Origin of the sequence: Xanthomonas sp. NCPPB 1128, from assembly GCF_001043115.1 — a bacterium.
GTDB lineage: Bacteria > Pseudomonadota > Gammaproteobacteria > Xanthomonadales > Xanthomonadaceae > Xanthomonas_A.
This window is the reverse complement of record NZ_LFME01000015.1, coordinates 56915-100357: the sequence shown is the minus strand read 5'-3', so window position 1 is coordinate 100357 and position 43443 is coordinate 56915. Positions and strand designations below refer to the sequence as shown.

Annotated in this window: 34 protein-coding genes and 1 pseudogene (1 of these 35 running past the window's edge); 14 read left to right on the top strand and 21 right to left on the bottom strand. The window is 69.5% G+C overall.

The window, feature by feature from the left end; all coding sequences use genetic code 11:
- Window positions 1-85: 85 nt before the first annotated feature.
- Both ACP93_RS11380 and ACP93_RS11375 read right to left on the bottom strand, forming a co-directional pair.
- Window positions 86-310: a YbdD/YjiX family protein gene (locus ACP93_RS11380; RefSeq protein WP_017909376.1), complete on the bottom strand. Its 225-nt coding sequence runs from the start codon at window positions 308-310 to the stop codon at window positions 86-88.
- On the bottom strand, window positions 310-2391 hold the full coding sequence (locus ACP93_RS11375) for a carbon starvation CstA family protein (RefSeq protein ID WP_048490803.1): 2082 nt from the start codon (window positions 2389-2391) through the stop codon (window positions 310-312). The genes ACP93_RS11380 and ACP93_RS11375 overlap by 1 nt, the downstream gene beginning before the upstream one ends.
- Before the next feature lie 761 nt (window positions 2392-3152).
- Between ACP93_RS11375 and ACP93_RS11370 the strand changes: the two genes are divergently transcribed.
- Window positions 3153-4013, top strand: coding sequence for a pirin family protein (locus ACP93_RS11370; protein ID WP_048490802.1), 861 nt, complete (start codon window positions 3153-3155; stop codon window positions 4011-4013).
- 145 nt (window positions 4014-4158) lie between these two features.
- Here ACP93_RS11370 and ACP93_RS11365 read toward each other — a convergent pair whose 3' ends face one another.
- The 3 genes from ACP93_RS11365 to nfi all read right to left on the bottom strand — a co-directional run bounded on the left by ACP93_RS11365 (window position 4159) and on the right by nfi (window position 6889).
- Window positions 4159-4626: a hypothetical protein gene (locus ACP93_RS11365; protein ID WP_048490801.1), complete on the bottom strand. Its 468-nt coding sequence runs from the start codon at window positions 4624-4626 to the stop codon at window positions 4159-4161.
- A gap of 358 nt (window positions 4627-4984) precedes the next feature.
- On the bottom strand, window positions 4985-5854 hold the full coding sequence (locus ACP93_RS11360; protein ID WP_048490800.1) for a pirin family protein: 870 nt from the start codon (window positions 5852-5854) through the stop codon (window positions 4985-4987).
- A 327-nt stretch (window positions 5855-6181) separates the two neighbouring features.
- The gene (nfi, locus tag ACP93_RS11355) at window positions 6182-6889 is read right to left on the bottom strand and encodes a deoxyribonuclease V (RefSeq protein WP_048490799.1); all 708 of its coding nucleotides are present in this window, start codon (window positions 6887-6889) and stop codon (window positions 6182-6184) included.
- A gap of 240 nt (window positions 6890-7129) precedes the next feature.
- Here nfi and gpmA point away from each other — a divergent pair, with 240 nt between their 5' ends.
- Together gpmA and ACP93_RS11345 are read left to right on the top strand one after the other, a co-directional pair.
- Window positions 7130-7879, top strand: coding sequence for a 2,3-diphosphoglycerate-dependent phosphoglycerate mutase (gpmA, locus tag ACP93_RS11350; RefSeq protein WP_010342084.1), 750 nt, complete (start codon window positions 7130-7132; stop codon window positions 7877-7879).
- Window positions 7880-7915: 36 nt separating this feature from the next.
- Entirely contained in the window at window positions 7916-8167 is a 252-nt protein-coding gene (locus ACP93_RS11345; protein ID WP_048490798.1) for an SHOCT domain-containing protein, read from the top strand.
- 150 nt (window positions 8168-8317) lie between these two features.
- Here the strand turns inward: ACP93_RS11345 and ACP93_RS11340 are convergent, their stop codons facing one another.
- The 3 genes from ACP93_RS11340 to ACP93_RS11330 all read right to left on the bottom strand — a co-directional run bounded on the left by ACP93_RS11340 (window position 8318) and on the right by ACP93_RS11330 (window position 12663).
- Entirely contained in the window at window positions 8318-9040 is a 723-nt protein-coding gene (locus ACP93_RS11340) for a 4'-phosphopantetheinyl transferase family protein (protein WP_048490797.1), read from the bottom strand.
- A 211-nt stretch (window positions 9041-9251) separates the two neighbouring features.
- Window positions 9252-11231 (bottom strand): glycoside hydrolase family 127 protein, encoded by a 1980-nt coding sequence (locus ACP93_RS11335; RefSeq protein ID WP_048490796.1) that lies wholly within the window; start codon window positions 11229-11231, stop codon window positions 9252-9254.
- 28 nt (window positions 11232-11259) lie between these two features.
- Window positions 11260-12663: an MFS transporter gene (locus tag ACP93_RS11330; protein ID WP_048490795.1), complete on the bottom strand. Its 1404-nt coding sequence runs from the start codon at window positions 12661-12663 to the stop codon at window positions 11260-11262.
- A 188-nt stretch (window positions 12664-12851) separates the two neighbouring features.
- On the opposite strand from ACP93_RS11330, the gene ACP93_RS11325 reads away from it, so the two are divergent.
- Window positions 12852-13670 carry a helix-turn-helix transcriptional regulator gene (locus ACP93_RS11325; protein WP_048490794.1) on the top strand — a complete coding sequence of 273 codons (819 nt, stop codon included), beginning with the start codon at window positions 12852-12854 and terminating at the stop codon, window positions 13668-13670.
- A 198-nt stretch (window positions 13671-13868) separates the two neighbouring features.
- Here the strand turns inward: ACP93_RS11325 and ACP93_RS11320 are convergent, their stop codons facing one another.
- From ACP93_RS11320 to ACP93_RS11270, 12 genes and pseudogenes are all read right to left on the bottom strand, one after another.
- The gene (locus ACP93_RS11320; RefSeq protein WP_048490793.1) at window positions 13869-14945 is read right to left on the bottom strand and encodes a protein-glutamate methylesterase/protein-glutamine glutaminase; all 1077 of its coding nucleotides are present in this window, start codon (window positions 14943-14945) and stop codon (window positions 13869-13871) included.
- A gap of 28 nt (window positions 14946-14973) precedes the next feature.
- The gene (locus ACP93_RS11315; protein ID WP_048490792.1) at window positions 14974-15780 is read right to left on the bottom strand and encodes a CheR family methyltransferase; all 807 of its coding nucleotides are present in this window, start codon (window positions 15778-15780) and stop codon (window positions 14974-14976) included.
- Between the two features lie 12 nt (window positions 15781-15792).
- On the bottom strand, window positions 15793-17064 hold the full coding sequence (locus tag ACP93_RS11310) for an EAL domain-containing response regulator (protein WP_048490791.1): 1272 nt from the start codon (window positions 17062-17064) through the stop codon (window positions 15793-15795).
- A gap of 49 nt (window positions 17065-17113) precedes the next feature.
- Entirely contained in the window at window positions 17114-17647 is a 534-nt protein-coding gene (locus tag ACP93_RS11305) for a chemotaxis protein CheW (RefSeq protein WP_048490808.1), read from the bottom strand.
- 9 nt (window positions 17648-17656) lie between these two features.
- Window positions 17657-19573, bottom strand: a complete 1917-nt coding sequence (locus tag ACP93_RS11300) for a HAMP domain-containing methyl-accepting chemotaxis protein (RefSeq protein WP_255347933.1) — start codon at window positions 19571-19573, stop codon at window positions 17657-17659.
- Between the two features lie 48 nt (window positions 19574-19621).
- Window positions 19622-21613, bottom strand: a complete 1992-nt coding sequence (locus tag ACP93_RS11295; RefSeq protein WP_048490789.1) for a methyl-accepting chemotaxis protein — start codon at window positions 21611-21613, stop codon at window positions 19622-19624.
- 55 nt (window positions 21614-21668) lie between these two features.
- Entirely contained in the window at window positions 21669-23807 is a 2139-nt protein-coding gene (locus tag ACP93_RS11290; RefSeq protein ID WP_048490788.1) for a methyl-accepting chemotaxis protein, read from the bottom strand.
- Window positions 23808-23865: 58 nt separating this feature from the next.
- Window positions 23866-25947 (bottom strand): chemotaxis protein CheA, encoded by a 2082-nt coding sequence (locus ACP93_RS11285; RefSeq protein WP_048490787.1) that lies wholly within the window; start codon window positions 25945-25947, stop codon window positions 23866-23868.
- Window positions 25948-25960: 13 nt separating this feature from the next.
- Complete coding sequence (locus ACP93_RS11280; protein WP_048490786.1) at window positions 25961-26281, bottom strand: STAS domain-containing protein; 321 nt, start codon at window positions 26279-26281, stop codon at window positions 25961-25963.
- A 447-nt stretch (window positions 26282-26728) separates the two neighbouring features.
- A complete protein-coding gene (mfd, locus tag ACP93_RS11275; protein WP_343123108.1) occupies window positions 26729-29113 on the bottom strand; it encodes a transcription-repair coupling factor in 2385 nt (794 codons plus the stop codon).
- Window positions 29087-30388 (bottom strand): annotated as a pseudogene (locus ACP93_RS22500) (transcription-repair coupling factor); the annotation flags it as partial. The gene mfd and the pseudogene ACP93_RS22500, both read right to left, overlap by 27 nt.
- A gap of 122 nt (window positions 30389-30510) precedes the next feature.
- Window positions 30511-31053: a GNAT family N-acetyltransferase gene (locus tag ACP93_RS11270; protein ID WP_048490784.1), complete on the bottom strand. Its 543-nt coding sequence runs from the start codon at window positions 31051-31053 to the stop codon at window positions 30511-30513.
- 132 nt (window positions 31054-31185) lie between these two features.
- Between ACP93_RS11270 and ACP93_RS11265 the strand changes: the two genes are divergently transcribed.
- Complete coding sequence (locus tag ACP93_RS11265) at window positions 31186-32148, top strand: YwqG family protein (RefSeq protein WP_048490783.1); 963 nt, start codon at window positions 31186-31188, stop codon at window positions 32146-32148.
- A gap of 57 nt (window positions 32149-32205) precedes the next feature.
- Here ACP93_RS11265 and rlmJ read toward each other — a convergent pair whose 3' ends face one another.
- Window positions 32206-33063: a 23S rRNA (adenine(2030)-N(6))-methyltransferase RlmJ gene (rlmJ, locus tag ACP93_RS11260; RefSeq protein WP_048490782.1), complete on the bottom strand. Its 858-nt coding sequence runs from the start codon at window positions 33061-33063 to the stop codon at window positions 32206-32208.
- A 242-nt stretch (window positions 33064-33305) separates the two neighbouring features.
- On the opposite strand from rlmJ, the gene ACP93_RS20835 reads away from it, so the two are divergent.
- The 9 genes from ACP93_RS20835 to ACP93_RS11215 all read left to right on the top strand — a co-directional run.
- Window positions 33306-35246, top strand: a complete 1941-nt coding sequence (locus tag ACP93_RS20835) for a GGDEF domain-containing protein (protein ID WP_157862432.1) — start codon at window positions 33306-33308, stop codon at window positions 35244-35246.
- Window positions 35247-35339: 93 nt separating this feature from the next.
- On the top strand, window positions 35340-36050 hold the full coding sequence (gene creB, locus ACP93_RS11250; protein WP_082143437.1) for a two-component system response regulator CreB: 711 nt from the start codon (window positions 35340-35342) through the stop codon (window positions 36048-36050).
- Between the two features lies 1 nt (window position 36051).
- Window positions 36052-37494 carry a two-component system sensor histidine kinase CreC gene (gene creC, locus ACP93_RS11245; RefSeq protein ID WP_048490781.1) on the top strand — a complete coding sequence of 481 codons (1443 nt, stop codon included), beginning with the start codon at window positions 36052-36054 and terminating at the stop codon, window positions 37492-37494.
- Between the two features lie 237 nt (window positions 37495-37731).
- Window positions 37732-39051 carry a cell envelope integrity protein CreD gene (gene creD / locus ACP93_RS11240; RefSeq protein ID WP_048490780.1) on the top strand — a complete coding sequence of 440 codons (1320 nt, stop codon included), beginning with the start codon at window positions 37732-37734 and terminating at the stop codon, window positions 39049-39051.
- A gap of 22 nt (window positions 39052-39073) precedes the next feature.
- On the top strand, window positions 39074-39505 hold the full coding sequence (locus ACP93_RS11235) for a hypothetical protein (RefSeq protein ID WP_048490779.1): 432 nt from the start codon (window positions 39074-39076) through the stop codon (window positions 39503-39505).
- A 388-nt stretch (window positions 39506-39893) separates the two neighbouring features.
- A complete protein-coding gene (locus tag ACP93_RS11230; RefSeq protein ID WP_048490778.1) occupies window positions 39894-40499 on the top strand; it encodes a GNAT family N-acetyltransferase in 606 nt (201 codons plus the stop codon).
- Window positions 40496-41380 carry a carbon-nitrogen hydrolase family protein gene (locus ACP93_RS11225; RefSeq protein ID WP_048490777.1) on the top strand — a complete coding sequence of 295 codons (885 nt, stop codon included), beginning with the start codon at window positions 40496-40498 and terminating at the stop codon, window positions 41378-41380. The genes ACP93_RS11230 and ACP93_RS11225 overlap by 4 nt, the downstream gene beginning before the upstream one ends.
- Before the next feature lie 162 nt (window positions 41381-41542).
- Window positions 41543-42949, top strand: a complete 1407-nt coding sequence (gltX, locus tag ACP93_RS11220; protein ID WP_048490776.1) for a glutamate--tRNA ligase — start codon at window positions 41543-41545, stop codon at window positions 42947-42949.
- Between the two features lie 16 nt (window positions 42950-42965).
- Window positions 42966-43443: the 5' portion of a transcriptional repressor gene (locus ACP93_RS11215; protein ID WP_048490775.1), read on the top strand. The gene runs 44 nt beyond the window's last position; only the first 478 of its 522 coding nucleotides appear in the window; it begins with the start codon at window positions 42966-42968; its stop codon lies beyond the right edge, outside the window.

Genomic DNA, 43443 nt, shown 5'->3' with positions numbered 1-43443 from the left:
CACCGCTGCGAGATCCGCCGGGCTCGCCGAGTACCTTCAGGCGCCCGCAACCAATCCCCAATCCCGACTCCCCAATCCCCGCCCCTCAACAACAGCGAAACCCGCTCTTGCCGCCATAGCGCGCCTCCTGGCGCTCGCGGAAGAAGGTCTTGTAGTCCATCGGCTCGCGGTCCGGATGCTTTTCCAGCATGTGCCGCACGTAGTTGTCGTAGTCGGGGATGCCGCAGCACAGCCGCGCGGTCTGCACCAGGCGCCGCCACAGCCGGCGATGCGCCTGGTACTGTCCGACCGGAACCAGTGCGCCAGCCATTACAGGTCCGCCATCTGGTGCGGCTGCAAGGCCACGTACGCGGTCTCGCGGTCGCTGCGCTGCGGGTTGCGGCGCGCGACAAGAATGGTCTTCACTGCGTAGACCAGTACCGCGAACACCACGCACAGGAACAGCACGGTCAGCCCGGTGTTGACGTAGGCATTGGTGACGATCTGCTGCATCTGCGCCACCGACTTGGCCGGCGCAGTGACGGTGCCGCTGGCGATGGCGTCCTGGAACTTGTGCGCCTGCGCCAGGAAGCCCTGCGACGGGTTGCTGTCGAAGATCTTGATCAGGCCGGCGTAGGTGGTGCAGATCAGCAGCCACACCGCCGGCACCGCGGTCACCCAGGCATAGCGGTCGCGTTTCATCTTGAACAGCACCACCGTGCCCAGCATCAGCGCGATGCCGGCCAGCATCTGGTTGGAGATGCCGAACAGCGGCCACAGCGTCTGGATGCCGCCGAACGGATCGACCACGCCGGTGTACAGCAGGTAGCCCCACAGCGCCACGCAGCCGGCGGTGCCGATGATGTTGGCGGTCCACGACTCGGTTTTCTTCAGTGCCGGGATGAAGTTGCCGAGCAGGTCCTGCAGCATGAAGCGGCCGGCGCGGGTACCGGCGTCCACCGCAGTGAGGATGAACAGCGCCTCGAACAGGATCGCGAAGTGGTACCAGAACGCCATCATCGCGTCGCTGCTGTTGGGGATGGCCTGGTGCAGGATCTGCGCGATGCCCACCGCCAGCGTCGGCGCACCGCCGGCGCGATGCAGGATGGTGGGTTCGCCGATCGCCGCCGCGGTGGCGGTCAACTGCTCCGGGGTGATGGCGAAGCCCCAGGTGGTGCTGATGTGGTGCGCGGCAGAGGCGACGTCGGCGCCGATCACCGCGGCCGGGCTGTTCATCGCGAAGTACACGCCCGGGTCGATGATCGAGGCAGCCACCAGCGCCATCACCGCCACCAACGATTCCATCAGCATGCCGCCGTAGCCGATGTAGCGCATGTGCGACTCGTTGGCGAGCAGCTTGGGCGTGGTGCCCGAGGAGATCAGCGCATGGAAGCCGGACACCGCGCCGCAGGCGATGGTGATGAACAGGAACGGGAACAGGCCGCCCTTCCACACCGGGCCGTCGCCGCTGGCGGCGAACTGGGTCAGCGCCGGCATCTTCAGCTCCGGCATCACCACCAGGATGCCGATCGCCAGGGCGATGATGGTGCCGATCTTGAGGAAGGTGGACAGGTAGTCGCGCGGCGCCAGCAGCAGCCACACCGGCAGCACCGAGGCGACGAAGCCGTAGCCGATCAGCATCCAGGTGATCTGCGTGCCGGTGAAGGTGAAGGCCGGGCCCCAGCTGGGATCGGCGGCGACCTTGCCGCCGAACCAGATCGCCGCCAGCAGCAGGATCAGCCCCACCACCGAAATCTCGCCGATCTTGCCGGGGCGGATGTAGCGCATGTACACGCCCATCAGGATCGCGATGGGCATGGTCGCGATCACCGTGAACATGCCCCAGGGGCTTTCCGCCAGTGCCTTGACCACCACCATCGCCAGCACCGCCAGGATGATGATCATGATCAGGAACGCGCCGAACAGCGCGATGGTGCCGGGCACCTGGCCCATCTCCTCGCGCACCAGGTCGCCGAGCGAGCGGCCGTTGCGGCGGCTGGACAGGAACAGCACCATGAAGTCCTGCACCGCACCGGCGACCACCACACCGACCACCAGCCACAGCAGGCCGGGCAGGTAGCCCATCTGCGCGGCCAGCACCGGCCCGACCAGCGGCCCGGCGCCGGCGATGGCGGCGAAGTGGTGGCCGAACAGCACGTGCTTGTTGGTCGGCACGTAGTCCAGGCCGTCGTTGTTGAGCACTGCCGGCGTGGCCCGGGTGGGGTCGAGCTGCATCACCTTGTCGGCGATGAACAGGCTGTAGAAGCGATAGGCGATCAGGTAGATCGACACCGCGGCCACCACGATCCACAGCGCATTGATGTGTTCGCCGCGGCGCAGGGCGATGGTGCCGAGGCAGAACGCCGCCAGGATGGCGAGTGCGGCCCAGGCCAGCTTGGAAAACCCTTTCATGCAGAACGCTCCCCCACGAGATTGCCGCAAGGGTCGCCCCGATGGCCTGGGGGGGTCAATGGTGGCGAGGGCCGAGGGGCTAGTACTTTGGTCGTAGACGGCCCTTGTGACGCACTTTAATGGGGACGGTCGCGTGGCAGCGACTTGAGCCCCTCTCCCCTCGGGAGAGGGGTTGGGGTGAGGGTACGGAGCGAAGCCCTCGCAACCCAGCCGTGCGCTACCGGACGTTGCACGAGGCTGCGCCCGTACCCTCATCCGCCCCTGCGGGGCACCTTCTCCCGGTGGGAGAGGGGAATTCATGGCCTCGAAGAGACAACGAGTCGTCGCAGAACGCTTGAGCCCCTCTCCCTCGGGAGAGGGGTTGGGGTGAGGGTACGGAGCGAAGCCCTCGCGAACTCTGTCCGCACCATGGGCAATGCATGAGGCTACGCCCGTACCCTCATCCGCCCCTGCGGGGCACCTTCTCCCGGTGGGAGAAGGGAATTCATGGCTCGAACAGATAACGAGTCGTCGCAGAACGCTTGAGCCCCTCTCCCCTCGGGAGAGGGGTTGGGGTGAGGGTACGGAGGCCAAGCCCTCGCGAACTCGGTCTGCACCATCGGCAATGCATGAGGCTTCGCCCGTACCCTCATCCGCCCCTTCGGGGCACCTTCTCCCGGGGGGAGGAGGGGCGCACGATGGAACGGTGGGTTGCGCCGGTCGCGGTTGGCCGCGCCGGCGGCGGCACCCATGGTGGGGATCTCATCAGGAGATCGGCCACCATGACCGCTGCCACCACCGTCGCCCCCGCGGGCATCCTGCGCGCCGTCCGCGGCCACGCCACCGCCGACGGCGATGGGGTCAGGCTGACCCGCGTCATCGGCGGCGGTGCGCTGCCCGAGCTGGATCCGTTCCTGTTGCTCGACGAGTTCGGCACCGACCGGGCCGAGGACTACATCGGCGGCTTCCCCAGCCATCCGCACCGTGGCTTCGAGACCGTCACCTACATGCTCGACGGGCGCATGCGGCACAAGGACAACCACGGCAACGAGGGCCTGCTGACCCCGGGCAGCGTGCAATGGATGACCGCCGGCCGCGGCCTGGTGCATTCGGAGATGCCGGAGCAGGAGCAAGGGCGTATGCGCGGCTTCCAACTGTGGGTGAACCTGCCGGCGCGCGACAAGATGACCGCGCCGCGCTACCAGGAATTCGCGCCCGAGCGCATCCCGGTGGCGCAGCCGGCGCCGGGGGTGACGGTCAAGGTGATCGCCGGCCAGGTCGGCGAGGTGCACGGCCCGATCGCGCAGCCGGCCACCGATCCGCTGTATCTGGACATCGCGCTGGACGCCGGCACGCGCTGGGCGTTCGCGCTGCCGTCCGGGCACAACGCCTTCGCCTACGTGTTCGAGGGCGAGGCGGCGCTGGGCGAGGGCGAGGCGGCGCGCGTGCTGCCGGCGCAGACGCTGGCCGTGCTCGGCGGCGGCGACCTGCTGCAGTTGCAGGCCGACGCGCAGGGCGCGCGGCTGATCCTGGTCGCCGGCCGGCCGTTGCGCGAGCCGGTGGCGCGGCACGGGCCGTTCGTGATGAACACGCGCCAGGAACTGATGCAGGCCTTCGTGGATTTCCAGGAAGGGCGCTTCTGAGGGCGTGCTTCGCGCCGTTTTAGTGCGAGGGTCTGTTTTCTCGTAGGAGCGGCTTCAGCCGCGACGGGCGTTCGCGGTCATGCTCCGTCGCGGCTGAAGCCGCGCCTACGACACATCTCAATCCATCGCGCAGTGTGCCGCGCCTTCAGCGCTCCAGTGCCAGGCTCGACTGGCGCATGTCCAGGCCCTGCACCAGCGACTGCAGGGTCTGCAATTCCTGGGTGTCGGCGGCGTCGATCCACACCTGGGCGAACTGGCCCTTCTTCAGTTCCGCGACCGCGATCCGGCGCGAGGCCAGGCCCGGCAGGTCGGCGCCGCCGAGGTCGGGCCGATACCAGTACACCTGCTCGCCGGCGATGGCGCCCTTTTCCTCGCGCAGCGTGCGCTGCAGCGGAATGTTCGGGTCGCGTGCGGTGAGCATCATGCCCAGCACCTGACGTCCGTCGGCGTCGCTGGCGCGGCAGACGATGAATCCCTTGTCGCTGCGCTCGTTCCATTGCAGTTTGCTCTGCGGCGGCAGCGGTGGGCAGTTCTGTGCCTGCTGCGCGATGGCGGCAGCGGCAGGCAACGCCGCCGCAGCGGTCAGCAGCGCCTTGCGCAAGAGTGTCTTCATTCGCGATGTTCCCCATACGCCGCGCGGCGACGCGTTCGATCCATACGCACGCCTGCGGCGTCGTCTGCGGGAGCGCCATCCTGTGCGGGATCCCGGCAGTGCATCCCCCGACGCAGTGCGTGTCCCCGTCTGCGGCCACGCGCGCGCGGCCGCATCTGCACCATAGCCCAGCGGGACCGTGCTGACAATTGGGATGCGAATTCCGGAATGTCCGCACACCCGGTACGGCGTGGCGGCACCCGCGGCAGCGGTCGTCACGCAGGGCGTAGGCGGGGATGCGGGCGTCAGTCGACGAGGAGCGGGACGAGAGCGAGCGGGCCACGCACCTAGGCGGCCCGATCTGGCGGCGACCGTGGTGTCAGCGGCCCGGTTCGGGCAACGGAATGAATTCCTGGTCGTCGCCCGGGATGGTTCCGAAGCGGCCCTCGCGCCAATCCTGCTTGGCCTGCTCGATGCGTTCCACCGAACTGGACACGAAATTCCACCACAGGTGACGCGGACCATCCAGCGGTTCGCCGCCCATCAGCATGGCCTTGAGCGGGGTCTTGGCGCGCAGCCGCCCGCGCGCGCCGGGCTCGGGCAGGACCAGGTGCCGTGCCGGAATGTCCACGCCGTCCAGTTGCGCTTCGCCTTCCAGGATGTACAGCGAGCGCTCGGCGTGCTGCGCGTCCAGGTCGATTTCCGCGTCCGCATCCAGGTCCAGGGCCACGTTGAGGGTGTCGGCAAAAACCGTCACCGGCGATTCCTCGCCGTAGGCGCGGCCGGCGATCACCCGCAGCCACACGCCGTCGCGGCGCTGCTGCGGCAGGCTGGCGGCGGCATGATGGTAGAACGCCGGTGCGGTCTCTTCCGCCGATTTCGGCAGCGCCACCCAGGTCTGCATGCCGTGCAGCGGGTGCGCATGCTCGCGCAGCGCGGTCGGCGTGCGTTCGGAATGGGAGATGCCACGGCCGGCGGTCATCCAGTTGACGTCGCCGGCACGGATCACCTGATCGGAGCCGAGCGAATCGCGGTGGCCGATCTCGCCGGACCACAGGAAGGTGACGGTGGCCAGGCCGATGTGCGGATGCGGCCGCACGTCCACGCCGTGGCCCGGCTCGAACACCGCCGGCCCCATGTGGTCGATGAAGACGAAGGGACCGACGCTGCGCGCCTGCATGCTGGGGACGGCGCGACGCACTTCGAAGCCGCCGATATCGTGGACGCGGGGGGCGATCAGGGTGGGCATGCCGGCGCTCGTGGTGGCAGGAACGGAGCGCAAGCTTCGCATGCGGATGCGTGGCACGGATGCCAGCCGCGCAAGACGCAATGTTCCGCGTGCCGCGGCGCCCTGGTGTGCGCCTCTCTTGCACAGGTGATGCGCGTTCGCAGATGCACATCGCGACACCACGCACGCTACTGCAGGAATCCACGCCCCCGTGCGGGGGGCGACCGATCGACGCCGCCGGCGGCGACAACGCCATGTGGTTTCAATCCAACGCGTCCGCCTCGGACGCGACACGACAGTGCAGGTGCGGCGAGCGCGCTTTCGCAGCCACGCCACCGGATGCCGAGGCTACAGCAAGCCCGGCTGGGCGATCGCCACCTCGCCGCGACGCGAGGCTAGCCGGTCGGCCAGCCGGGTCGGCTCCGGCAGGCGGTAACCGCGCAGATAGCGCTGGGTCCACTGCAGCGCGCTGTCCACCGCCACACGATGGCCGGGCGAGACGATCAGCGGATTGCAGCGCAGCTTGCTGCGCAGCGCCCAGCCGACCACCTCGCCGCGATGCACGATGGGACTGTGGTCGCCGGCTTGGGCTCCTGGCTCTTCGAAGCGGCCGGCGAGCAGGGTCTTGGCCACGCCGATGCTGGGCAGCCCGGTGACCACGCCGAAGTGCGCGGCGATGCCGAGCCGGCGCGGATGGGCGATGCCCTGGCCATCCACGAACACCAGGTCCGGGCGCTGCCGCAGCAACGCCAATGCCGCCAGCAGCGCCGGCAGTTCGCGGAAGCTGAGCAGGCCGGGCACATAGGCCATCGAGGTGGGCACGCGGGCGATCTCGGCCTGGTGCGGCTGCAGGGTCTGCGCGTCGAGCAGTACCGCGGCGGCGCGGGTGACCTGGCCGTCGTCCTCGAAGCCGACGTCGAAGCCGGCCAGCCAGCGCGGCGGGTCCGGGACCTCGTCCTGCAGGCTGACCTGGCGCGCCAGCGTCGCCTGCAGCGCGCGCGCCTGCACGATGCTGCCATCCCAATCGCCGAATACGGAGTGCGAAGAAGTGTCCATGCGCCGATGATCGCGCCGTGTTCGTGGCTGGGGTGTGGAGGGGCCGGGAGTGGGGATTCGGGAGTGGGGATTCGTAACAGCATGGGTCTCCAGCAGGTCGTGCGGCCCGGTGTGCCCTTGTCGCCAGCGACCGGCGGGGAACCGGCTCTGGCGAATCCCCACTCCCGAATCCGCAATCCCCGCCACCAGCTACAATCCAGGACCGCACGACCCACGCATCCCCCAACGGAGACCGTCGCAGTGACCCGCAAACTCGTACTGTTGCGCCATGGCCAGAGCCAGTGGAACCTGGATAACCGCTTCACCGGCTGGGTCGATGTCGACCTGACCGAACAGGGCCGCCAGGAAGCCGTGGCCGCCGGCCGGCTGATGCGCGAGGAGGGCCTGCAGTTCGACGTCGCCCATACCTCGGTGCTCAAGCGCGCCATCCACACCTTGCAGGGCGCGCTGAAGGAACTGGACCAGGACTGGCTGCCGGTGCACAAGAGTTGGCGCCTCAACGAGCGCCACTACGGCGGCCTGCAGGGCCTGGACAAGGCCGAGACCGCAGCCAAGCACGGCGAGGACCAGGTCAAGATCTGGCGCCGCTCCTACGACATCCCGCCGCCGCCGATGGACGCCGAGGATCCGGGCCATCCGCTGCACGACCGCCGCTATGCCACCCTGGACCGCAACGCGCTGCCGGCCACCGAGTCGCTGGCGACCACGCTCGAGCGCGTGCTGCCGTACTGGCACGACGCCATCGCGCCGCAACTCAAGGCCGGGCAGACCGTGCTGGTCACCGCCCACGGCAACTCGCTGCGCGCGCTGTACAAGTACTTGAACGACGTGTCGCGCGAGGAGATCCTCGAGCTCAACATCCCCACCGGCATCCCGCTGCTGTTCGAACTGGACGACAGCCTGCAGGTGCAGTCCTACCGTTACCTGGGCGATCCGGAAGCGGCGAAGAAGGCGGCCGAAGCGGTGGCCAACCAGGGCAAGGCGAAGTAAGCGCCAGGATCGGCGCGCGCTCGGCAGGAGGACGCAATGGGCGGATTCAGCATCTGGCACTGGCTCGTGCTGTTGGTCGTGCTCGCTTTTCCGCTGCTGATCGGTGTGGTGGTGTGGCTGGCGATCCGCGCGCAGCGGCGCCGGCCGGCGGTCGCGCCGCCGCCGCCGTTGCCGGCTGCTGCCTCGATGGAGCAGCGCCTGCGCGCGCTGGAGCAGTTGAAGGCGCAAGGATTGATCGACGGGGCGGAGTACGCACGCCGGCGCGCGCAGATCCTGGACGCGCTCTGAGCGTGTGACGCGCCGATGGGCGGCGCGTCGGCGCGGCCCGATGAGATCGCTGCCGAGATAGAGCGCATCACGAGGGCTCGCAATGCGAGGCGTGTCGCACGTCGCGTGTGTTACCGGCTCGGTGCGGCCACGTCGTGATGCCGCAACGCGCTACCAGACGCAACTGGTCAGCAGCATCCCGGGCTGCACGTCCACCCAGCGCAGGCGGTGCGCTTGCCCGGCCGGCAAGGCCGGCGCCAGCGGCGTGGCGATCCGTGTGTCTACGCTACCGCTGTCCGGGTCGCAGCCCTCGATGCGCAAGGCGTCGAAATCGAAGAAGCGGCCGACGGTCGCCGCCGCGGCCTTGTAGAAACTCTCCTTCGCCGAGAAGCCCAGGGTCAGCGCATACGGCCAGCCGCGGACATGGGCGAGCGCGGCCAGGGCGGCGCAGTCGCTGGCGTCCAGGGCCAGGCTACGGATCGCCTCGAGCTGGTCTTCCGCTACCACGCGTTCCACGTCCAGGCCGATGCCGTGCGCCCCTGCGGATGTCGGCAGGGCAATGGCGACCGCCAGGCCGTCGGTATGCGAGAGGCTGCCGAGGAAGCCGTCCGGCCAGACCGGTGCGCGGTCGGCGCCGATCGGCAGGTCGGTTGCCGTGCTGCCCGCGTCCCGCAGCGCGGCGAGTGCCGCGCGCCGTCCGGCCAGGTACTCGGCCTGGCGCTTGCGCACGCTGCGCGCGATCGACGCCGGCTGCTGCAGGCCATGGCGCTGGAAATCGTCGCTGTCGAAGGCATCGACGTCGAAGGGCAGCAGCCAGGCATCCGGCACGGCGATGCGGTGCGCGCCGAGGGCGATGCGGGCGAACGGCGGTGCGACAGGGGCCAAGGCATCCATGGTGCTAGCTTAGAGCGTGCGCTGGCTGTTGCGGGCGTGCGACGCCGCCCGAGGGGCGGCGCAGGCAGGCGTCGCTTCGTGACCTGCTTCCGCCACGATTGAACCCGGATGAGCTTGTCCCGTAGGAGCGGCTTCAGCCGCGACGGGCGTTATCGGGAACGCCTGTCGCAGCTGAAGCCGCTCCTACAGGAGATGTTCCGCAGCGTTGCCTTCAACCGTCGCTGGCGTCCACCCACACCCGCATCTCGCCCTCGCCGCGGTTGGCCCAGGCGAAGTAGGGCACGAAGGTCAGGGTCTGCGGCTGCCGTGCCGGCGGCGGCGCATCGTAGCGGTACAGCGGTGCGGTCGCGGCGTCGACGTGCAGGCGTTCGCCGCTGGCTTGCAGCAGCACCTGGCCGTCCAGCGCGCCGCTGCCGGGTACGGCCTGCAGCGTGGCGCTGGCCGGCAGGCGCAGCTGATGCAGGTCGGCGCCGTTGTCGGCCTGCTCCAGGCAGTACACCAGCGGCCCGCGCTGCACCGCGACCTTGCCGGCCAGGTGGCGAACCCGTGGGTGACCGCTGACCCGCATCGGCGGCATCGGCAGGCGCAACTGCAGGGTGTCGCCGGACTGCCAGCGCCGGCGCAGCACGCAGTAGCCGTGCTGGTGGTGCGCGTCGATCGCCACCGGCTCGCCGTTGAGCTGCAACTGCGGCGCCTGGCACCAGTCGGGCAGGCGCAGCGCCAGCGCCGCCTCCACCGGGGCGCTGCAGTCCACCTCGAAGGCGATCGTGTCCTGCCACGGATACTCGCCGCGCTGGCGCAGGGTCAGGGTTTGCCCGCCGACCTCGAACAGCGCGTCGCTGCCGACGTAGAGGTTCACGTACAGGGTGTCGTCGCGGCGGGTGTAGAGGTAGTGGCCGAGCGAGGTCAGCACTCGGGCGATGTTGGGCGGGCAGCAGGCGCAGCCGAACCAGCGTTGGCGCACCGGCTTGACGTGGTCGAAGGTGTGGTTGCCGTGCACCGTGGGCGGGTGCACTTCCAGCGGATTGACGTAGAAGAAGTGGCGCCCGTCCAGGGCCATGCCGCCCAGTACGGTGTTGTACAGCGCCCGCTCCATCACGTCGGCGTAGCGGCCGTCCGGCGCCAGCTGCAGCATGCGGTTGGCGAACATCATCAGCCCGATCGAGGCGCAGCTCTCGTTGTAGGCGGTGTCGTTGGGCAGGTCGTAGTCGACGCTGAAGGCTTCGCCGTAGCTCTGCGCGCCGATCGCCCCGGTCAGGTACATCTGCCGCTGCGTGGCGTTGTCCCATAGCCGCTCGCAGGCCGCGCGCAGGGTGGCGTCGCCGCTGTGCCGGGCCAGGTGCGCCACGCCCGCATACAGGTACACGAAGCGCACCGCGTGGCCGACCGCAGTGTCCTGCAGCGCCACCGGCAGATGCGCCTGGCTGTAGGCCTTGTCCTGGATCATCCAGGCCGGGCCGTGCCCGCCCCAGAAGAAGGTCTGGCCGCGCTTGGCGTACTCGGCGTCGTAGTAGTGCGGGGTGGTGCCGCGCTGTTCGACGAAGTAGCGCGCCAGCGCCAGGTAGCGCGCCTCGCCGGTGGCTTCGTACAGGCGCATCAGCGCCAGCTCGATCTCCGGATGCCCGGGGTAGCCGTGCAACTGCGTCGGGCCGGGTCCGAAAGTGGCGTCGATGTGATCGGCGAGCCGGCACACGATGTCGAGCAGGGCGCGCTTGCCGGTGGCCTGGAAGTAGGCCACGCCGGCTTCGATCATGTGCCCGGCGCAATACAGCTCGTGGCACTCGGCCAGGTTGCTCCAGCGCTCCTGCGGCGCCTTCACAGTGAAGTAGGTGTTGAGGTAGCCGTCGGCCTGCTGCGCGGCGCCGATCAGTTCGATGGTGGCGTCGGCATCGCGCTCCAGCGCCGGATCGGGATGCTGCGCCAGCAGGTAGGCCACCGCTTCCAGCCACTTGGCCACGTCGCTGTCCTGGAACACCATGCCGTAGAACGCACCGTCGCTGCGGCCGGCGGCGATGCGGAAGTTCTCGATGGCATGGCTGGGTTCGGCATCGGCGACGTTGTCGTTGAGCGCGTCCCACTGGTAGGGCAGCACCACCTCCTGCACCAGGCGCTGGTAGCGCTGCCAGAACGGATCGGCGATGCGCAGCTGGGCGAGCGGCAGTTCCGGGGACGGCACGGGCGAATGCGGCATGGAGCGGAAGTCCTGAAAGAGTGGGGGGTCAATGCACCGGGCGCGCGGCCAGGTCGGCGGCGATGCTCGCCAGCAGCGGCCGGCGCAACCGGCAGCGCAGGATCACCGCGGCCAGCAGCAGGTGCAGGCCGGCGGGGATCAGGGTTTCCAGCAGGGTGATGGCCTGCAGCGAGGCGGGACTCTGCTGTGCGGCACCGGCGCGGTAGCCGGCGTAGACGAACAACGCGCTGATCACCACCGCGCTCGAGGCCCAGGCCAGCTTGATGCAGAACAGGTTGAAGGCGAAGTTGATGCCCGAGGAGCGCACCCGGTTCTTCCAGGCGCCGTAGTCGTCGGCGAAGGCCATCAGCGAGAAGTGCAGCGGCAGCGCGAAGCCCAGCACCAGGCAGTGCACGAAGATCACCGCCAGCCACAGCGTCTGCTGCGCCGGCCCGGTCGGCAGCCACCACTGCGCCACGCCGAACGCGGCCAGCGCCAGGTTGGTGTGCAGGTACAGCGCCAACGGGTCGAAGCGGCGGCACAGCGCATTGACCACGATTGCGCCGAGCACCGTGGCCAGCGCTACCATCGCGAAGAACAGCGAGGCGTAGCCGCTGCTGCCGCCGAGCACGTAGGTGATGAAGTACAGATAGGCGCCGCCGCGGATGTTGTACACGTTGATCAGCAGAAACGACATCAGCAGCACCAGCCGCAGTTGGTCGTTGCGCAGCAGGCCGCGCAGGTGTGCGCCGATGCCGGCACCGCCGAGCAGGCTGACCGGGACGCGCTCGCGCACGGCGAAGAAGCAGCCCAGGAACATCGCCACCGCCAGCGCCGCCAGCAGACCCACGCCAAGCTGGTAGCCGCGCGCCGCGTCGCCGTTGCCCAGTTCCCGCACCAGCCACGGCAGCCCGACCGACACCAGGAAGCCGGCGATGCCGCACAGCACGAAGCGCCAGGATTGCGCCGAGACCACGTCGCGGTGGTCGCCGGTCATGCTGTTGATCAGCGCGCAGTAGGGCACGTTGATCGCGGTGTAGCACAGCGACAGCAGGAAATAGCTGGCGAAGGCATAGGCGATCTTGGCGCCGGCGCTCAGCTGCGGCGCGCTGAAGGTCAGCACGCAGGCGATGCCGATCGGCACCGCGACCCACAGTTGCCAGGCGCGGAAACGGCCCCAGCGGCTGCGGGTGCGGTCGGCGATCAGGCCCATCACCGGGTCGGACACCGCGTCGGCCACGCGCAGCACGGTGAACAGCGTGCCGACCAGTGCCGGAGTCAAGCCGAACACGTCGGTGTAGAAGAAGGTGAGGAAGTTGGCGATCAGGCAGGTGACCACCGTGCCGCCGGCATCGCCCAGGCCGTAGCCGAACTTCTCCAGGCGCGACAGGCGCGGCGTGGTCGCGGCCGGCGCGGCGTCTGCGGCGGCGTGGCCGATGGCGGTCGCAGTCAACGGGGCGGCTCCTGGCGCGCGCGGTCCGGCGCCAGCGCAAAGTGGCATGGCCGCGCACCCGCGACAAGAGTCTGTGCGGTATAAAACCGGTACGATTCCGACCACGATTGCCAGGCCGCACATGTGTGGCGGCTCTCATTCGATTGCTGCAGTGCAACGTGTCGCGCGCAAGGGGAGACGTTTCCGACATGCTCGAGTTCGCCGTCGCCTATCCGATCCGGGTCCAGAACGGAGGCCTGTTCATTTCCCGCGGGGTGGGCGCGCATCCGGCACGGGTGATCCAGTCCTACGAGCTGATCTTCGTCGAACGCGGCATCCTGTCGATTCGCGAACAGGACAGCGACTTCCACGTCGGCCCCGGCGAGACGCTGCTGCTGTGGCCGGGCCGTGCGCATGCCGGCCTTGGCCAGTTCCCGGACGACCTGCGCTTCTACTGGGTGCATTTCGAACTGGAGCCGGGCGTGGCGCAGGCGGACAACGCGGTGGCGCTGTCGATGCCGCAGCGCACCGCGATCCGCGACCCGGAGCGTTTCGTCGGCCTGTTCCGCTGGTTCCTGGCCGAGCAGGAGGAGCGGCGCACGCTACCGATGCTGGAGCCGATCGTGCTGTCGATGCTGCAATGCGTGGCCGGTGCATGGCCGGATCCGCACGACTCCGAGCGCGCGGGAGTGGCGCTGGCGTACCGCGCCAAGCAACTGATCGGCACGCAGTTCCATACCGCGCTCACCGCCTCGTCGCTGGCCGCGCAACTGCACTGCAATCCGGATTATCTGGGCCGCATCTACCGGCGCAGCTTCGGCACCACGCTGACCGAGGCGATTCATCGTCAGCGCATCGCCTTTGCCGAGAAGCTGCTGCTGGTCAACACCTGCGCGGTGGACGACGTCGCGCAGCGCGCCGGCTTCAGCGACAGCGGCTACTTCCGCCGGGTGTTTCGCCAGCGTCTGGGCATGACGCCCAGCGCCTACCGGCGCCTGTACTGCAAGGAGCACATCAATTCGGGCTGAGGGGGCTTGCTGGTGCGGTGCGCGTGCGCATGCCGCGCACCTCTTTGCAGGTGCGCGGGTGCCGGTCGGCTGCTGCGGTGGCAATGCGCAGCCTGCCTGCGTCGTAGGAGCGGCTTCAGCCGCGACGGGCCTTCCATGGGAAGGCTCCGTCGCGGCTGAAGCCGCTCCTACGGTAGGGTGATGCGGCGGCTGGCTGTATTAGCTCAGCTGCTGGCCGATCTCGCGCGCCATCGCGCCCAGCGGCAGGATCTTCTCCGCGCCGCCGCGCTTGATCGCTTCCTTGGGCATGCCGAACACCACGCTGCTCTGTTCGTCCTGGGCCACGGTACGCGCGCCGGCCTGGCGCATTTCCAAAAGACCCACTGCGCCGTCGTCGCCCATGCCGGTCATGATGATGCCCAGCGCATTGCCGCCGGCGGCGCGCGCGGCGGAACGGAACAGCACGTCCACCGAGGGCCGGTGTCGGTTCACCGGTGGTCCGTCCAGCACTTCGACGAAGTACTGCGCGCCGCTGCGACGCAGCAGCATGTGTTTGCCGCCCGGTGCGATCAGTGCGCGTCCCGGCACCACGCGATCGTTGTTGGCCGCTTCCTTCACCGAGATCTGGCACAGCGTGTCCAGGCGCGCGGCGAAGGCGGCGGTGAACTTCTCCGGCATGTGCTGGACGATGACGATGCCCGGGCTGACCCGCGGCAGCGCGGTCAGCACTTCCTCCAGCGCCTGGGTGCCGCCGGTGGAGGTGCCGATCGCCACCACCCGTTCGGTGGTCTGCGACAACGCGCGGCCGCCCTGCGCCGGCAGGATCACGTCGGCGGTGTGCTTGATCTCCGGCTCTGCCGGGGCCACGGCCGGCCGCGCCGACAGGCGCTTGACGTTGGCGCGCGCTGCGCTCTTCACCGTGGCGATCATTTCCTCGGCCGAATCGGTGAGGAATTGTTTGAGGCCGAGCTTGGGCTTGGTCACCACCGCCACCGCGCCGGCGGCCAGCGCGTCCATGGTCACCCGCGCGCCCTTCTCGGTGAGCGTGGAGCAGATCACCACCGGAGTGGGGCGCTCGCTCATGATCTTGCGCAGGAAGGTGATGCCGTCCATCTTCGGCATCTCCACGTCCAGCACGATCACGTCCGGCCACTGCTGGCGCATCTTGTCCATCGCCAGCAGCGGATCGGCCGCGGCGGCGATGACCTCGATGCCGGGCGCGTCGTTGAGCACGGCGACCAGCACCTGGCGCACCACCGCCGAATCGTCGATCACCATGGCCTTGATCGTGGTCATGCGGGGTTCCCTCCTGGCACGTCGGCCTTCATGGTTTGCGGTACACCGACGGCGCGATCTGCACCACGTCGCTGTTGACGTCGTTGAGACTCTCGGAGTGGCCGATGCAGAAGATGCCGCCACGCTTGAGCGTGCCGAGCACCCGCGTCACCACTTCGCGCTTGGTCTGGCCATTGAAGTAGATCATCACGTTGCGCAGGAACACCACGTCGAACTGGCCCAGGTTGGGCAGCGGCGCGTTGAGGTTGGCGTGCAGGAAGCGCACGTGGTCGCGGATGCGGCGGTCGATCAGCATGCTGCCCTCGTACTCGCCGCGGCCCTTGAGGCAGTAGCGCTTGAGCATGGCCGGCGGCATGTGCTCGATGCGCAGCAGCGGGTAGTGGCCGGTGCGCGCCTTGGCCAGCACGCGGGTGCTGATGTCGGTGCCGACCACCTCGTAGGGACGGCCCTGCAGGGTGTCGTCCAGCACCATGGCCATGCTGTAGGCCTCCTCGCCGGTGGAACTGGCTGCGCTCCAGCAGCGGAACGGCGCACTGCCGGTATGCGCGGCGGCGATGCTGCGCAGCAGGTCGAAGTGCTTGGGCTCGCGGAAGAAATAGGTTTCGTTGGTGGTCAGCAGGTCGATCGCGGTCTGCACCTCGCCGCTGCCCTCGCGGCTTTCCAGCAGCTTGAGGTACTGGGTATAGGTCTGCAGCGAATGCGCCTTCAGGCGCTTGCCCAGGCGTCCGCACAGCATGGCCTTCTTGGCCGGCGAAATGGTGATGCCGGCGGCGTCGAAGATGAAACGCTGGAACCGGCCGAATTCCTGCTCGGTGATGGTGTCGTGGCTGGTCATGGTCCTGGCCGGTCAGTGGGTGGAGGCAGAAGCGGGGGCGCTGGCGTTGCCGATCGGGCCGTGTTCCTGCAGCAGGCGCTGGTGCTCCAGCAGCCAGGCATGCAGCGCGCCGCCCCCCAGCGGGCGCGCCAGCAGGTAGCCCTGGCCGAAGTCGCAGCCCAGCTCCTGCAGCAGGGTCCAGTCCTCCACCGTTTCGATGCCCTCGGCGACGGTGCTCAGGCCCAGCCGCTGGGCCATGCCCAGCGCCGATTCGAGGACCGTGCGCAGGTTGCGGCTGCGGTGCGCGTCGTGGACGAAGATGCGGTCGATCTTCAACTCGGTGAAGGGAATGCGGGTAAGTTGCTGCAGCGAGGAGAAGCCGGTGCCGTAGTCGTCCAGCGACAGGCCGAAGCCCTGCAGCCGCAGCCGCGCCAGCATGCCCAGCGCGCTGCCGCAGACCAGCGAGCTTTCGGTGATTTCCAGCACCAGGTCCGAGGGCGCCAGGCCGTGCTTGCGCAACAGCCCGAGCAGTTCGTCGAGCAGGTTCGGGTCCTGCAGCATGCTCGGCGACAGGTTCAGCGCCAGGGTCAGTTGAAACCCGTCCTGCTTCCACGCCGCCAGCCGTGCCATCGCCTGGTCGGCGACGCAGGCGGTGAGCGCGTGGATCAGGCCTTCGCGCTCTGCCACGGCGATGAAGCGGTCCGGCGCGATCGGCCCGGCGCTGGGATGGCGCCAGCGCGCCAGCGCTTCCACGCCGCCGACCCGGCCGCTGCGCATGTCCACCTTGGGCTGGTAGGCCACCTCGATCTCGCCGCGCTGCAGCGCTTCGCGCAGCAGCGCGGTCATCGTCGCCTCGCCGGGTGCCTCGGCATCGTTCCGTGGCGCCGGCGCGGTCGGCGCGTGGGCGCGCACCGCGGCGGCGAGTTGGGCGGCGCGCAGCGGCTTTTCCAGTCCCGCCAGCACCTGCAGGCCATTGCTACGGCCGACCTGCAGCACCGAGTCGATCAAGGCCGCGCCGCGCTGCGAGGCGACCACGATCGGCGCGCGCACGCCGCAGCGGGCGAGTGCGTCGAGCAATTGCACGCCGTCCATGCCGGGCATTTCCAGGTCCACGATCAACAGCCCCAGCGGCGCGCCTTGGGTGATCCTCGCCAGCGCGGCGTGGCCGTCGGCCGCGCCTTCCACCGCCACCGCGCCCATCCGCAGGCACAGGGCCAACGCGTGTTCGCGCTGGACCTGGCTGTCGTCGACCACCAGGACCGTGCCGAAGTGGTGCAGGGCGGCGGTGTCGGGGGACGTGGGCATGCGAAATCCGTTTCGAGGAAAGGGCAGGGCGCTGTGCGGCGAACGCCGGTCAGGCCGCGATGCCTTCTTCCAGGTGGGCGTCGAGGCTGGTCATGCTGGCGAACTCCTGGGGGGCCAGCACCGCATCGGCGGCGAGCAGGATCACGAAGCGCTCGCCGACCTTGCCCATGCCGTGGATGAAATCGCGGCGGATGCCGGTGCCGAACGCCGGCGGCGGCGCGATGTCGGCGGTGGCGATCTCCAGCACCTCGCTGACCGCGTCCACCAGCAGGCCGAGCACCTGGCGCTCTTCGCCGGCGGCCACCTCGATGATGACGATGCAGGTGCGCTTGCTGATCTCGCTGGGCGCGCGGCCGAAGCGCTGCTGCAGGTCCACCACCGGCACCACCGCACCGCGCAGGTTGATCACCCCGCGCAACGCGGGCGGCATCATCGGCACGTCGGTCGGCGTGCGGTACTCGATGATTTCCTTGATGCCGAGGATGCCGACGCCGAACATTTCCTTGCCGAGCAGGAAGGTCAGGAACTGGTCCGTCGCCAGGTCGCCGGCGTCGGAGGAGGAGAGCGAAGCGGAAGCGTTCATGGCCATGTCTCAGAAGGTTTCGAAGTGGGCTTCGTCGAGCGAGTCCGCCAGGATCAACTGGCCGTTGGCGACGCGCGCGATCGGCTTGGAACCGGCGTGCCCGCTGCGGCCGCGCCCGGCGCCAGGACGGCGCGCGGCGGTCCTGGCCTGCGGAGTGCTGTGCACCTTGAAGAAGCTCATCAGCTGCTGCAGCTGCTCGGCCTGCGCGCTCATCTCCTCGGCCGTGGCGGCCAGTTCCTCGGAGTTGGACGCGGCCTGCTGGGTGGTCTGGTTGAGCTGGCCGACCGCGGCATTGATCTGGCCGACGCCGGAGGTCTGTTCCTCGGAAGCGGCGGTGATCTCCTGCACCAGGTCGGAGGTGCGCTTGATCGACGGCACCATTTCGTCCAGCAGCTTGCCGGCGTTCTCGGCCAGTTCCACGCTGGAGCTGGCGACGTCGCCGATTTCCTGCGCCGCGATCTGGCTGCGTTCGGCCAGCTTGCGCACTTCCGCGGCGACCACGGCGAAGCCCTTGCCGTGTTCGCCGGCGCGTGCGGCTTCGATCGCCGCGTTCAGCGCCAGCAGGTTGGTCTGGTAGGCGATGTCGTCGATGATGCCGATCTTCTGCGCGATCTGCTTCATCGCCTGCACGGTCGCCCGCACCGACTCGCCGCCGTCCAGCGCCTGGCTGGAGGCCTTGCTGGCCATGCCGTCGGTGATCTTGGCGTTCTCGGTGTTCTGCGAGATCGACGCGGTCATCTGCTCCAGCGAGGCGCTGGTCTCTTCCACGCCGGCGGCCTGTTCGCTGGCCGCCTGGCTCAGCGACTGCGCGGTGGCGCTGACCTCTTCCGAGGCACTGGCCAGCGACTCGGCATTGCCGTTGACCTCGCTGACCACCTGCGACAGGCGCGCGATGGTGTCGTTGATGTAGTTCTTCATCTCGGCGTAGGCGCCGTCGTAGTGCTTGTCGATGCTCTGGGTCAGGTCGCCCTCGGCCAGGCCGCCCATCACCCGCACCACGTCCTGGATGCTGCCGCCGGTGGTGGTCGCCAGGTCGTTCAGGCCCTGGCCCATCTCACGCTGGAACCCGGACAGGCCGTCCAGCGCGATCCGCTCGGAGAAGTCGCCGCGGTTGGCGGCGGCGACCACGCGGCGCTGGACGTCGATCACCAGCTTCAGTCGCTCGACCATGGTGCGCATCGCATATAGCGCGCTGCCGTTGTCGTTGGCGCGGACCGCCACATCCAGGTTGAGGTCGCCTTGCGCCACCTTGTTGGCGATCTCGGCCACGTAGGCCGGCTCGCCACCCAGCAGGCGGGTGAGCAGGCGCACGATGACCACGGCCACCACCGCGCCCAGCAGCAACGCCACCGCGATGGTGGCGATGATCAGCGTGCGGGCGGACGCGTAGAGTTCGTCGCCGCGGTCGCTGGCGTCCTGGCCGCCCTTGACGTTCAGGTCGACCAGCTTGTCGATCGCCTCGGCGGTGCTGCGGAAGATCTGCCGCTGCTCACCGTTCAGCACGGCCGTCGCCTCCTGGGTCTTCCCCTGTGCGGTGAGCGCCAGCAGCTGCTTGTGCAATTCGGTATAGCGGTCGAAGTTCTTGGCGAAATCCGTGTACAGCGCCTGCTCCTCGGGCGAGGAGATCAGCGGGATATAGGTCTTCCTGTTGTTCTCGAACGCCTCCAACGTCTTGATCATGCGCGTGTCGTAGTCCTGCATCTCGGCCGGACTGGTGGCGACGACCCGCTGCAACTCCAGCAAGCGCAGCTTGTTGAAGTTCGCGCTCATCTCCTCGACATTGCGCACGCTGGGCATCCAGTTGGTGGCCAGTTCGGTGGAGGAGCCATTGATCCGGGCCATTTGCAGCGTGGCGAAAATGCCGGTTCCCAGCAACAGCAGCAACACCAGGCCGAAGCCGATGCCGATACGCGTGCCGATTTTCATGTGCGTGAACATCGTGATCCCCTGGATGTGATGTCGTGGAAGTGGATATCAGAACGTGTCGAAGTGGGCTTCGTCCGGCGCGGGCACCAGTGCCAGGCCGACCTCCCCGAAGCCACGCTTGCGCGCCGGCGCCGCCTTGCGCGCCGCGGCCGGTGTCGCGGCCGCACGTCGCGGCGACACCGCCTGATTGGTGCGGAAGAAACTCATCAACTGCTGCAACTGCTCGGCCTGGCCGCTCATTTCCTCGGCGGTGGCGGCCAGTTCCTCGGAGTTGGCCGCGGCCTGCTGGGTGGTCTGGTTGAGCTGGCCGACCGCGGCGTTGATCTGGCCGACGCCGGAGGTCTGTTCCTCGGAGGCGGCGGTGATCTCCTGCACCAGGTCTGAGGTGCGGCGGATCGACGGCACCATCTGGTCGAGCAGCTTGCCGGCGTTCTCGGCCAGCTCCACGCTGGACTCGGCGACCTGGCCGATCTCCTGCGCCGCCACCTGGCTGCGCTCGGCCAGCTTGCGCACTTCGGCGGCGACCACGGCGAAGCCCTTGCCGTGCTCGCCGGCGCGTGCGGCCTCGATCGCCGCGTTCAGCGCCAGCAGGTTGGTCTGGTAGGCGATGTCGTCGATGATGCCGATCTTCTGTGCGATCTGCTTCATCGCGGTCACCGTCGAGCGCACCGCATCGCCGCCTTCGTTGGCTTCGCGGGCGGCCTTGGCGGCCATGCTGTCGGTGACCTTGGCGTTCTCGGTGTTCTGCGCGATGGAGGCGGTCATCTGCTCCAGCGAGGCGCTGGTCTCTTCCACGCCGGCGGCCTGCTCGCTCGCGGCCTGGCTCAGCGACTGCGCGGTGGCGCTCACCTGCTCGGAGGCGCTGGCCAGCGCCTCGGCGTTGATGTTGACCTCGCTGACCACCTGCGCCAGGCGCGCGACGGTGGCATTGATGCTCTCGCACAGTTCCTTCAGCTGGCCCTGGCACTGTACGTCCGCTACCCGGGTCAGGTCGCCGCCCTCGACCGCCTTGAGCACCGCCCCGGCCTCGTTCAGCGGGCCGATCAGCGCGTCCAGGGTCAGGTTGATGCCGTCGACGATGCGGCGGAAGTCGCCATGGTGCTGGCTGGCATCGGCGCGCACGCCGAGGCGGCCGGCGCTGGCCGCCTCGGCGAGCAGGCTGGTGTCGCGGATCAGCGCGCGCAGGTTGGAGCGGACCTGCTCGATGGTATCGTTGATGAACACCTTCTTGCCGGCAAAGGTCTCCAGCGGCGCATCGAAGTTGCCGCGGCCGAACTCGGCGATGCAGGCCATGGCCTTCTTCTTGGTGGCGATGTGGTCGCCGACCATGCGGTTGATGCCATCGGCCATGCTGCGGAAGTCGCCTTCGAAGCGGTGGCTCTCGATCATCACGTCGATGTCGCCGGCGTCGTGCTGGGCGGACATGTGCCGCATCTGCGCAATCAGCCCCAGCAGGTTGCGGCGGACCTGTTCGATGGTCTCGTTGATGAAGGCCTTCTTGCCCGGGAACGCCTCCAGCGGCGCTTCGAAGTTGCCGCGACCGAACTCGGCGATGCAGGCCATGGCCTTCTTCTTGGTGGCGATGTGGTCGCCGACCATGCGGTTGATCCCGTCGGCGATGACCTTGAACTCGCCGTCGAAGCGGTGGCTCTCGATCACCACGTCGATGTCGCCGGCGTCGTGCTCGCGCGACATGCGCACGATCTCGTCGTTGATCTGGCGCACGCCAGTCTGCACCTGGCGCAGTGCCAGCAGCACCTCGCAGGCCTGGTCGTTGCGCACGGTCGGCATCACCACTTCGAAGTTGCCGTTGGCGAAACGTGCCAGGGTGGTGGTGGCGATCCGCAGCGAGCGGGTGATGGCGTGGACCGTGTAGGCCAGCACCGCGGCGGCGAGCACGGTGGCGCCGATGCTCAGTGCCAGGGTCTGCCCGGCGGGCAGGCCGAGGGCGAACCCGCACGCGGCGGCGGTCAATGGCAGCACGACGGCGATGGCCGAACCGGTCCACAGCTTGGAGGACAGCGAAAGGGAGTTGGACATGCCGGATACCTGTACGGGAAGAGAAGCACCAGCCGGCCGGCCGGTGCGGGAAGGGTCAGAACGAAACGAACGCGGCTTCTTCCAGGCGTGCGGCCTGGGCCGTGCCGGCGGGGCCGCCGAAACTGCGCGAGCGGGGCACGCGCTGCATCGGTGTCGGCAGACGTCGCGGTTGCGGGGTCTGCGCCGCCGTGGTGGTGGCGCCGGTGGTGAAGAAACTCATGAGCGTTTGCAACTGTTCGGCCTGGCTACTCATTTCTTCGGCCGTGGCGGCCAATTCTTCAGCGTTGGCAGCGGATTGCTGTGTTGTCTGGCTGAGCTGAACCACGGCGGCGTTGATCTGGCCGACGCCGGTACTCTGTTCCTCGGAGGCGGCGGTGATCTCCTGCACCAGGTCGGAGGTGCGGCGGATCGATGGTTCCATCTCGCCGAGCAGGCGCCCGGTGGTCTCGGCCAGGGTTACGCTGGTGCCGGCGACATCGCCGATCTCGTGCGCGGCCACCTGGCTGCGCTCGGCCAGCTTGCGCACTTCCGCGGCGACCACGGCGAAGCCCTTGCCGTGTTCGCCGGCGCGTGCGGCCTCGATCGCTGCATTCAGCGCCAGCAGGTTGGTCTGGTAGGCGATGTCGTCGATGATGCTGATCTTGCGCGCGATCTCCTTCATCGCCGAGACGGTGGCGCGCACCGCCTCGCCGCTCTCGGCGGCCTCGCGCGAGGCCTTGCTGGCCATGCCGTCGGTGATCTTGGCGTTCTCCGCGTTCTGCGCGATCGAGCCTGTCATCTGCTCCAGCGAGGCGCTGGTCTCCTCCACGCCGGCGGCCTGCTCGCTGGCCGCCTGGCTCAGCGACTGCGCCGTGGCCGAGAGTTCCTCGGCGGCGCTGGCCAGGGTGACGGCGTTGCCGTTGACCTCGTTGACGATGCTGGTGAGCTTGTCGATGGTCGCGTTGACGTAGCGCTGCATGTCGGCGAAGGCGCCCTCGTAGTGGCCCTGCACCTGGCGGCTCAGATCGCCCTCGGCCATCGCCCCCATCACCTTGATCACGTCGCCGACGCTGCGCAGGTTGCCGCGGGTCTGCTCGATGATCTCGTTGATGAAGGCCTTCTTGCCGGGCAGCTGCGGCATCGGCGCCTCGAAGTTGCCGCGGCCGAACTCGGCGACCACGCCCAACGCCTGCTTCTTGACCGTGATGTGCGCGGCGACCATGCGGTTGATGGCCTTGCCGATGGCGCAGAACTGGCCGTCCAGGTGGGTGCAGTCGATCTGCACATCGATGTCGCCCTTGTCGTGCTCCTCGGACATGCGCGCGATCTCGGCGATCAGGCGCTTGAAGTTGCCGCGCACCTGCTCGATGGTCTCGTTGATGAAGGCCTTCTTGCCGGGCAGCTGCGGCATGGCCGCGTCGAAGTTGCCGCGGCCGAACTCGGCGACCACGCCCAGCGCCTGCTTCTTGACCGCGATGTGGCTGCCGACCATGCGGTTGATGCCGTCGGCCATGCTGCGGAAGTCGCCCTGGAAGTGCGCGCTGTCGATGCTGGCATCGATCTCGCCGGCCTCGTGCTGCTCGGAGACACGGCGCATCTCGGCGATCAGGCCGAGCATGTTGCGCCGCACCTGCTCGATGGTGTCGTTGATGAAGGCCTTCTTGCCCGGGAACGCCGCAAGCGGCGCGGCGAAGTTGCCGCGGCCGAACTCGCTGACGCAGTCGATCGCCTGCTTGCACACGCCGATGTGGGCGCCGACCAGTTGGTTGATGTCGCCGGCCACGGTCCGGTAGGCGCCGTTGGCCTGCGCCGCATCCAGCATCACGTCGCAGTCGCCGGCGGCATGTGCGCTGGTCATGTGCGCGACGTCGGCCTGCAACTGCCGCAGCGGTCGCTGCGCGGCGAGCAGGGCCTGGCCGATCTCGCTGCCGCCCGCCGCCGCATCCACGCGGTCCAGCTCGCCCAGTGCCAGCGCCTGCAGGCCGGTGCGGGCCAGCTCCAGTTCGCGCTGCGCGGCCGTGGCCGCATGCTGTGCCGCGCGCACGCTGCGGCCCAGCACCGCGGCGGCGACCAGCGTGGCCACGGCGACCAGGGTCCATGCGGGGCCGCCGGCCAGCGGCAGTGCCAGCGCTGCGACGGCTGCAGCAGCGGGCAGGGCGACGGCGACGATGGCGGCCGTCGACAGGGTGGTAAGAGGCGTCCGGTTCTGGGACATGGCGGAGATTCCTGGTTGATGGCGCGACGTAGGAATGACGGCGGGGCGAGGCGGCGGCTCAGGCCGCCAGCGATTCGGCGCCGGGTTGCAACTGGCCGAGCAGCGACGGCACGTCCAGGATCAGCGCGACCCCGCCGCTGCCGAGGATGCTGGAGCCGCTGATGCCCTTGACCTGGGCGAAGACCTTGGAGAGCGGCTTGATCACGGTCTGCCACTCGCCGAGCAGGGTGTCGACCACCAGGCCGAACCGCTGCGAGCCCTGGCGGATCACCACGATGCTCTCGCGCGCCGGCGGCGCGCCGGCGATGGCGAACAGCGAGCGCAGGCGCACGTAGGGCAGCACGTTGCCGCGCAGGTCGATGTACTCGCTCTGGTAGTTCGGTGCGAACTCCACGCATTCCTCGACCACGTCCAGCGGCACCACGAACACCGACTTGCCGACCCCGACCTGGAAGCCGTTGATGATCGCCAGGGTCAGCGGCAGCCGCACCGAGATGGTGGTGCCCACGTCCTGCTGGCTGCTGATGTCCACGCTGCCGCGCAGCGCGGCGATGTTGCGTTTGACCACGTCCATGCCGACGCCGCGGCCGGACAGGTTGGTGACCTTCTCGGCGGTGGAGAAGCCCGGCTCGAAGATCAGCGCGAACACTTCGCGGTCGGAGAGCAGGCGGCCGGGTTCGATCAGGCCGCGTTCCAGCGCCTTGGCCAGGATCCGGTCGCGGTTGAGGCCGCCGCCGTCGTCGCTGATCTGGATGACGATGCTGCCGGAATCGTGGAAGGCGTTGAGCCGCACCGTGCCGCGCACCGGCTTGCCGCGCGCCTGGCGCACCTCGGCCGGTTCGATGCCGTGGTCCATGGCGTTGCGTACCAGGTGGGTCAGCGGATCGGCGATCTTCTCCACCACCGACTTGTCCAGCTCGGTGTCCTCGCCGTTGACCACCAGCACGATGTCCTTGCCCAGTTCGCGGGCGACGTCGTGGACCACGCGGTGGAAGCGGCTGAAGGTGCCGCCGATCTTGACCATGCGCAGCTGCAGCGCGCTTTCGCGCACTTCTTCGACCAGCCCGGCGAGGATCGAGGTGGATTCCAGCAACTGCGCATCGCCGGTGCGTTGCGCATTGGCGCCGGTGCTGGCGACGGCGATGATCAACTCGCCGACCAGGTCGATCATGCGGTCGAGCTTGTCGGCGTCGACGCGGATCGAGCCGCCTTCGCCGCGTGCAGCTGCGGCCTTGGCAGGGCCCGCGTTGGCGGCGGTGGTCGCTGCCGCGGCCGGGGCGCTGGCGATGGCCGCTGCGGCCGCGGCTGGCGCGGCCACCGGGGCGGCGCTCTCGAACCCGGCGAAGTCGTCGGCGCTGGCCTGGCTGCCGGCTTCGGCCACCAGCAGCGGCAGGTCCAGGTTGGCGGCGTCGCCGTTCGGCTCCACTGCCAGCACCTGCAGGTCGCAGTCGTCGCGCACGAATTCGAAGATGTCCTCGATCGCGGCCTGCTGCGCGTCGCTGCGCAACAGGATGTCGAAGCCCAGATAGCAGGCCTCCGGATCCAGCTCTGGCAACGCCGGCACGCGCTCGTGACGGGTACGCACTGCTTCCAGCGTGCCCAGGCTGCGCAGGCAGCGGATCAGGTGCAGCGGCGAGTTGCCGAAGCGCAGCGCATCGGTGAACAGTTGCAGCGAGATCCGCCAGTAGCCGGTCTGCGCGGGTGCGGCCGGGGCCGCTGGCGTTGCCGCGGCTGCGGCCGGCGCAGCGGCAGGTTGCAGGTAGGTCTGCAGGCGTTCCAGCAGCGGCGCGCCTGCGGCGGCCAGCGTGGCTTCGTCGGCCTCGGCGCCGGCGGCGGCTTCCACCAGCGCGCGGATGTGATCGCAGCAGGCCAGCATCAGTTGGATCAGTTCCGAATCCAGCGCGACGGCATGCTCGCGTACCAGGTCCAGCACGCTCTCCACCACGTGGGTGAAGCCGACCAACTGCGCCAGGTCGAACAGACCACCGGAGCCCTTGATGGTGTGGGCACCGCGAAAGATCGCGTTGACCGCGTCGGGACCGGCTTCGCCACGCTCGGCTTCCAGCAGATTGCGCTCCATGTCCTCGAGCAGGTCGCGGCTCTCGGCGATGAAGGTCTGCAGCAATTGATCCATGTTCATGTCGTGCTGCCGATTAGTGAAGAGTGTCGTCGCCGACGCGCTCGAACGCGTCGCCCAGGCCGAGCAGGTCCAGCGCATCGCCGACCGCCGTGCTGCAGCCCTCCAGGTGGAACGGCCGCCCCAGCGCGCGCAGCGCGGCCTGGGTGGCCAGCAGCAGTTGCACGCCGGTGGCATCGATGTCGGTGACCTCCTGCAACTGCAGGCGCAGGCCGCCGGGATGCTCCAGCGCCGGCAGCAGCAGCGGCTTCAGTTCGGCCGCACGACGGATGGTCATGTCGCCGTCCACGCGCAGCTGCAGCGGCGGATCCTGTTCATCGGGGGGCGTCGAGCGCATGGCGGGTCTCCGGCAGTAGGCAAGTGGAAAGCCGGTGGCGCCCCATGAAGGACACGTGCAGGCTTCGGTAAGAGCGATATCGGCGCAGACAGGAAATATTTAGAAATATTTAGCTCGCGTGAAGCATTTGTCTCCCACGCCGCACGCAAGCCTGAGTGGTTCAGACCAGCGCAAGATGCGCATCCCATAACGGCGTACGCGCAGCGGGCCTCGCAGATCTCCTGCACGTGCTGTGCCAATCGTGACGGCGCGTGAAGACGTCAAAAAAGCCGCGTAACGCGCGCCCTGTCGGTCTTCACGTGAAGACCGTTGCGTTCGGCTGTCGCGCAAACGGCAGGCACGCCGTACGCCGCCGCATGTGGCGGCGGCGTGTGAGAACGAGACGCGTGCGGCCCGGGTGCGACGGCCGCTCCTGTGTGTTGACGCGGGCAGGAGCGCCCGCGTCGCTCAGCGCGGCGACAGCGCGGTCAGCAGGCCGCGTGCGGCGTTGAAGCGGTCGGCCGCTTCCGGCAACGGCAGCTTGAGCTTCAATTTGTCCGGGCCGTCCATCGCGTACAGCTTGGGCTGCTTCTGGATCATCTGGATGATGGTCATCGGATCCACGTCGGGCTTGGCTTCGAACACCAGGCGCCCGCCGTGTTCGCCCAGTTCCAGCTTGCGGATGCCCAGCGCGTTGGCCTGCAGCTTCAGCTCGGCGATGGCGAACAGGTGCTTCACCGGATCCGGCAGCAGGCCGAAGCGGTCGATCATCTCCACCTGCAGTTCGCGCAGGCCGTCGCTGTCGCGGGCGCTGGAGATGCGCTTGTACAGGGTCAGGCGGGTGTGCACGTCGGGCAGGTAGTCGTCGGGGATCAGGGCGGGCACATGCAGTTCCACCTCGGCGCCGCGCACTTCCTCGCCGGCGTCCAGGTCCGGCAGCTTGCCCTGGCGGATGCTGCGCACCGCGCGTTCCAGCAGTTCGGTGTACAGGCTGAAGCCGACCTCGGCCATCTGCCCGCTCTGGTCCTCGCCGAGCAGTTCGCCGGCACCGCGGATCTCCAGGTCGTGGGTGGCCAGGGTGAAGCCGGCGCCCAGTTCGTCCATCGAGGCGATGGCGTCCAGCCGCTTCTGCGCGTCGGGGGTGATGCTGCGCCGGTCCGGCACCAGCAGATAGGCGTAGGCGCGGTGGTGCGAGCGGCCGACGCGGCCGCGCAACTGGTGCAGCTGCGCCAAGCCGAAGCGGTCGGCGCGGTTGATGACGATGGTGTTGGCGTTGGGAATGTCGATGCCCGATTCGATGATCGTGGTCGACAGCAGCACGTTGAAGCGCTGCTTCTGGAAATCCAGCATCACCTTTTCCAGCTCGCGCTCGGGCATCTGCCCGTGGGCGATGCCGATGCGCGCCTCCGGTACCAGCTCGCTCAGCTCGCGCTGCATGCGGCCGATGCTCTCCACGTCATTGTGCAGGAAGTACAGCTGGCCGCCGCGCGCCAGCTCGCGCTGGAAGGCTTCGCGCAGCAGCGCGTTGTCCCACTGGGTGACGAAGGTCTGCACCGCCAGCCGGTTCGGTGGCGGCGTGGCGATGATCGACAGGTCGCGCAGCCCGGCCATGGCCATGTTCAAGGTGCGCGGGATCGGCGTGGCGGTCAGCGTGAGCAGGTGCACGTTGGCGCGCAGCGCCTTCAGCGCTTCCTTCTGGCGCACGCCGAAGCGCTGTTCCTCGTCGACGATGACCATGCCAAGGTCCTTGAACTTCACGTCCGGCTGCAGCAGGCGATGGGTGCCGACGATCACATCGATGCTGCCGGCGCCGACCTTCTCCAGCTCGGCCTTGATCTCCTTGCTGCTCTTGAAGCGCGACAGTACCTCGACCTTGAGCGGGTAGTCGGCGAAGCGGTCGCGGAAGTTGCGGTAGTGCTGTTCGGCCAGCAGCGTGGTCGGCACCAGCACAGCCACCTGCTTGCCGGCGCTGGCCGCGGCGAAGGCCGCGCGCACCGCCACCTCGGTCTTGCCGAAGCCGACGTCGCCGCAGACCACGCGGTCCATCGGCTGGCTGCTGGCCAGGTCGCGCAGGGTGGCATCGATCGCGGCCAACTGATCGGGGGTTTCCTCGAACGGGAAGCCGGCGGCGAACGGCTCGTACATGCTGCGGTCCACCTGCAGCGCCAGACCGGCGCGGGCCTGGCGGCGCGCCTGGATCTCCAGCAGTTCCGCGGCCACGTCGCGCACCTTCTCGGCGGCCTTGCGCTTGGCCTTGGTCCATTGCTCGCCGCCCAGCGAATGCAGCGGCGCGGTCTCGGCCGAGGCGCCGGAGTAGCGGCTGATCAGGTGCAACTGCGCGACCGGCACGTACAGGCGGTCGCCCTTGGCGTATTCGATTTCCAGGAACTCGCCGGGCATGCCGCCGGCATCGAGCACGATCAGTCCGCGGTAGCGGCCGACGCCATGGTCCTCGTGCACGATCGGCGCGCCCTCGGACAATTCGCCCAGGTCGCGGATGATCGCTTCCGGCTCGCGCCCCACGCGACGGCTACGCCGCGGCTGGCTGGCGCGCTCGGGGAACAGCTGACGCTCGGTGAGCACCGCGATCCGTGGCTCTTCCAGCGCAAAGCCATCGTCCAGCGGCGCAACGGCAATGGCGAAACGTGCAGCATCAAGCCCCTCTCCCTGCGGGAGAGGGGTTGGGGTGAGGGTACGACCGCTAGGGAGTTTTGCCTGCGCGGCCGTCGAGGACGCGGACGAAGCAGGAGCCTTCTTCGATGAGGATGGCGCGCGCGCCGCACCCTCATCCGGCGCTTCGCGCCACCTTCTCCCGGTGGGAGAAGGGAGGAATGCCGTGAAGTTCGGCAGCACCTCCGGCTTCAGCTCCGCGGCGGCCAGCACTTCCAGCAGCGCCTCGCGGCGACCCGGCGAATCGGCGGCGATCAGGACCCGGCCTGGATAGTGATCGAGGAAGCTCTTCAGCGCCGCGCCCGGCGCGGCGTCCTTGGCCGCCACCGGCAACGGCGGCAGCGGCTGGTCGCCCAGTGCCTGCGCCTCGTCGATACGCGGATGGTCGGCGGCCCACACGTCGATGCGCGGCAGCCCATTGAGGCGTTCGCGCAACGCGTCCGGCGCCTGGTACAGCTCCTCCGGCGCCAGCAGCGGACGCTCCACGTCGTGGCGGCGTTGCTCGTAGCGGGCCTGGGTCTGCGTCCAGAACGCATCGGCGGCGGCGCCCACGCCCGGTGCGATCAGCGGCAGCACGTGCGCGCCCAGATAATCGAACAGGGTGGCAGTGGCCTCGCGCGCGCCGCTGCTGCGCGTGTCCTGGAAGAACAGCGGCAGGTAGTACTCGATGCCCGACGGCGCCAGCCCGGCCTTCAGATCCTGGTACAGCGCACTGCGCCGGGTGTCCACGTCGAAGCGCTCGCGCAGCGCGCTCAACACCCGCTCCACGCTGACGTCGTCCATCGGCACCTCGCGCCCGGGCAGCATGTGCACCGCCTGCACATGGTCCAGCGAGCGCTGCGATTCCGGGTCGAAGGCGCGGATCGAGTCGATGTCCTCGTCCAGCAGCTCGATGCGCAGCGGCGCCTCGGTGCCCATCGGATACACGTCGAGCAGACCGCCACGCACGGCGAAATCGCCCGGGTCCATCACCTGCGGCACGTTGCGGTAGCCGGCGCTCTCCAGCCGGCGCTTCTCCGCATCCAGGTCCAGGCGCTGACCCACGCGCAGGTCGAAGCTGCCGCCGACGATGTAGCGCAGCGGTGCCACCCGCTGCATCAGCGTCTGCACCGGCACCACCACGATGCCCTGGGTCAGCGTCGGCAGCCGATGCAACGCCGCCAGACGCTGGCTGACGATGTCCGGGTGCGGACTGAACTGGTCGTAGGGCAGGGTTTCCCAATCCGGGAACGGCACCACCGGCAGGCTCGGATCGTTGCCGAGCAGGCTGTGCAGGTCGGCTTCGAGCTGATGCGCGCTCTGGTTGTCGCGGGCGACCACCAGCAACGGGCCGCGATGCGCGGACGCGGCGCAGGCGATGTGCCAGGCCAGTGCGGTGGAGGACGCGGGCGCGCGCCAGTGCGCGCGGAGCTGGCCGGACTTGGGCAGCGGCGGAACGGGGAAGGGAAGGGGCGGCATGGACCAACTAGTTTAGCAAGGTCGGGACCCGGGGCCCGGGATCGGGGACCCGGAAGAGCAGGGGCTGAAGCTGCCTGCGGAACGCTGGCATTTCCGGGCTTCGGGTCCCGGGCCCCGGATTTTCAGTTGCCCAGTTCCAGCACCACGCGCACCAGGTCCGGATTGTCCGGATGCGGCATGCGCTGGAAGCCCAGCGACTCGGCCAGTTGCAGCATCGGCACGTTGCGCTCGAGCACATCGCCGTAGAGCCGGTCCAGGTACTTGCGGCGTGCCCACTTGACCAGCTTGCGCATCAATTGCCGGCCCAGGCCCTGGCCGGAAACGAAGCTGCTGACCAGGATTGCGTACTGCGCCTCGCGGGTGCCGGGGAGGATCGCGGCGCGCGCTACCGCGCCGACCACGGCCTCGCCCGGCGGCAGCGGCTCGGCCGCGACCAGGATCAGTTCCGACTTCGGATTGGGATGGGTGAGGCGTTGCGCCATGTCCTCGGTCAGTTCCTGCGTCGAATGCAGGAAACGCTCGCGGATTTCGGTCGGCCCGAGCAGGCCGAAGGCGCCCTGCAGCGGCGCGCTGTCCTCCGGCCGGATCGGCCGGATCAGCAACTCGCGCCCACTGGGCAGGGTGAAGGTTTCATGCCACGGAGGCATGCGGTTGCGGGTAGCCATGGCCGTATGATCCTCGACGAAGTCTGGATTCTCGCATTACCAAAACCTTGCGCCCGTGAACGCAGCGTCCTGTGGATGTGCCGTTCGGGTGGTCTTGCTAGAGTGGCGCTTCGTTCAAGGGAATGCACGACGATGAAGACATCGCATGCCGTGGCCGTGTCGGCGGCGATCGGATTGGGCCTGGTCGCGCTGCTGGCGTTGCTGCTGCTCGGCGGCCGCTGGTGGGTGCTGCGCGGGCAGCAAAGCCATACTCCGACGACCGCCACCGCCGCCGCTGACGCCGATGCGGAGCAACTGGCGACACAGGCATTGGCCCCGTACCAGGCGCGCCTGCAGGCCACGCGCCGGCCGATGCTGCAGGTGCAGTTGCAGCCGATGGCGCAGGACGATCGCCTGGCCAGCAAGGTCGGCGGGCGTCCCTACTGGACCGGGGACAGGTCCTATCCGCATGGCGCCGATGGCCAGCCGCTGGCACTGCTGGCGCAGATCGATCTGGCGCGCGTGCCGCCGCTGCCGGGCTACCCGCGCCAGGGCATGCTGCAGTTCTTCATCGGCGGCGACGATTTCTATGGCGCCAACTTCAGCGGCGCGCGCAGCGACCTGGCCGCGCTGAGTGAACAACGCAATTTCCGCGTGGTGTACTGGCCGCGGCCGGAGGCATCGGCGCGGCAGGCGCAGGTGCCGTTGCCGGCTGCCGAGAAGCTGCCGTTCGATCCGGCGCGGCCGCGGGCGATGCGGTTCGACACCAGCGAGGAAACCATCGGCAGCAGCGATGTAAGGTTCGAGCAGGTGCTCGGAAAGCCGCTGGATGAAGTCGCCGCCGCCTATGCCAACGGCCACGCGTTGTCGCAGGATGCGGTGGACGACGCGCTGTTCGATGCGCTGAGCCGCGGCGGGCACAAGCTTGGCGGCTATCCGGAGTTCACCCAGGAAGACCCGCGCACACTGCAGGACCAGCAGGTCCTGCTGCTGCAGTTGGACAGCGACGAGGAGATGATGTGGGGCGACAGCGGTGTCGCCAATTTCTTCATCGACCCGGACGACCTGCGGCGCGGCGATTTCAGCCGCGTTGCCTACCACTGGGATTGCTTCTGAGCGTGCGCATGCGCCAGGCGCGCGAGGTGCTGCGTGCCGTCGCCGTGTCCCGGCAGCTCACGCTTCGCGCTTGAGCCACTCCAGGCGCGTACTGGCGCCGCCTTCGCCCAGGTGCGCCTTCAGCGGCGGCAGCGCCTGCGCCAGGGTCTGCTCGAACTGCCAGGGCGGATTGAGCAGCAGCATGCCGCTGCCGTTGAGCCGCAGCGGCGAATCGTCCGGTCTCACCTGCAGCTCGGCGACCAGCGCCGACGTCACCGGCAGGGCCGCGGCCTTGCGGAAGAACGGCTGCAGGCTGCGGCGCTGCTTGATCGGGTACCACACCGCGCACACCGCCTGCGGCCAGCGGCCCAGGGTCTCGCGCAGCGCGGCCACGATCATCGGGTATTCGGCGTCCTGCGCCTCGTAGGGCGGGTCGATCAGCACCAGCCCGCGGCCGATCCGGTTCGCCCCGGACTTCGGCGGCAGGAACGCCTTGATCGCTGCATAGCCGTCGCCGGCATGCACCTGCACGCGGCGATCGTGGGCGAACAGCGTCTTGAGCTCGGCGGCTTCCTCGGGCTGCAGCTCGCAGGCGGCCAGCCGGTCCTGCGCGCGCAGCGCCTGCGCCACCAGCAGCGGCGAGCCGGGATACGCGACCAGCGCGCCCACGGGATTGTCGGCCTGCACCGCGCGCAGATAGCGCTCCACCACCTCGGGCAGGGTCGGCTGGCCCATCAGCCGCAGCACGCCAGCGACCGCCTCGCCGGTCTTGCGCGCCTCGTTGGCGGCGAACAGATAGCGACCGCGCCCGGCATGCGTATCGAGCACGAAGAACGGGCTGTCCTTGCGCTTGAACGCATCGAGCAGCGCCAGCAGCACGATGTGCTTGAGGACGTCGGCATGGTTGCCGGCGTGGAAGGCGTGGCGGTAATTCATCCGTGCAGTGTACGGGGCGCCACGCCGGCCGGCCACGCCTGGCATGGTGCCGGGCAGGGCGCGTCCGCGGCCGCGGTACACTAGCCGGGCGACCGCGCGCGGCCGCGCGGCGCCTGCCGGGCAAGGACCCGGAAGGCGTGGACGATGGGCCTGTGCATCCGGGCGCAGGCGTCGTCGGAGCGTTCGGGTGCGCAGTGCCGATACCGCGTGGGCGGCCGGCGGGTGCCACGGTTTGCATGGTCATGTCTTCTTCCCTGTTGCTCGGTGTCCTGGCGTTGGCGCTGCCGTTCGCCGCATGCGGTGCCTCTCGTTCCGAGGCCGCCACCCCTGGCGCAACGCAGGCCGCGGCATTCGATGCGCTGATCGAGGAGGTCGGCGCGCACGGCAAGGACATGGCCGCCGATGAGCAGGCCTACCGTGTCGCGCATGCCCGCCTGCAGGCGCTGCTGCCTGCCAGCGACCCGGTGCGGCGCGCGCGCCTAGACGCCTTCGACTGCCAGCATTTCCCGCAGGGGCCGGCGGCGGCGGTGGAGCAGGCGCGACGCGGCGAGCGCGGCGCGATCGCGCGCGCCCACGTGCAGGTGCGCCTGGAGTACCTGCTGTGCGAGACCTATGCGCTGTACAACGACGGCCAGCGCCCGGCCTACCTGCGGCCCGCCACCACGATCCTGGCGCTGACCGACGCGCAGCGGTTCCCGCGCCTGCGCGCGGCGGCCCTGCGCCTGCGCGCCTTCGCCGAGCGCGATGCCGGCCACTACGCGCAGTCGCTGCGCACCTTGCAGGAACTGCGCCGGCTCGACGCACAGCGCGATGCTGGCTGGGTGGCGCTGCTGACCCTGATCGGCATCGCCGACGCCTACCTGGACATGGGCCTGCCGGACCTGTCGCAGCAGGTCGTCGCCGAGGTCCTGCAGCGCGCCAGGCAGGGCGATGGCGGCTACATGCAGGCGCTGGCGGTGGAGCGCGAAGGCGCCATTGACGAGCAGCGCGGCGACCTGACGGCGGCGCTGGCCGCCTACCTGCGCGCGGCGGAGCTGCATGGCCGGCATCCGCTGGAAGGTTCACAGGCGTCGCTGTTGCTGCGTGCGGCGCGGGTCAATGCCTTGCTGGGACAGCTGCCACAGGCGCGGGCGCAGCGGCAGCAGGCCGAGGCGCAACTGCTCGCGATGGGTGCCACGCGGCTGATGCGCGCGCGACGCGATTACGTGGATGCGCTGATCGCCGAGCGCAGCGGCGACCCGCGCGCAGCCCTGGCGCTGGCCGAGCAGGCCGAACAGGGCTACCGCGCCAACGGCGACCTGCGCAGCCTCGGCGACGTGCTGGATCTGAAGGCCACGGCCTTGCGCGCGTTCGGCGCATGGCGCCAGGCACTGGATGCGCGCGAGGCGCAGATGCGGGTGCAGCAGGAACTGGACACGCGCATGCAGCGCGAGCAATCGCAATTCCTGATCGCCGAATCGGAAAGCCGCGAGCGCGACCTGGCGGCGCTGCAACTGGCGCAGAAGGCCGAAACCCAGCGCAATCGGCTGCAGGCGATGGAGCGCGAGGCGACCCTGCGCCGCGCGCTGCTGGGCGCGGCGCTGCTGTTGCTGGCGGTGCTCGGCGGGGTGCTGTTCCTGACCCTCGGGCGCCTGCGCGGCGCCCGCCGAGAAGTGCGCATCGACAGCCTCACCGGCGTCGCCTCGCGGCGCCAGGTCCTGAGCGAACTGGACACCGCGCTGGCGGCGTTGCCGCGTGGCGGGCGCATGCCGTTGGCGGTGCTGGCGCTGGACGTGGACCACTTCAAGCGCATCAACGACGAGCACGGCCATGCGGCGGGCGACCAAGTGCTGCGGCTGGTCGCCACGACCCTGCGCCAGCGCCTGCGCAGGAACGACAGCTTCGGCCGCACCGGTGGCGAGGAGTTCCTGGCGCTGTTGCCCGGCGCGGCCTGCGCCGAGGCGAGTCAGCTGGCGGACCAACTGCGTGAGGTGCTGGAGCGGCAGTCGTTCGACGCGGTGGTGCCAGGCCTGCGCCTGACCGTCAGCATCGGCGTCGCCGAAGCCGGCGCTGGCGAAAGCAGCCAGGCATTGCTGGCGCGCGCCGATGCCGCGCTGTACCGGGCCAAGCACGGCGGCCGCAATCGGGTGGAGCTGGCGGCGCCGTCGGCCGCGTCCGGCGCGCACCGCGGCAGCCGCGGCTGACCCGGTCCCCACCTGCGCGCGGCGCAGGCCGTACCGACCATGGCCGATGCCGGCAATGGCGGCACGGACTGCCGCGGCGCCCGCGTGGCCGCTATGCTGCGCGCCATGTCCACGCCTGCCGCCGCCTGTGTCCTCGTGGTCGAGGACGAATCCGCCATCGCCGACACCGTGCTGTACGCGTTGCGCAGCGAGGGCTACCAGGTACGCCACTGCCAGCTCGGGCGCGAGGCGCTGGCGCAGGTGCGCGAGGGCGGCATCGACGTGGTGGTGCTGGACGTGGGCCTGCCGGACCTGAGCGGGTTCGAGGTGTGCCGCACGCTGCGCGGCTTCAGCCAGGTGCCGGTGCTGTTCCTGACCGCGCGCAACGAGGAGATCGACCGCGTGCTCGGCCTGGAACTGGGCGCCGACGACTACATGGCCAAGCCGTTCTCGCCGCGCGAACTGGTCGCGCGGGTGCGGGCGCGGCTGCGACGTCCGGCGGTCGTCGTCGGCGAGGCCGAGGCCGGTTGGCAGCAGCACGGCGATTTCGCCATCGACCGCGACGGCCGCCGCATCCGCTGGCGCGGCGCAGTGCTGGACCTGACCCGCTACGAGTACGCGCTGCTGGCGGCGCTGCTGCAGCGGCCCGGCGCCATCCTCAGCCGCGCGCAACTGATGGACCGCGGCTGGGACAGCAGCGCCGACAGTGCCGACCGCACCGTCGACACCCACATCAAGACCCTGCGCGCCAAGCTGCGCGCGGCCGGCGCCAGCCACGACCCGATCCGCACCCACCGTGGCCTCGGCTACGCGCTGGAGGCCTGAGGTGCGGCTGGGGCTGAAGCTGTTCCTGGGTTTCTTCCTGATCGTCGGCGTGGCCGCGTTCTTCGTGATGCGGGTGTTCGTCAACGAGGTCAAGCCGGGCGTGCGCCAGGCGATGGAATCGACCCTGGTGGACGCAGCCAACGTGTTGGCGCAGATGGCCGCGCAGGACCTGAAGGACGGGCGCATCGCCCGCGGCCGTTTCGCCCGCGACCTGGGCGCCGCGCAACGGCGCGATCCGCGCGCGATGGTCTGGCGCTTCCCCAAGCACAGCGTCGACTATCGCGTCACCATCACCGATGCGGCGGGCATCGTGGTGTTCGACTCGCGCGGGCAGGACATCGGCCGCGACAATTCGCGCTGGAACGACGTGTACCGCACCCTGCGCGGCGAGTACGGCGCCCGCTCCAGTCCCGAGGCCGACGGCGACCCCAACCACACCGTGATGCACGTGGCCGCGCCGGTCTACGATCCGGCCGATCCGCGGCGGCTCATCGGCGTGTTGACCCTGTCCCAGCCCAACCGCAGCATCGAGCCGTTCATCGTCGCCAGCCAGCGCAGCATCCTGCTGCGCGGCGCCTGGCTGATCGGCATCTCCGCGCTGATCGGGATCCTGATGACCTGGGGCCTGCTGCGCGGGATCGGCCGGCTCAACCGCTACGCGCAGGCGGTCAGCGCCGGTGCACCAGTGCCGCCGCCGCCGCCGCGCCGCGACGAGATCGGCGATCTCGGCCGGGCGCTGGAGACGATGCGCCGCAAGCTGGAGGGCAAGCAGTACGTCGAGCAGTACGTACAGTCGCTGACCCACGAGATGAAGAGCCCGCTGGCGGCGATCCGCGGCGCAGCGGAACTGCTGCAGGAGCCGCTGCCGGAGCCGGAGCGGCAGCGCTTCGTGCGCAACATCGCCGAGCAGCAGCAGCGCCTCACCGAGACCATCGACAAGCTGCTGGCGCTGGCCGAGGTGGAGCAGCACGGCTGGCTGCAGCGGCGCGAGCCGGTGGCGCTGGCGCCGCTGTGCGCCGACCTGGCCGAAGCGCTGGCGCCGCAGCTGCAGGCGCGCGGCCTGCGGCTGAAGGTGCAGGCGCAGGATCCGGCCCTGGTGGTGTCGGGCGATCCTTACCTGCTGCGCCAGGCGCTGCACAACCTGCTCGACAACGCCATCGCGTTCTCGCCGGAGGGCGCGGCCCTCGTGCTGCGCGTCGAACGCGGCGCCGATGCGCGCGTGCTGCTGTCGGTGGAGGACGCAGGTCCGGGCGTGCCGGACTACGCGCTGGAGCGGGTGTTCGAGCGCTTCTATTCGCTGGCGCGCCCGGCCACCGGCCAGCGCAGCTCCGGCCTCGGCCTGCCGTTCGTGCGCGAGGTGGCGCGCCTGCACGGTGGCGACGCCAGCCTGCGCAACCGCGACGGCGGCGGCGCGGTGGCCTGCCTGGCGTTGCCGCTGGCCTGAGCCGGAGAGCGCTCGTGTAGGAGCGGCTTCAGCCGCGCCGTGCGCTCCCGGTAGAGCCCTTCGCGGCTGAAGCCGCCCCTACAGTAGGGGATGCCGCGTCGACAGGATGCCGGCCACCAATCCCGATTCCCCAATCCCCAATCCCGGCTCCTCCCACTTCACACCCACTTCAAATTCGCCTCAAACCCTCCCCACGCAGTGGTCGCATCCTGGCGCCCTCCCAATCGAGAGGCCGCCATGAAATCCCTGAAACTGCTGCTGCGATTCGCCACCATCGGCGGATTGATCCTGTTGTTGCTGATCCCGCTGCTGATGATTCGCGGCACCGTGCAGGACCGCCAGCACTACCGCGAACAGGCGGTGGAGCGGGTGTCGCAGAGCAAGGCCGGCGAACAGCGCCTGCTCGGCCCGCTGCGGGTGATCCCGTGGACGCAGGAACGCGACGTGATGGTCCTCGATGCCGACGGCAAACGCGTGAGCCAGCGCCAGACCGAGACCGGCTACGTGCTGCAGGCGCCGCGGCGGCTGCAGGTCGAAGGCGAACTGAAGCCGTCGCAGCGCCGCATCGGCCTGTTCAAGGTGCAGGTCTACAGCTGGCACGCGCGGCTCAAGGCCGAGTTCGACGATCTCGACTACGCCGCCGCCGACCGCCGCCGCTACGGCACGCCGTATCTGGCGATCGGCCTGCAGGACGTGCGCGGCCTGGTCGGCACGCCGAACCTGCGCGCCGACGGCCGCGCGCTACCGCTGCAGCCGGGCTCGGAAGGGCTGGCCACGATCACCAAGGGTGTGCACGCGGTGCTGCCGGCGTTGGCGGACGCCCAGCAGGGGCGGCTCACCGACCTGCACGACGTGCAGATGGAGTTCGTGCTCGACGGCACCCAGGCGCTGTCGATCGTGCCGGTCGGCGACGACAACCAGATCGCGCTGAATTCGCCATGGCCGCATCCGCTGTTCGGCGGCCGCTTCCTGCCCAACGAGCGCCGCATCACCGCGCAGGGGTTCCAGGCGAACTGGGCGCTGTCGTCTCTGGCCACCGGTGCGCAGGCGCAGCTGGCGTCCGGTGGGCAGGATCTCGATGCGCTGCGTGTGGACCTGGTCGACCCGGTGGACGTGTACACCCAGGCCGAGCGCGCCAGCAAGTACGGCCTGCTGTTCGTGGTGCTGACCTTCGTCGCCTTCGGCCTGTTCGAGCTGATCAAGCGCCTGCCGATCCATCCGCTGCAGTACCTGCTGGTCGGCCTGGCGCTGGCGATCTTCTTCCTGCTGCTGCTCAGCCTGTCCGAGCACATCCCGTTCTGGCAGGCCTATCTGGTCTCGGCGGCGGCCTGTATCGGGCTGCAGTTCTTCTACCTGTCCGGGGTGTTGCGCAGCCGCCTGCGCGCGGCCGGCTTCGCCGCCATGCTCACCGTGTTGTACGGGGCGTTGTACGGCCTGCTGGCCTCGGAGGACAACGCCTTGCTGATGGGCTCGCTGCTGCTGTTCGGCATCCTCGGCGCGATCATGTGGATCACCCGCCGGATCGACTGGTACGAACTCGGCGCGTCGCTGCGCTGAGCCGTCGGAAGGAGCACCGGACATGGTCGCGCATCGTCATCTGCATCGTCGCCTGCAGGCGCTGCTGCCTGCAGCGCTGGAGACCCATGGCCTGCATCACGGCAATTTGCCGGCGAGCCTGGCGCGCAGCGCACAGGCCGCGCTGGTCACCGCCGCCGACCGGGGCGGCGCCCTGTGGTTGCGCCTGAGCGAGCGCAGCCGCGCCGCCCTGGCCGGCGACGCGGCGGCGTTCCTGGCCAGCGCGCTGCAGGCGCGCGCGGCCTTGCCCGGCGACGCTGCGCCGTGGCGCTACTGCCCCTGGCGCGCGGTACGCCGCGATCCGGCCTGGGCGATGGACGTGGAGCAGGGCGGGCACCCGCCCGCGCCGGGCTTCGTCACCTGGGAGGCGCAGGGCCGCGCACGCTTGCTGGTGCTGCCGGCACAGGCCGCCCTGCTGTGCCGCTGGTGGCGCTGAGGCAGGGCGTCCGCATCGATCGCCGCTACGGTGGGACCGGATCGTCATCGGTCATCAACGACAGGAACGCTGGTGGTGGCAGGACGCCACCACCTTTCACAGGACGGGCAGGACGCCCACGCAGGGAGGCGGCAAGGACGCATCCGCAAGCGCATCGCCCGGCAGGCAGGCAGCGGTAGAAAACGCTCGCATCACAGGACGGGCAGGACGCCTACGCAGGGAAGACATGGCAAGGATGCGCGCAAGGGCATCGCGAGCCAGGCAGCGCGAGGAAGCGCGTGCATCACAGGAGGGGCAGGACGCCCACGCAGGGAAGCGGCAAGGACGCGCACGCGAGGGCACCGCCAGGCAGGCAGCGCCAGGGAAACGCTTGCGGTAGAGTGCACGGATGCACTCTCCGCTCTCCATTCAGCGCCTGCGCGGCGCCGGGATCGTGCCGTTCCTGGACGCGGTCGCGCAGCTGCGCATCGCGGTGGTCCGCGACTGGCCGTACCTCTACGACGGCGACCTGGGCTACGAGCGCGACTACCTGGCCGCTTATGCCGCCTCGCCGGACAGCGTGTTCGTGCTGGCATGCGACGGCGAGCAGGTGGTCGGCGCGTCCACCGGGTTGCCGCTGCTGGACGATGCCGAGGCGTTCGCGGCGGCCTTCGCCGGCAGCGAGATCGACCCGGCCGAGGTGTTCTATTTCGGCGAGTCGGTGTTGTTGCCGCAGTACCGCGGTCGCAGCATCGGCCACGCCTTCTTCGACGAGCGCGAGGCGCATGCGCGCGCGCTCGGTCGCTTCAAATTGACCGCATTCTGTTCGGTGGAGCGGGCACCCGACGATCCGCGGCGGCCGCCGGACTATCGCGGCAACGACGCGTTCTGGCGCAAGCGCGGCTACCAGCCGCAACCGGCGTTGCGCATGCACCTGCCCTGGAACGAGGTCGGCCGCGGCGAAACGCCGCATACCCTGGGTTTCTGGACCCGCGCGCTGGAGCCTGCCGCATGAAAATCGCCGTCGCCAAGTATCCGATCGGCGCGCCCGCCGATTTCGCCGCCTTCGCCGACAAGCAGGCCATGCTGCTCGGCGAGGCCGCGCACGCCGGCGCGCAGCTGGCGGTGCTGCCCGAATACCTGTCGCTGGAACTGGCCGCCACCTTCGGCGCCGACGTGTCGGCGCGGCTGCCGGCCTCGCTGGCCGCGATCCAGGCGTTGCATGCACCGTACATGACCTTGTTCGCCGACCTGGCGCGGCGGCATCGCCTGCACGTGGTCGCCGGCAGCTTCCTGCTCGACCTGGGCCAGGGGCGCTACCGCAATCGCGCCTACTGGTTCACTCCGGACGGCGGCCACGGCTGGCAGGACAAGCTGCAGCTGACCGGCTTCGAAAAGGCCACCGGCCTGATCGACGGCGGCGAGGCGCTGAAGGTGTTCGAGGCCGAGGGCGTGCGCGCCGGCGTGGCGGTCTGCTACGACAGCGAGTTCCCGCTGCCGGTCCGCGCCCAGTACGAGGCCGGCGCACGCCTGCTGGTGGTGCCCAGTTGCACCGACACCGAGGCCGGTGCCACCCGCGTGCGCGTGGGCTGTCTGGCGCGGGCGTTGGAGAACCGCATCTTCGTGGCCCAGTCGGTGACCGCCGGCGTCGCCGAATGGAGCCCGGCGCTGGACGTGAACACCGGCGAGGCGACGCTGTACGCGCCGATGGACGCCGGCTTCCCCGCCGACGGCATCCTCGCGCAGACCCGCGGCGAGCAGGTCTGGGCGATCGCCGAGCTGGATGTCGCCGCGCTCGAGGCCAGCCGCGCCAACGCACAGGTGGCCAACGACCGCGACTGGCGCGGCCAGCTTGCACCAGCCGTGGTACGCGCGGAACTGAGCGGCTTCGCGTAGAGGGCAGGCACCTGTCATCGGCAGCGACGGGCTTGCCAAGACTTTTTTCTCTGCGATACGCCGCTTGCCCCAATCCCGAATCCCCAATCCCCACTCCCGGCGCCAGGCAGGCGCCGCCCCAGCAAGGTAAAATCGCCCGATTCCCGTCGTTTCGAGCGTTCCATGGCCTGCCGCACCCGTTTCGCCCCCAGTCCCACCGGTTACCTGCACATCGGCGGCGCGCGCACTGCGCTGTACTGCTGGCTGGAGGCGCGCCACCGCGGCGGCGAATTCGTGCTGCGGATCGAGGATACCGACCGCGAGCGCAGCACCCAGGCGGCGATCGACGCGATCCTGGAGGCGATGGACTGGTTGGGCCTGGACTACGACGAAGGCCCGATCTACCAGACCCGGCGCCTGGATCGCTACCGCGAGGTCGCCGAGCAGTTGCTGGCGCAGGGCAAGGCCTACTACGCCTACGAGACCCGCGAGGAGCTGGACGCGATGCGCGAGGCGGCGATGGCGCGGCAGGAAAAGCCGCGCTACAACGGCGCCGCGCGCGAACTGAGCCTGCCGCACCGCGACGATCCGAACCGGGTGATCCGCTTCAAGAACCCGACCGAGGGCGTGGTGGCGTTCGACGACCTGATCAAGGGCCGCATTGAGATCGCCAACAGCGAACTGGACGACATGGTGATCTTCCGTCCCGACGGCTACCCCACCTACAACTTCGCGGTGGTGGTGGACGACTGGGACATGGGCATCACCGAGGTGATCCGCGGCGACGACCACATCAACAATACCCCGCGGCAGATCAACATCTACCAGGCGCTGGGCGCGCCGGTGCCGAAGTTCGCGCACATGCCGATGATCCTCGACGAGCAGGGCGCCAAGCTGTCCAAGCGCACCGGCGCGGCCGACGTGATGCAGTACAAGGACGCCGGCTACCTGCCGCACGCGCTGATCAACTACCTGGCGCGGCTGGGCTGGTCGCACGGCGACCAGGAGTTGTTCGGGCGCCAGGAGCTGGTCGACCTGTTCGACGTCAAGGATGTCAATTCCAAGGCCGCGCGCCTGGACATGGCCAAGCTCGGCTGGGTCAACCAGCACTACCTCAAGAGCGACGACCCGGCCACGATCGCGCCGCAGCTGGAATTCCAGTTGCGCAAGCTCGGCATCGACCCGGCGGCCGGCCCGGCCGCGGCCGAGGTGGTGGTGGCGCTGCGCGAGCGTGTGCAGACCCTGAAGGAAATGGCCGAGAAGGCCGAGGTCTGGTATCGCCCGCTGACCAGCTACGATGAGGCGGCGGTGGCCAAGCATTTCAAGCCGGGCGCCGAGCTGGCGCTGGGCAAGGCCCGGGAACTGCTGGCGGCGCTGCCGCAGTGGAGCCTGGAGGGCGTCGCCGCCGCGCTGCACGACACCGCTGCGGCCCTGGAGATCGGCATGGGCAAGGTGGCGCAGCCGCTGCGCGTGGCCATCACCGGCACCCAGGTCAGCCCGGACATCTCGCAGACCGTCTACCTGGCCGGCCGCGAGGAGGCCTTGAAACGTATCGACGCCGCGCTCATCAAGATCCCAGCGGGAAGCTGATTCCCGGGAGACCGCCATGTCCAGCAAGAAGACCGCCTGCACCGAGCCGCATCACCACGTCCACGACGCTGCCGACTTCGTCAAGGTGGTGGAGCGGGTGAGCCGCGAGCGCGGTCTGCGCCTGACGCCGATCCGCGCCAACGTGCTGCGGCTGATCGCCGAGGCCGGGCGCCCGGTCAAGGCCTACGACCTGCTGGAATGGGTGCGCGAGGGCAAGGGCGTGGGCGCCGACGCCCCGCCCACGGTGTACCGCGCGCTGGATTTCCTGATGGCCAACGGCTTCGTGCACAAGCTCGAGTCGGTCAACGCCTTCGTCGCCTGCCACCACCCGAGCAGCGCGCAGCATTCGGTGCCGTTCCTGATCTGCGACCGCTGCCACAGCGCGGTGGAACTGGAGGACCGCGACGTGGTCGCGCAACTGGAGCAGCGCGCCAAGGCGCTGGGCTTCCAGCCGCAGGCGCAGACGCTGGAAGTGCATGGCCTGTGCGCGAAGT

Bases quoted from the DNA above. Each gene is read 5' to 3' on its own strand.
- ACP93_RS11380 (WP_017909376.1), bottom strand. From the start codon at position 310: ATGGCTGGCGCACTGGTTCCGGTCGGACAGTACCAGGCGCATCGCCGG.
- ACP93_RS11375 (WP_048490803.1), bottom strand. From the start codon at position 2,391: ATGAAAGGGTTTTCCAAGCTGGCCTGGGCCGCACTCGCCATCCTGGCG.
- ACP93_RS11370 (WP_048490802.1), top strand. From the start codon at position 3,153: ATGACCGCTGCCACCACCGTCGCCCCCGCGGGCATCCTGCGCGCCGTC.
- ACP93_RS11365 (WP_048490801.1), bottom strand. From the start codon at position 4,626: ATGAAGACACTCTTGCGCAAGGCGCTGCTGACCGCTGCGGCGGCGTTG.
- ACP93_RS11360 (WP_048490800.1), bottom strand. From the start codon at position 5,854: ATGCCCACCCTGATCGCCCCCCGCGTCCACGATATCGGCGGCTTCGAA.
- nfi (WP_048490799.1), bottom strand. From the start codon at position 6,889: ATGGACACTTCTTCGCACTCCGTATTCGGCGATTGGGATGGCAGCATC.
- ACP93_RS11345 (WP_048490798.1), top strand. From the start codon at position 7,916: ATGGGCGGATTCAGCATCTGGCACTGGCTCGTGCTGTTGGTCGTGCTC.
- ACP93_RS11340 (WP_048490797.1), bottom strand. From the start codon at position 9,040: ATGGATGCCTTGGCCCCTGTCGCACCGCCGTTCGCCCGCATCGCCCTC.
- ACP93_RS11335 (WP_048490796.1), bottom strand. From the start codon at position 11,231: ATGCCGCATTCGCCCGTGCCGTCCCCGGAACTGCCGCTCGCCCAGCTG.
- ACP93_RS11325 (WP_048490794.1), top strand. From the start codon at position 12,852: ATGCTCGAGTTCGCCGTCGCCTATCCGATCCGGGTCCAGAACGGAGGC.
- ACP93_RS11320 (WP_048490793.1), bottom strand. From the start codon at position 14,945: ATGACCACGATCAAGGCCATGGTGATCGACGATTCGGCGGTGGTGCGC.
- ACP93_RS11315 (WP_048490792.1), bottom strand. From the start codon at position 15,780: ATGACCAGCCACGACACCATCACCGAGCAGGAATTCGGCCGGTTCCAG.
- ACP93_RS11310 (WP_048490791.1), bottom strand. From the start codon at position 17,064: ATGCCCACGTCCCCCGACACCGCCGCCCTGCACCACTTCGGCACGGTC.
- ACP93_RS11305 (WP_048490808.1), bottom strand. From the start codon at position 17,647: ATGAACGCTTCCGCTTCGCTCTCCTCCTCCGACGCCGGCGACCTGGCG.
- ACP93_RS11300 (WP_255347933.1), bottom strand. From the start codon at position 19,573: ATGAAAATCGGCACGCGTATCGGCATCGGCTTCGGCCTGGTGTTGCTG.
- ACP93_RS11295 (WP_048490789.1), bottom strand. From the start codon at position 21,613: ATGTCCAACTCCCTTTCGCTGTCCTCCAAGCTGTGGACCGGTTCGGCC.
- ACP93_RS11290 (WP_048490788.1), bottom strand. From the start codon at position 23,807: ATGTCCCAGAACCGGACGCCTCTTACCACCCTGTCGACGGCCGCCATC.
- ACP93_RS11285 (WP_048490787.1), bottom strand. From the start codon at position 25,947: ATGAACATGGATCAATTGCTGCAGACCTTCATCGCCGAGAGCCGCGAC.
- ACP93_RS11280 (WP_048490786.1), bottom strand. From the start codon at position 26,281: ATGCGCTCGACGCCCCCCGATGAACAGGATCCGCCGCTGCAGCTGCGC.
- ACP93_RS11270 (WP_048490784.1), bottom strand. From the start codon at position 31,053: ATGGCTACCCGCAACCGCATGCCTCCGTGGCATGAAACCTTCACCCTG.
- ACP93_RS11265 (WP_048490783.1), top strand. From the start codon at position 31,186: ATGAAGACATCGCATGCCGTGGCCGTGTCGGCGGCGATCGGATTGGGC.
- rlmJ (WP_048490782.1), bottom strand. From the start codon at position 33,063: ATGAATTACCGCCACGCCTTCCACGCCGGCAACCATGCCGACGTCCTC.
- ACP93_RS20835 (WP_157862432.1), top strand. From the start codon at position 33,306: ATGTCTTCTTCCCTGTTGCTCGGTGTCCTGGCGTTGGCGCTGCCGTTC.
- creB (WP_082143437.1), top strand. From the start codon at position 35,340: ATGCTGCGCGCCATGTCCACGCCTGCCGCCGCCTGTGTCCTCGTGGTC.
- creD (WP_048490780.1), top strand. From the start codon at position 37,732: ATGAAATCCCTGAAACTGCTGCTGCGATTCGCCACCATCGGCGGATTG.
- ACP93_RS11235 (WP_048490779.1), top strand. From the start codon at position 39,074: ATGGTCGCGCATCGTCATCTGCATCGTCGCCTGCAGGCGCTGCTGCCT.
- ACP93_RS11230 (WP_048490778.1), top strand. From the start codon at position 39,894: ATGCACTCTCCGCTCTCCATTCAGCGCCTGCGCGGCGCCGGGATCGTG.
- ACP93_RS11225 (WP_048490777.1), top strand. From the start codon at position 40,496: ATGAAAATCGCCGTCGCCAAGTATCCGATCGGCGCGCCCGCCGATTTC.
- gltX (WP_048490776.1), top strand. From the start codon at position 41,543: ATGGCCTGCCGCACCCGTTTCGCCCCCAGTCCCACCGGTTACCTGCAC.